General features: G+C 59.9%; 64 protein-coding genes (1 of these 64 running past the window's edge). 33 read left to right on the top strand and 31 right to left on the bottom strand.

The genetic code is table 11. From position 1 onward, the window contains the following. The 11 genes from ATE67_RS19700 to ATE67_RS21550 form a co-directional block, all read left to right on the top strand. Positions 1-104, top strand: the 3' portion of a protein-coding gene (locus tag ATE67_RS19700) for an SLOG family protein (protein ID WP_058801121.1). 865 nt of this gene lie to the left of the window's left edge; 104 of the gene's 969 nt are visible here — the last part of the coding sequence; its start codon lies off the left edge, out of view; its stop codon occupies positions 102-104. Between the two features lie 27 nt (positions 105-131). Further along, a complete protein-coding gene (locus ATE67_RS19695) occupies positions 132-485 on the top strand; it encodes a hypothetical protein (protein WP_058801068.1) in 354 nt (117 codons plus the stop codon). Positions 486-533: 48 nt separating this feature from the next. After that, complete coding sequence (locus ATE67_RS19690; protein WP_058801069.1) at positions 534-839, top strand: DUF7673 family protein; 306 nt, start codon at positions 534-536, stop codon at positions 837-839. A 94-nt stretch (positions 840-933) separates the two neighbouring features. Next, positions 934-1,545, top strand: coding sequence for a hypothetical protein (locus ATE67_RS19685; RefSeq protein ID WP_058801262.1), 612 nt, complete (start codon positions 934-936; stop codon positions 1,543-1,545). Between the two features lie 122 nt (positions 1,546-1,667). Then, a complete protein-coding gene (locus tag ATE67_RS19680; protein WP_058801071.1) occupies positions 1,668-1,928 on the top strand; it encodes a hypothetical protein in 261 nt (86 codons plus the stop codon). 157 nt (positions 1,929-2,085) lie between these two features. Continuing rightward, on the top strand, positions 2,086-2,313 hold the full coding sequence (gene relB, locus ATE67_RS19675; RefSeq protein ID WP_058801072.1) for a type II toxin-antitoxin system RelB family antitoxin: 228 nt from the start codon (positions 2,086-2,088) through the stop codon (positions 2,311-2,313). After that, positions 2,297-2,566: a type II toxin-antitoxin system RelE family toxin gene (locus tag ATE67_RS21175; RefSeq protein ID WP_082656927.1), complete on the top strand. Its 270-nt coding sequence runs from the start codon at positions 2,297-2,299 to the stop codon at positions 2,564-2,566. The genes relB and ATE67_RS21175 overlap by 17 nt, the downstream gene beginning before the upstream one ends. After that, positions 2,550-3,029 carry a hypothetical protein gene (locus ATE67_RS19670; protein ID WP_058803402.1) on the top strand — a complete coding sequence of 160 codons (480 nt, stop codon included), beginning with the start codon at positions 2,550-2,552 and terminating at the stop codon, positions 3,027-3,029. The genes ATE67_RS21175 and ATE67_RS19670 overlap by 17 nt, the downstream gene beginning before the upstream one ends. Positions 3,030-3,537: 508 nt before the next feature. Beyond that, positions 3,538-3,897 carry a single-stranded DNA-binding protein gene (locus ATE67_RS19665; protein ID WP_058801074.1) on the top strand — a complete coding sequence of 120 codons (360 nt, stop codon included), beginning with the start codon at positions 3,538-3,540 and terminating at the stop codon, positions 3,895-3,897. A 52-nt stretch (positions 3,898-3,949) separates the two neighbouring features. Then, positions 3,950-4,093: a hypothetical protein gene (locus tag ATE67_RS21555; protein ID WP_156417120.1), complete on the top strand. Its 144-nt coding sequence runs from the start codon at positions 3,950-3,952 to the stop codon at positions 4,091-4,093. Next, on the top strand, positions 4,090-4,770 hold the full coding sequence (locus tag ATE67_RS21550) for a hypothetical protein (protein ID WP_152998748.1): 681 nt from the start codon (positions 4,090-4,092) through the stop codon (positions 4,768-4,770). Before ATE67_RS21555 ends, ATE67_RS21550 begins: the two co-directional genes overlap by 4 nt. Before the next feature lie 210 nt (positions 4,771-4,980). Here ATE67_RS21550 and ATE67_RS19655 read toward each other — a convergent pair whose 3' ends face one another. Continuing rightward, positions 4,981-5,241 (bottom strand): hypothetical protein, encoded by a 261-nt coding sequence (locus ATE67_RS19655; protein WP_058801076.1) that lies wholly within the window; start codon positions 5,239-5,241, stop codon positions 4,981-4,983. 844 nt (positions 5,242-6,085) lie between these two features. Between ATE67_RS19655 and ATE67_RS19650 the strand changes: the two genes are divergently transcribed. The 10 genes from ATE67_RS19650 to ATE67_RS19600 all read left to right on the top strand — a co-directional run bounded on the left by ATE67_RS19650 (position 6,086) and on the right by ATE67_RS19600 (position 16,408). Further along, complete coding sequence (locus ATE67_RS19650; RefSeq protein WP_152998746.1) at positions 6,086-6,364, top strand: hypothetical protein; 279 nt, start codon at positions 6,086-6,088, stop codon at positions 6,362-6,364. Continuing rightward, a complete protein-coding gene (locus ATE67_RS19645; protein WP_197412001.1) occupies positions 6,333-8,744 on the top strand; it encodes a type IV secretion system DNA-binding domain-containing protein in 2,412 nt (803 codons plus the stop codon). The genes ATE67_RS19650 and ATE67_RS19645 overlap by 32 nt, the downstream gene beginning before the upstream one ends. A gap of 169 nt (positions 8,745-8,913) precedes the next feature. Continuing rightward, entirely contained in the window at positions 8,914-9,684 is a 771-nt protein-coding gene (locus ATE67_RS19640; RefSeq protein ID WP_058801078.1) for a hypothetical protein, read from the top strand. Next, entirely contained in the window at positions 9,681-12,929 is a 3,249-nt protein-coding gene (mobF, locus tag ATE67_RS19635) for a MobF family relaxase (protein ID WP_058801079.1), read from the top strand. Before ATE67_RS19640 ends, mobF begins: the two co-directional genes overlap by 4 nt. Further along, the gene (locus tag ATE67_RS19630; RefSeq protein WP_058801080.1) at positions 12,926-13,315 is read left to right on the top strand and encodes a hypothetical protein; all 390 of its coding nucleotides are present in this window, start codon (positions 12,926-12,928) and stop codon (positions 13,313-13,315) included. Before mobF ends, ATE67_RS19630 begins: the two co-directional genes overlap by 4 nt. Further along, on the top strand, positions 13,285-13,770 hold the full coding sequence (locus ATE67_RS19625; RefSeq protein WP_321164276.1) for a thermonuclease family protein: 486 nt from the start codon (positions 13,285-13,287) through the stop codon (positions 13,768-13,770). Before ATE67_RS19630 ends, ATE67_RS19625 begins: the two co-directional genes overlap by 31 nt. A 25-nt stretch (positions 13,771-13,795) precedes the next feature. Next, positions 13,796-14,542, top strand: coding sequence for a hypothetical protein (locus tag ATE67_RS19620; RefSeq protein WP_058801081.1), 747 nt, complete (start codon positions 13,796-13,798; stop codon positions 14,540-14,542). Next, positions 14,539-14,742, top strand: a complete 204-nt coding sequence (locus ATE67_RS19615; RefSeq protein WP_058801082.1) for a hypothetical protein — start codon at positions 14,539-14,541, stop codon at positions 14,740-14,742. The genes ATE67_RS19620 and ATE67_RS19615 overlap by 4 nt, the downstream gene beginning before the upstream one ends. 603 nt (positions 14,743-15,345) lie before the next feature. After that, complete coding sequence (locus tag ATE67_RS19605) at positions 15,346-16,074, top strand: SprT-like domain-containing protein (protein WP_058801083.1); 729 nt, start codon at positions 15,346-15,348, stop codon at positions 16,072-16,074. A 118-nt stretch (positions 16,075-16,192) separates the two neighbouring features. Then, positions 16,193-16,408: a hypothetical protein gene (locus ATE67_RS19600; protein WP_152998744.1), complete on the top strand. Its 216-nt coding sequence runs from the start codon at positions 16,193-16,195 to the stop codon at positions 16,406-16,408. 36 nt (positions 16,409-16,444) lie between these two features. Here ATE67_RS19600 and ATE67_RS19595 read toward each other — a convergent pair whose 3' ends face one another. From ATE67_RS19595 to ATE67_RS19495, 21 genes are all read right to left on the bottom strand, one after another. Next, entirely contained in the window at positions 16,445-19,669 is a 3,225-nt protein-coding gene (locus tag ATE67_RS19595; protein ID WP_058801085.1) for a conjugal transfer protein TraG N-terminal domain-containing protein, read from the bottom strand. A 24-nt stretch (positions 19,670-19,693) separates the two neighbouring features. Beyond that, complete coding sequence (locus ATE67_RS19590; RefSeq protein ID WP_058801086.1) at positions 19,694-21,142, bottom strand: conjugal transfer protein TraH; 1,449 nt, start codon at positions 21,140-21,142, stop codon at positions 19,694-19,696. Next, on the bottom strand, positions 21,142-22,002 hold the full coding sequence (locus tag ATE67_RS19585) for a conjugal transfer protein TraF (RefSeq protein WP_082656928.1): 861 nt from the start codon (positions 22,000-22,002) through the stop codon (positions 21,142-21,144). Before ATE67_RS19585 ends, ATE67_RS19590 begins: the two co-directional genes overlap by 1 nt. Further along, positions 21,983-22,384 carry a hypothetical protein gene (locus ATE67_RS19580; RefSeq protein ID WP_058801087.1) on the bottom strand — a complete coding sequence of 134 codons (402 nt, stop codon included), beginning with the start codon at positions 22,382-22,384 and terminating at the stop codon, positions 21,983-21,985. Before ATE67_RS19580 ends, ATE67_RS19585 begins: the two co-directional genes overlap by 20 nt. Positions 22,385-22,417: 33 nt before the next feature. After that, on the bottom strand, positions 22,418-22,819 hold the full coding sequence (locus ATE67_RS19575) for a hypothetical protein (RefSeq protein WP_152998743.1): 402 nt from the start codon (positions 22,817-22,819) through the stop codon (positions 22,418-22,420). 4 nt (positions 22,820-22,823) lie between these two features. Continuing rightward, positions 22,824-25,895: a conjugal transfer protein TraN gene (locus ATE67_RS22075; protein ID WP_331458706.1), complete on the bottom strand. Its 3,072-nt coding sequence runs from the start codon at positions 25,893-25,895 to the stop codon at positions 22,824-22,826. Between the two features lie 101 nt (positions 25,896-25,996). Continuing rightward, the gene (gene trbC, locus ATE67_RS19565) at positions 25,997-26,782 is read right to left on the bottom strand and encodes a type-F conjugative transfer system pilin assembly protein TrbC (RefSeq protein ID WP_231728244.1); all 786 of its coding nucleotides are present in this window, start codon (positions 26,780-26,782) and stop codon (positions 25,997-25,999) included. Then, positions 26,752-27,816: a conjugal transfer pilus assembly protein TraU gene (gene traU / locus ATE67_RS19560; RefSeq protein WP_152998742.1), complete on the bottom strand. Its 1,065-nt coding sequence runs from the start codon at positions 27,814-27,816 to the stop codon at positions 26,752-26,754. The genes trbC and traU overlap by 31 nt, the downstream gene beginning before the upstream one ends. Beyond that, a complete protein-coding gene (gene traW / locus ATE67_RS19555; RefSeq protein WP_231728243.1) occupies positions 27,813-28,424 on the bottom strand; it encodes a type-F conjugative transfer system protein TraW in 612 nt (203 codons plus the stop codon). The genes traU and traW overlap by 4 nt, the downstream gene beginning before the upstream one ends. A 41-nt stretch (positions 28,425-28,465) precedes the next feature. After that, positions 28,466-29,053: a S26 family signal peptidase gene (locus ATE67_RS19550; RefSeq protein ID WP_231728245.1), complete on the bottom strand. Its 588-nt coding sequence runs from the start codon at positions 29,051-29,053 to the stop codon at positions 28,466-28,468. After that, positions 29,019-29,594 carry a TrbI F-type domain-containing protein gene (locus ATE67_RS19545; protein WP_058801091.1) on the bottom strand — a complete coding sequence of 192 codons (576 nt, stop codon included), beginning with the start codon at positions 29,592-29,594 and terminating at the stop codon, positions 29,019-29,021. Before ATE67_RS19545 ends, ATE67_RS19550 begins: the two co-directional genes overlap by 35 nt. Continuing rightward, complete coding sequence (locus ATE67_RS19540; RefSeq protein ID WP_058801092.1) at positions 29,587-29,973, bottom strand: hypothetical protein; 387 nt, start codon at positions 29,971-29,973, stop codon at positions 29,587-29,589. The genes ATE67_RS19545 and ATE67_RS19540 overlap by 8 nt, the downstream gene beginning before the upstream one ends. Then, positions 29,970-32,546: a type IV secretion system protein TraC gene (gene traC / locus ATE67_RS19535; RefSeq protein WP_058801093.1), complete on the bottom strand. Its 2,577-nt coding sequence runs from the start codon at positions 32,544-32,546 to the stop codon at positions 29,970-29,972. The genes ATE67_RS19540 and traC overlap by 4 nt, the downstream gene beginning before the upstream one ends. Continuing rightward, the gene (locus ATE67_RS19530; RefSeq protein ID WP_156417119.1) at positions 32,546-33,166 is read right to left on the bottom strand and encodes a hypothetical protein; all 621 of its coding nucleotides are present in this window, start codon (positions 33,164-33,166) and stop codon (positions 32,546-32,548) included. Before ATE67_RS19530 ends, traC begins: the two co-directional genes overlap by 1 nt. 4 nt (positions 33,167-33,170) lie before the next feature. After that, on the bottom strand, positions 33,171-33,425 hold the full coding sequence (locus ATE67_RS19525) for a hypothetical protein (protein WP_058801095.1): 255 nt from the start codon (positions 33,423-33,425) through the stop codon (positions 33,171-33,173). Further along, on the bottom strand, positions 33,425-34,252 hold the full coding sequence (locus tag ATE67_RS19520; RefSeq protein ID WP_058801096.1) for a DsbC family protein: 828 nt from the start codon (positions 34,250-34,252) through the stop codon (positions 33,425-33,427). Before ATE67_RS19520 ends, ATE67_RS19525 begins: the two co-directional genes overlap by 1 nt. A gap of 14 nt (positions 34,253-34,266) precedes the next feature. Then, a complete protein-coding gene (locus ATE67_RS19515; protein ID WP_082656929.1) occupies positions 34,267-35,598 on the bottom strand; it encodes a TraB/VirB10 family protein in 1,332 nt (443 codons plus the stop codon). Positions 35,599-35,600: 2 nt separating this feature from the next. Beyond that, a complete protein-coding gene (locus tag ATE67_RS19510) occupies positions 35,601-36,392 on the bottom strand; it encodes a type-F conjugative transfer system secretin TraK (RefSeq protein WP_231728242.1) in 792 nt (263 codons plus the stop codon). An 11-nt stretch (positions 36,393-36,403) separates the two neighbouring features. Next, entirely contained in the window at positions 36,404-37,003 is a 600-nt protein-coding gene (locus ATE67_RS19505; RefSeq protein WP_058801097.1) for a type IV conjugative transfer system protein TraE, read from the bottom strand. 3 nt (positions 37,004-37,006) lie between these two features. Next, a complete protein-coding gene (gene traL / locus ATE67_RS19500) occupies positions 37,007-37,291 on the bottom strand; it encodes a type IV conjugative transfer system protein TraL (RefSeq protein ID WP_058801098.1) in 285 nt (94 codons plus the stop codon). 59 nt (positions 37,292-37,350) lie between these two features. Beyond that, a complete protein-coding gene (locus ATE67_RS19495) occupies positions 37,351-37,674 on the bottom strand; it encodes a TrbC/VirB2 family protein (protein ID WP_414892802.1) in 324 nt (107 codons plus the stop codon). Positions 37,675-37,973: 299 nt separating this feature from the next. Between ATE67_RS19495 and ATE67_RS21545 the strand changes: the two genes are divergently transcribed. From ATE67_RS21545 to ATE67_RS19450, 8 genes are all read left to right on the top strand, one after another. Continuing rightward, entirely contained in the window at positions 37,974-38,330 is a 357-nt protein-coding gene (locus ATE67_RS21545) for a hypothetical protein (RefSeq protein WP_058803399.1), read from the top strand. 128 nt (positions 38,331-38,458) lie between these two features. After that, on the top strand, positions 38,459-38,896 hold the full coding sequence (locus ATE67_RS19490) for a helix-turn-helix domain-containing protein (protein ID WP_058801100.1): 438 nt from the start codon (positions 38,459-38,461) through the stop codon (positions 38,894-38,896). A 170-nt stretch (positions 38,897-39,066) separates the two neighbouring features. Beyond that, positions 39,067-39,789 carry a lytic transglycosylase domain-containing protein gene (locus ATE67_RS19485; protein WP_231728241.1) on the top strand — a complete coding sequence of 241 codons (723 nt, stop codon included), beginning with the start codon at positions 39,067-39,069 and terminating at the stop codon, positions 39,787-39,789. 258 nt (positions 39,790-40,047) lie between these two features. Next, positions 40,048-40,992 carry a helix-turn-helix domain-containing protein gene (locus ATE67_RS21540; protein ID WP_152998740.1) on the top strand — a complete coding sequence of 315 codons (945 nt, stop codon included), beginning with the start codon at positions 40,048-40,050 and terminating at the stop codon, positions 40,990-40,992. 255 nt (positions 40,993-41,247) lie between these two features. Next, positions 41,248-41,526 carry a WGR domain-containing protein gene (locus ATE67_RS19470; protein WP_058801104.1) on the top strand — a complete coding sequence of 93 codons (279 nt, stop codon included), beginning with the start codon at positions 41,248-41,250 and terminating at the stop codon, positions 41,524-41,526. Positions 41,527-41,659: 133 nt separating this feature from the next. Further along, complete coding sequence (locus tag ATE67_RS19465; RefSeq protein WP_058801131.1) at positions 41,660-41,854, top strand: DUF6771 family protein; 195 nt, start codon at positions 41,660-41,662, stop codon at positions 41,852-41,854. Positions 41,855-42,193: 339 nt separating this feature from the next. Then, positions 42,194-42,709: a hypothetical protein gene (locus ATE67_RS19455; protein ID WP_058801106.1), complete on the top strand. Its 516-nt coding sequence runs from the start codon at positions 42,194-42,196 to the stop codon at positions 42,707-42,709. A gap of 17 nt (positions 42,710-42,726) precedes the next feature. Further along, positions 42,727-43,392 carry an SOS response-associated peptidase gene (locus ATE67_RS19450; RefSeq protein ID WP_058801107.1) on the top strand — a complete coding sequence of 222 codons (666 nt, stop codon included), beginning with the start codon at positions 42,727-42,729 and terminating at the stop codon, positions 43,390-43,392. Positions 43,393-43,448: 56 nt separating this feature from the next. Here the strand turns inward: ATE67_RS19450 and ATE67_RS21535 are convergent, their stop codons facing one another. From ATE67_RS21535 to ATE67_RS19425, 8 genes are all read right to left on the bottom strand, one after another. After that, entirely contained in the window at positions 43,449-43,832 is a 384-nt protein-coding gene (locus tag ATE67_RS21535; RefSeq protein WP_152998739.1) for a hypothetical protein, read from the bottom strand. Positions 43,833-43,885: 53 nt separating this feature from the next. Continuing rightward, positions 43,886-45,331, bottom strand: a complete 1,446-nt coding sequence (locus ATE67_RS19440; RefSeq protein ID WP_058801109.1) for a hypothetical protein — start codon at positions 45,329-45,331, stop codon at positions 43,886-43,888. A gap of 306 nt (positions 45,332-45,637) precedes the next feature. Continuing rightward, on the bottom strand, positions 45,638-45,811 hold the full coding sequence (locus tag ATE67_RS21530; RefSeq protein ID WP_156417118.1) for a hypothetical protein: 174 nt from the start codon (positions 45,809-45,811) through the stop codon (positions 45,638-45,640). A 90-nt stretch (positions 45,812-45,901) separates the two neighbouring features. Beyond that, positions 45,902-46,075 (bottom strand): hypothetical protein, encoded by a 174-nt coding sequence (locus ATE67_RS21525; protein ID WP_156417117.1) that lies wholly within the window; start codon positions 46,073-46,075, stop codon positions 45,902-45,904. 74 nt (positions 46,076-46,149) lie between these two features. Next, positions 46,150-46,305: a hypothetical protein gene (locus ATE67_RS21520; protein WP_156417116.1), complete on the bottom strand. Its 156-nt coding sequence runs from the start codon at positions 46,303-46,305 to the stop codon at positions 46,150-46,152. 113 nt (positions 46,306-46,418) lie between these two features. Beyond that, complete coding sequence (locus tag ATE67_RS19435; protein ID WP_058801111.1) at positions 46,419-48,521, bottom strand: peptidase domain-containing ABC transporter; 2,103 nt, start codon at positions 48,519-48,521, stop codon at positions 46,419-46,421. Beyond that, positions 48,522-49,739, bottom strand: a complete 1,218-nt coding sequence (locus ATE67_RS19430; RefSeq protein ID WP_058801112.1) for an HlyD family secretion protein — start codon at positions 49,737-49,739, stop codon at positions 48,522-48,524. It abuts the gene before it with no gap. A gap of 61 nt (positions 49,740-49,800) precedes the next feature. Continuing rightward, complete coding sequence (locus tag ATE67_RS19425) at positions 49,801-52,329, bottom strand: S9 family peptidase (RefSeq protein ID WP_160328033.1); 2,529 nt, start codon at positions 52,327-52,329, stop codon at positions 49,801-49,803. Positions 52,330-52,620: 291 nt separating this feature from the next. Between ATE67_RS19425 and ATE67_RS19415 the strand changes: the two genes are divergently transcribed. From ATE67_RS19415 to ATE67_RS19400, 4 genes are all read left to right on the top strand, one after another. Next, the gene (locus tag ATE67_RS19415) at positions 52,621-52,956 is read left to right on the top strand and encodes a hypothetical protein (RefSeq protein WP_058801115.1); all 336 of its coding nucleotides are present in this window, start codon (positions 52,621-52,623) and stop codon (positions 52,954-52,956) included. Between the two features lie 90 nt (positions 52,957-53,046). After that, complete coding sequence (locus tag ATE67_RS19410; protein ID WP_058801116.1) at positions 53,047-53,229, top strand: hypothetical protein; 183 nt, start codon at positions 53,047-53,049, stop codon at positions 53,227-53,229. 3 nt (positions 53,230-53,232) lie between these two features. Further along, positions 53,233-54,135, top strand: a complete 903-nt coding sequence (locus ATE67_RS19405) for a hypothetical protein (protein WP_058801117.1) — start codon at positions 53,233-53,235, stop codon at positions 54,133-54,135. Then, a complete protein-coding gene (locus tag ATE67_RS19400) occupies positions 54,132-54,590 on the top strand; it encodes a hypothetical protein (RefSeq protein ID WP_058801118.1) in 459 nt (152 codons plus the stop codon). Before ATE67_RS19405 ends, ATE67_RS19400 begins: the two co-directional genes overlap by 4 nt. A 128-nt stretch (positions 54,591-54,718) precedes the next feature. Here the strand turns inward: ATE67_RS19400 and ATE67_RS19395 are convergent, their stop codons facing one another. Continuing rightward, entirely contained in the window at positions 54,719-55,279 is a 561-nt protein-coding gene (locus ATE67_RS19395; protein WP_004213255.1) for a recombinase family protein, read from the bottom strand. Positions 55,280-55,481 lie beyond the last annotated feature (202 nt).

Here is a 55,481-nt window from a genome sequence, read left to right as displayed (position 1 = left end):
GCGGCATCCAGATCAATCTCTCGCAGAATCTTCGCGCCGCTGGCGTCCCGCTCACCATCTTCAAACATGCAGATTTTGCGATCCGCGATCAGGCTCACGCCTGATCGCTTTCGCCCATCGGGAGAATTACGATGCGACTCTATCTGACCAGCACTGGCGAATGGACGGGAAATCAAAGCGACGCAGCGGGCTTGGTCCGCGCGAACGGCGGGACCTGGGAACAGATCGACGTTCCGACCGACAAGCCGGGCCTGATTGCATGGCTCACCCAACAGTGGGCGCGGTTTTCAATGATTGCGGCACCGTCAGCGCCGATGGCGGCGCCGACCGACGCAGACGCGCAGCGAGCGGAAAGCCTCCGCCGGATCAGCATCGAGGAAGAGATTCAGAGTTGCGACCTTCCCCGGCTCGCAGTGCTCGCGGAAAATGTCGCTTGGCGTTTTCATGAACTCGCGCGCGCCTCGAAACACGATCAGGCCCGGTGACTGACGACATTCGATTTTCTTGATACACCGACCGAAGGAGCCGAACCGATGAATGTGGAAATTCTCGCGCACCCCGAGGTGAAATCCGCGCTTAACCGTCTGCTCGACGTCGCGCGGTCGGACACGGGTCAATCTGCCCGTGTCGCGAATTTCCTGCTCGCATGGTGGGATGGCGACCAATGGGGCCATTTTCCGGTGACCGACCTGTTCGGCGTCGACCGGGATGTTGCGGCCGACATTGCGACTGTCTTCGCCTTTCTCGGTCAGCACGGCGGGGCCGTGTATATCAACGCGTTTGGCGATCAGTATCGCGATCAAATGGCCGATCTGGTCGTGCGCTGGCGGCCCGACTAGCTCTCAAGCCCCCTTCGTCACTTCAACATATTTTTTCACCGCAGCCGGTGAGGTATCCACCCCACCGTGGCCGCGCTGCGTCGGATATAATGCCATGCGCTTCACTCCACACCACGGAATCTATGCCTATGAGCGGACGAACCGGAAATTGAAGGCGGCGGAACGCCGCCTGCGTCTGGATCGCGAGAAATTCCCGCTCTTCGCCGCCGAGATCGCCGAGAGCCAGCCGACGCCGGAGGAATTGCTCGACGCGCGCGGCAGAGCATTCGTCGAGAACCAGCAAGCGAACCGCGATCGCGAGGCTCGAAACTGGTGGCGCGCGCGCGCCGAGCTGCGCGCGATCGCCGAACCGGATCGCGCCGCATTCATCCGCTATTGGGATCGCTGCAAATGCCCCGGCAATGCGGGCTATTTGCTGACCTACATCAATATGTTTCGTGACGGCCGACTGATCGTTCACGAAGGCGAGGTACGTCCGCGCAGCGATGTCGAATGGGAGCGTGATCGCAAAGCCAAGATCGCGGCCATGCCCGACCTTGAGCTGGACGTGATGATCCAGACCCACATCAGTCCGCTTTTCGCCGAATGGGGGCGCGAGGAACGTAGGCGCCGTGCGGAAATGAGCGCGGACGTTCCGCCCGCGCGCTCCAGCTCGATGCGCCGCAAGCGGCGCGGCGTGCGGTCGGGGCCGAAAGAGCGGAGATGAACGTCTTTATAGAATTGCGCGAATCTGAACCGGGCACGTCTTCTCAGGCCGGTGGCAGCAATTTGAAAGCCCGGTTCGAGCAACCTGCTAGGATTCGCAAATAACAGGAGGGGAAACTACCCATGCCGAAGCCTAAATCTCCCGTTGAGCGTCCGGCGAAAGACATCGAATGTATTGCACTCGTCAAGCCCGGCTCGGCGCTCGCTCGCCATTGGAACTTCATCAAACCGACGTTCGGAATCTACGAGTATCGCAAAGCCTTCGATACGCACGATCTCCGGTTCGGCGATGGAAGCTCGCAGCGCCTGACCCCCGCACAGTTTCGCGATGTCATCTTGCTGAAGGACGACGGCGCCGAGCTGGTCGGGCGGCTGTTCGACTAGTCGTCGCCGGCAGTGGATCCCGGCGTAGAGGGCCGAGCCCTCATGCCGTGATCCAGCCCGCACGCGGGCAGTTTCTCGATCGCTTGCCGAGTTCCCGCTTTCTTCCCTGCATCGATTGTGATACTGTGAATACATCTATTCAAACAGGAGCGCCATCATGGCAACATCCGTAAGACTCGATGCTGAAACCGAGGGTCGGCTTGATCGGCTGGCCGACCTGACCGGTCGGACCAAAGCCTATTACATCCGCGAGATGATCGAGCGCAGCATCGAGGACATGGAAGACTATTACCTTGCCGCCAAGGTTGTTGAAGACATTCGGGCGGGCCGCGAAACCATCTCCAGCCTCGACGACGTGGAGCGCCGTCTTGGCTTGGACAATTGAACTTTCTGGCGCGGCGGAAAAGTCGCTGAAGAAGCTGGACCGGCAAGCGGCCCAGCGTATCATCAGTTTTCTTCGCGAGCGTGTCGCCGATGGCGAGGGCCCGAGGTCAACGGGCAAAGCGCTTCAAGGGCCGCTGGCAGGCTTGTGGCGCTATCGTGTCGGGGATTTTCGGATCATCTGCGAAATTGAAGATGGCAAACTGGTGGTCCTTGTTCTTACCATAGGACATCGCAGCGATGTATACCGCCGATGATCCGAAAATCGGAACGGGGAGACGCCAAATGATTACAGTCAGGAACCTTGCCGGTCGGATCGCACGCACATTGTTTGTCACCGTGCCCGACGAAGCGACCCAATTCTTCTGGCTGTCGCTGGAGCCGTCGTTCGAATTCGACGACGATCCTCGCTGGCTTCGCTTCGTCCGCCGAGTTACGTGGCTCCTCGCATGGATTACAGGTCTCGCCTCTTTCGTGTTGATGCCCCTGGCTATCTACACCATCGCGGCACATAGCGCATACGGCATGGGCCTCTTTTGCGCCTACTCGGGCGGCGTGGGGTCATTTGGTTTCTTCATGGCGCTGCGCGGTATCGCGCATGATCGCAACCGCCAGCATATTGCACTCTCTCCCGAGGAACTGAGCAACGAAGCCGTCCGGAGCCTCCGGACCGCCAAAGCGCCGCCGGAAGCAATCGCCCTCAACGACCTAATGGACTGAGGTCAGGCTCCAAGACGTCTTCGGCTATGTGATCCAGCGCCGTATCTATCCCACCCACCGTTCGGAATAGCCGACCGAAAGCTCCAGACCCTGCTTGGTGAAGCTGATGGCGTAGGCCGGGGAGGGGAAGGGCACCACGACGCCCGATCGCGGATCTAGGTTCGACGATCGCCGGGGGCAATCGGTTTCTGAAGCGTCCCGCTGAACATCTCTCCATAGGGCGACCGGCGACGGAACGTGCGACCTTCATGCCATCGACCTCGAGCACGAGGCGTCCAATACGAAAGTCGAGTTGCTGCCCATCTCCTTGGGCCGTCTCGTTGCTGTCTGACGCACGTAGGCAGCTCGCCCGCCTATTGCGGGACGGGCTTGTCAGCCCTCAAGCAGAAAACCGGCGCTGCGCGCCTACGGTTTCCACTTCGTGGACCCTCCGTTTTTCAGCTTGCCCGCGGCGAGCGGCCGCCTCCTCGAAGTGCGTCAGCAACGACACCACCCAAGGAGATACATCATGCAGAACATCGCTGAATTTCGCATCATCGGCCGCGTCGGCAAAGTCGACGCCAAAGAGAAAGTCACCCACATCGACATCGCCAGCAACTACCCCCGCAAGGACGGTGATAGCTGGAAGGACGACACCCACTGGAACCGCGTCACCTTCTTCGGCAAGCTGAACGAACGGGCCGCGAAGATCGGCAAGGGCGACCTGGTTCACATCACCGGACGCGTCCGCCAGAACAGCTACGAAGCCGACGGCACCCGCCACTACACGGTCGACCTCATCGCCGACCGGATGGCCACCATCATCAAGAACGGCGACGCACCCGCAGATCGCGACGATGACGACCAGGACGACAACGTCCCCTTCTGACCATCCCGGGGGCGGTCTCGGCCGCCCCTTCAGTCTTCTCAGGAGACGCATCATGGAACCCGAACTCTACGACGCCTATCGTGCTTTGGACTACGACGCAGCGGATCAGATGGAGCTGAACTTCGACGATCCCGACGAACAGCCGATGTTCGACTTCACGGCCGACATCGCTGCAGGATCAACGACCCGCCATTGACCCACAGACTGCTATCGAAACCACAAGCGAGGGCCGGAACTTTCCGGCCCTTTCGCTTTGCTCCCCGCGCGCGACTGGACGCCTCGCTTACGGCGGGACAAGGCCCGCCGGTTCGCATCGCCGTCAATCAATTCGACATCACCGGTATTGGTTTCGCGCTTCCGTGCGATCGGCTCGCTCGTTGCATTGCTTCGCTCGCAACCAGCGCATCGCCGATCGCAGTGCTGCACCGTCGCGATCGGACGAAAGGAAATTTATCTGTTGTTGTAGACTCAGCATGGAGCCGCGTCACCGTCCCCGTCAAGGATGAGCGGTCCCCCCAATTTTTCCTTCAGAAAAATCGGTTCCCCCACTCCCCGCTGCGCGGCGGCTTCGCCGTCCTTGACCGGAACGGCGCCCCAGCTCCCCGAGACGTTGTCATCGACAGGCTTCAAAGGAGGACAATCATGGAACTCGCAATCAACGCACGCATCGCTCATCTCGAAAGCGCCGCACGTTCAATCAGCCGGCAGATAGATCGCACCGAATTTTTCGCGGACATGATCGACTGGAACTCGATGACGATCGAGGATTGCCGATTGATCTCGATGCAAGAGGATCATCTTGCCGAGACACTGGCAGAGACCGAAATGGAACTCGATTTCCGATACGAGCAGCTTTGCTTCACGGCGCACTGAGCGCCGACGGAACCGCCGCTGCACTGGCGGCGGTTCCTTTATGTGCTGCACCGATCCACATTCTGCTCGCTTGCCGCCGAGCTACGCCGGCGGACAGCGCATCGCAGACAAATGCTCGCGGATCGTGTTGCACGCGTCCAACGCGAAGCCGCCGAACGATCGCCTCGCTTGTCGCTTGCTTCGCTCGCGACCTGCGCATCGCCGACCGCTTCAAAGTGCCGAGAGAGCTTCCGCAATCTTCGTCGGTCCATGCTTGTCGATCGCTTTCGCAATGACCGTCGCTACGCTCCGGTCCATGCGAGCGATCTTCACTTTAGTGAGCGCACCAAGCAGCACATCGCGGCCAGCATCGAGCTCCGCCTCGCGAGCGCGGCGTTCGGCCTTCGTTACTTCCGCAAGCTCCGCTTCCAACGCCTCTCGCTTAGCGGTAATCGCGTCCAGATTGCCCTCGATCTTCTTGGCTCTTGGCATGTCTTCTTTCCTTTTCAGCGGTTCTCATTGCGCCCATTGCTATCACGATGACGATGAAATTCCAGTCCCATATAGGAACCGTCAGAAACTCAACGCTGGCCACTCCAGCGAACTCATATTGTACCCGATAGCGTTCCGGTTTGATCGCCCCCGGCGTCAAAGTGAATTGCGTTTTGGGCGCGCTACGCCAGCGTTTTGGGTTCGCGCTTCGCGCTCCCAAAAGCGCAATACGTCTTTTGGCGATTGCTCCCACAGGTGTCGCAATCAATCCGTCATCCGTCAGGCCGGCTGATCCTTGTCGGGGTTCCAGTCCGGAACCCGTTCGGCATCGTTCAACCGAACGATCCTCACCGATCGCATCGACCGTTCCGGTCTCACGATCGGCAAATGTCTGCCGAGGCTGACGCCTCACGCAGATCGAATCTCTCATGCCCGAACCGGGCACGATGTGCCCAGGTGCAGGCAAACTGACGGGCTACGCCCGAATTCTCTTCGATAAGCAGAATGAGAAACCCGCTTCGGGGATATCTCATTCTGAGATGCACACGGTATGCGGCGAGCCGCAATTTTGTGTTGGCATAACATATTGATTTAACTCCTATAATTGGCGTCAGCCAAACGTCTGCCCGGTCTGCCAAACGGCTGACAATGCAGGCTGCCGTTTGGCTGACAGTCATAACCCATTGAATTAACGTCGGTTAATCGGCCCCCTGTGTCTGCCAAAGTATGCCGTGGCTATTTGGTCCCCCGCGAAACCTTGACCCTCCAGGCGCCTCGCGCTAGAAGATGCGCGTCCTGCCTTCGCACTCAGGAACCCACCAACCGTCCACCATCGGAGGGACGGTTGGAGCGTATTACTGTCAGATTCACTCCGGAGTTGGCCAAAGCGGTCGCTTCGTGGTGTGAGTCAAATTCGATCCCCGCAGCGCGCCTCGTTCGGGATGCGCTTCAGCTCTATTTCGACGTCAAGGCGGGAAAAGCATTCGACCCCCAGCGCATGGCAATCATCTGCGAATATACGCAGCTGGTTGCTGACGAATGGGTCAAGAAGAACGCCCCGGATCGGCGCGACGAGTTCCTCGCAACCGTCGATGCGCGATTGGACCGCCATCATGGCGGATAAGCACTCGCGCCCCAAACATCCGCGCGCCTGGTCGAGCCACGGTGAAGCCAATCGCAACTCCGGAAACTTCACACGCGGCTCTCAGCTTATCGGCCACCAGTTCTCGATGTGGTGGCGCGGCGCGCGCGTTCCGCTGTTCGTATGGTTCGGGCTGCTCGCCGCATTCTTGTGGCTGAAACTCACCCTCATCCTCGACGACTATGAGTTCCAGATGCTCGGAACAAAGGCGCTCGCTGCGACGTGGGATTTCATCGGGCTCGACGAAATGAAGCGCGCGAACGTGACGCTTCGGGACGGCAGCATCTACCAAACCTATATGGGTTACGTATCCTATATACCTGACGTCCAGATTGCATGGGCAAAGCTCATGAACGCATTGTTCGGGAGCTTCATCTTCGCGACGATCGGCGCCGGCACCTTTGCATGGTGGTTCATTCCATGGGCCCGCGAGCGGGGCGAATCTATCCTCGCCGATCACCACGAACGCGGGGTTGAGATCGTCGAATATGACGTCCTCAAGATGATGCTCGATCGTCACAACCTTGAGCGCGTTCGCGCTCGCGCGAAGGAAGCCTTTCCCGATCTTACGCTGGCGCAGGTCGAGGCGTTGCCGATCGCCCAGCGGAAAGAGGCCGGGGTGATTTTGCCGTACAAGATTGCGACCCTGCCGTTCCCCTACGGCTTCGAACAAAGCCATGTCATGCTCACCGGTACGACCGGTACAGGGAAGACAACGCTCATCCGGCAGGTCGTGGCCCAGGCGATCGAGCGAGGCGATCGATGCGTCCTGTTCGACCTGACGGGGCACTATATGGAAGCCTTCTATGATCCCGAGCGCGACTTCGTTTTGAACCTCAACGATGCACGCTGCGAGTCCTGGTCGTTGTTCAACGACTGCCATTCGCGCAGCGAGCTGGTGAACGCGGCGTCCGCGCTTATCCCGGCGGATCATGGTTCCGATGGCGGCTTCTGGGAGAAGGCGGCGCGCACGCTGCTCGTCGAGATGTGCGACAATCTGCGCAAGAAGGGACGCGGCACCAACAAGCATCTTTGCGACGAACTGCTGAAGGCAAACCTCAAGAAGATTTACGCCAGTTTGATGGGGACGGTAGCCGAGCCGCTCGTATCGCCGGATGCCACAAAGATGGCGCAATCGATCCGTGCGGTGCTCAACGCCAACGCGGAAGCCATTCGGTTCCTGCCCGACGGCGGCGAACAATTCTCGATCAAGGACTGGATCAAGCGGGACAATGGGGAAGCCTCCATCCTCTTCATCACGGCGCAATACGCCCACCTCGATATGTCGCGGTCGCTCCTCACACTCTGGATGAACATCGCGATCAATACGATCATGACCCTAAAGCATACGCGGCAACTTCGTACCTGGTTTATCTTCGACGAGTTGGCAGCGCTTCACCAGCTACCCGCGCTCGAACGGGGACTGCAGACGGCCCGCAGCTTTGGCGGTGCCTTCTTGCTCGGACTGCATAACTTTGCGGGTCTGCGCAAAACCTACGGCGACGATGGCGCGCAGAATATCATCAGTCTGGCGAACACGAATGTCATTCTTCGCGTCAAGGAGCGGGAGACCGCAGAAGAATGCTCGCGGCTTATCGGGTTCCGGAAGGTCCGCACAATGGACGAGTCCTATAGCTATGGCGCGCACCAGACCCGTGACGCTTCGACCATCTCGCCTACCACCAAGGAAGAGGCACTGGTGATCGCCGACGACATCACCAGCCTCCCCAATCTGAATGCCTATATCCGCTTCCCGGAGAAGTTTCCTTCCGCCTTGGTGTCGTTCCCCTACGTCGGTTTTCCCGCTGTTGCCGAGGGCTTCATCGAAGCCGAACCACCGCCGGACATTCTTCCCGTCGACGACGATGATGACGACGAGACCGGGGAAGAAGGGGGTGGACCGGACATTGCAGCCGATCGACCCGAACCCGGCGTTGAACCGGAAGCAGATCGGGAAGATCGCCGTGAGATTTCGCACCTGCAGGATGGGCGAGAGCTTCGCGCGCGCGACGTCCTCGATGTACGTCGTTCCCAGGTTGGTGGGCAGATCGCGACGACGGGGGCAACCGAAAAAGGCACCGCCAGCGGCTCGCTCGCGAAGCGTTCGATCGACGATGACCATCCGAGGGTGACCACGCCTCGCAATGCCGGCACGGGGGGCAGCGGCCAGCAGGATGCCCTCGCCAACAGGGAGCAGCTTCGCGGTTCGAAAGATCCCGTGGAAGAAAAGGGCGGCGAGCTGGCCCGTCGTGAATCCCGTATGGATTTTGGCGAGACCGATCAGCGCCGCGCCGGCGGCGCGGAGCTTGGCGCCGACGGCATGGCGCGCGGCAGCGACGATCTCGACATGGATATGGATTGAGCGACCATGAGCTGTTCGCCTCTTCCGCCAAGTCCGCTCTGCCCCGGGTTGGTGAGGTGGCGAACGGCCGTCGCGGCGAGAACCGCAAAGATACTCCTGATGCGCGCGTGCAAAAGTCGCTTTGCCCCTCACAAGGATCGCCGGCGAAAGATCGGACTGCTGCAGCCCTATGAATGCGACCGGTGTGGCAAGTGGCATCTGGGCCATCCTGTTGCGGACTGGAAAGGTCCGAAGCAATGACGGGGTGCGGGTCATGATCGGATTCTCACAGCTCGAAGATCTCGCGCAGCTGCAGAGTCGATTTGCCGAACATGCCGATGCAGGTCGGCGAATTGAATGGCTCGGCGCCGGCGCCCAGGCACTTCGACTGTCAGATTGCGCCGCGGACAATGCAGCTCGAGCGGCGATCGCGCCGGCGATCGAGCTTCAGCAGCGCGCCACCTCGACCAGTGGAACCGTCGCGGCCATATCGTTGATCTTTTCGCCGCCGTTCGATTTGGCGGAGCATCCCGAAGGTAAAAGACGCGACGATCTCCGCGCGGCTCATCTTTCCGCGGCCCGAATGGCATTGCAGCATATCGAGGAATGGTCGGCCGTTTTCGACGAGCACGGCGTGCTGACTCGGCCGAGGGGCATTGTCTGTGCACTCTGTATGGCCGATCGGGCGTTTGTTCTCGAGATGCTCATCCTGGGGTGGGCAATCGCGGCCGACGGGCAGTGGGGACTTCTCGACGGATGGTCAATCGCCGCCCAGATCGCGGCGGCTGAGTCCATGTATGCGAGTGAGCTCGGACGTCGCCTCGCTGCCCAGGCTGTGCGCATGGTCTGGCTCGGCCCGTCTACGGCTCGCCTCAAACCTATGCTCTGGCCCGAGACCGAACCGCGGCTGTCGATAGAAAGCATGATGCAGGACCTCGAGCTCCGGCGAGGTGCGAAATGACCGTTTCGATCGGCCGCGTCCATTCGCCCGGTAAGGCCGCCGACTATTTCGCGAACGACAATTATTACACGGCCGAACAGTCGGAGGCCGCGTCGGTCTGGATGGGCGAGGGCTCCCGCGATCTCGGATTGTCAGGAACCGTCGAGGCGGGCGTGTTCGAGAAAATCCTCGACGGCAAATTGCCTGACGGTACGCAGGTCAGCAATCCGGAGACGCGCGACTATGGCCGGGACTTCACCTTTTCGATGCCGAAGTCTGCCTCGCTCCTTGCCCTAGTCTCTGGCGATACCCGTATTCTCGCCGCGCACGTCCAGGCGGTGAAGGAAACGATGGCGTGGGCCGAAAAGAATCTTGCCGAAGCGCGCGTTCATGTCGGCGGGAAGGATATTGCGGTTCGGACCGGCAATCTCGTTTACGCGCTTTTCCAACACGACACGAGCCGTGCGACGGATCCGCAAAGCCATATCCATGCCGTAATCGCCAATCTGACCCGGCTGCCCGAACGCTTCCGCAACCCTGATCGCGTCGATCCAAAGACCGGAGAGGTCACCAGCGACCACGGCTGGCGAGCATGGCATAACGGGGCGATGTACCGGGCCAGTGCTACGCTTAGTTCGATGGCCAACGCGATCCTCCGCGAAAAGCTCGAGGGCTTGGGCTACAAGACAGAGCTAACCGGGAAACATGGCGCCTTCGAGGTTCTCGGACCGAATGGCGAGCGCATCAACAAGGAGGCCCTCGACGGCTTCTCCAAGCGCGGCAATGACATCAAGGCAAAGGCTGAAGAACTCGGTGTTCACAGCCCGGAAGGTCGACGCGCTATCACCCAGCGCACCCGCGACGCCAAATTGGACGCCGGCGACCGAACGGAGCTCGCCGAACGGTGGCGAGATGAAGCGCGGGTCTATCGCTATAATGGCGACCAGATCTACGCGATGGCTCTCGCCAAGTCGCAGGAGCGATCATCGCCGATCGAGCGGGGAATTCTAGCCGTCAGCTCCGCTATCCGGGAAACGCGCGATCGCCTCGTCGATTACCTGAAGCGGCCCGACGATCCATTGGTTGATTCCGGCCTTGCAAAACTCACACGGACGCCGGCGACGGCCCGGGCCCAGTTTGCAACTGCCAGCGCCATTCGGATACTAAGCGAGCGCGAAGCCGTCTTCAGCACCGCGGATGTCGTCAAAACGGCGATCGACCTTGGCGAAAAGGGCGTTACGCCGGACCGTGTAGAGCGGCGCATCGCCGAGTTGGTCGAAAAGGGCGAGATCGTTCCCGAAACCTCCCAGCGCTTCGACAAGGCCGTCGACATGGTGACAACCCGGGAGGCAATCGAACAGGAACGCAGGATCCTCAAGGCGATGGACACTGGCGCCGGCGACGCACGGCCGCTGATGTCTGCCGACGTTGCAAAGACCCGCCTGCAGGAACTGGCTGCGCCGCGCGAGCTCAACCATGAGCAGCTCGCGGCCGCGATCCAGATCGTGTCGTCTCCCGATCGCATCGTACTCGTCCAGGGGCGCGCCGGCGCCGGCAAATCAACGATGCTCCAGCCCGTCGCCAAGGCGGAGGCTATCGACGCGGCAGCACGGGTCATCGGGGCCGAGGATACGAAGGCCGTGCTGTTGACGGCCGACATGCGGGGGGATGCACAGGCTCTCGCGTTCCAGAACAAAATGGTAGCCGATCTTCGGGCCGACACCGGAATGGAGGCGCGTACCGTCGACAGCTTCATCTATTCCAACGAGAAATTCCTGACCGGCGAAGCGTCGCCCCAGGCCCTCGAGGCACGAAAGGCCGAACTCGCCGGCACCTACCTCATCCTCGACGAAGCGTCGATGATCTCAAATGAGCGGATGGACAAGCTTACGGCGATCGCGAACCTAATGGAGGTCGGTCGCCTCGCAATCATAGGCGACCGCAAGCAGCTCAACCCGATCGACGCCGGCAAGAGCTTTTCGGTCATGCAGGCGCGTGCGATTCAGGACCAGCTCCCCGTGAGCGAGGTCAATATCAATATGCGGCAGAAGACCGAGGACATGCGACTCGTGGCGAATCTCGCCGACGCCGGCAACGTGCGCGCGGCGATCGCGATATTGGGTGACCGCGTAATCGTGAGCAAGGATCGCATTACCGATGCGGCGAACGCCTGGCTCGCTTTGCCCGCCGACGATCGCGAGAAGACGACATTGCTCCCGTCGAGCCGCGACGGCCGCGCAGAGGCAAACCGGATTATCCAGGACGGACTGAAAGCCGAGGGCACGTTGAAGGGCGAGGGTCGCGCTTTCAATGTCCGCGAGACGCTCCAGCTCACCCGGGAAGAGTATCGCTACGCACGGAATTGGCGCGAAGCCCAGTTCCTCGAGGTCGGCGGCCGCGACAATGGTCTTGGGCTGGCGAAGGGCGATTACCGCATCGAACGAGTTTTCGAGAACGGGCGCGTCGAGCTGCGCGACATGCGCGGCCGCAAACACCGTGTGGAGCCGATGAAGATCGATCCGAACGGCAAGCTCAATCGGCTGAAGCTCAGCAATGAGAAGCGCATCGAGGTCCACGAAGGCGAGCGGATCCGCTGGACGGACAGCGATAAGCGTGACGGCCGCGGAATGATCAACGCGACGATCGCGAGCATCGAAAAAGTCAGTGCTGAAGGAATCGTGGTGAAATTGTCCGACGGGGAGCTTCGGGAGCTGAAGAACGGCGACCCGATGCTGAAACGGATGGACCTCGCCTATGCCATCAATACCCACATGGCGCAGGGCATCACCAATGAGACCGTATTTTCTGTCATGGGCGCCCGAGAAACTAACCTTTCCAATGCTCGAGCATTCCTCGTCAACCACACCCGCCAACAGGTCGACGTCCGTTTATTTACCGATGACAAGGACAAGCTCGTCCGCCAGCTCGAGAACAACCGCGGAGATAAGACGTCTGCGCTCGAGGCGATCGGTGAACTGAACGTCGAAAAGATCCTTTCGGGCAAGGACGCGCAGCGCGATCCCGGAACAGATCGGGACGGCGGCACCGCTTCTCGTGCCAGCGACCTTGAGCGGAAGCTGGATCTCGGGAGCATGGCGGATGTTGACGCAGGATCGAAAGGTGACAACGCCGATCGCAAAACGGCCGATACGCTTGGTACCGGAAATTCCGACGACAAGGGCAGCGGTAAGCCGGATACCAAGGCACCCGCCCCGGCCCAGCGGGAAGAACCTCAGCTCGATCGGTCCAAGGGGCTCGAACTATGATGAACGAGAAAGCGTCCAACATGAGCACGTTACGCCGTTCCTTCGCCGCGATCGCGAGCACGCCGATGGCGATGCACCGAAGGCTTTCAGCCGTGTCGCTGAAAATCGCACGCTTCATCACCCGAACCGGAAAGAGCAGAGGAGAAGCCGCCTTCTGGATCGTGGGAGCCAGCGTTGCAGCGTTTGGCGCTGCGATCGTCGTCGCCTCTAAACTTGGCGAACTTGCCGGGATCCTGACGCTTCAGCGTTGGCAGTCTTCGACCGAGTTGCTCGAGCTCGGAATGGGGATCGGCGTCATCTATCTTGTCGGCCATGTCTTTGTAGGCCTGGTGCGCGCGGTGCGCGAAGAGGCCCGATGGGTTCGCCGAGGAGGAGACCGCCCATGAATGGGTCCATGTTCGCATATGCCGGCACAATCATGCTGGTCCTGGGCGGCGGCGAAATGATGGCCCGGCCCTCGAGGCCACCGGCGCCGGTTGAAGTGTCGGGCTGTCATGCGATCGATGGCGACACCCTGCGCTGCGGCCGCGTTCGCGTCCGGCTTCTCGGTATAGATGCGGCCGAACAGCCAGGCCACTGCCGGCAGGGACGGCAATGCGCTCCCGGCGATCCGCGCGCGCAGCGTGCGGCTCTTCAGCGATTTTCCAGCACCAAGCTGACGGTGACGCCGATCAAGACCGATCGATGGGGGCGGATGGTCGCTGTTGTCCGGACGACATCTGGTGAAAACCTTAGCTGTCTCATGTTGCGGGCGGGCGCGAGCTACGTGGCCCGATGGGACGATCGAGACGCAATCTTGCGAAGCTGCAGGTCCGCGGTGCGAGAAGCGAACCACCTATGAAACACGACGACATGAGGAGAAGGCAATGAAGACCAAAATTTCGACTGTGGCCCTCGCCGGCATTGCCGCCGCGATCGCCATAACGCCGATCGCCGCGGCCGCGCAGGATAGCAGCCGCACCACGGAGCTCTACCACATTTTCGACTTCAAGACCGCGGTGAAGCGCGGTGAGATGATCCGGATTCTTCAGGACGGCATTAACCCGAATATCTCGAAATCGAATACGGTCACGCCGATCGTGATGGGGCCGGCGCCGGAAACTCCGGGGCGCTTCACCCTCGTCAATCCGTTCGAGAACAGCCCCTATGCCGGCTTCATTTCGACGTCGCAGCTTTCGACGATCAAGCAGGCGCGCTGCGACGGCGCCGTCTGGATCAGCTCGGCCGTGAGGAAGGTTCGGGGATCGCAGCAACTGATGATCACGATGTGCCTCTTTCCCTATGTGCAGGGCTACCAGCTCGACGTCTATGCGATCGACATCAAGGAAAAGGGTGGAGGTCTCGACGCGCGGCTTGGTCGGGCGCTCGGACAGGCCATTGTCGGGAACAGCGACAATTGGACGAACAAGACGATCCTCGACGTCGTGCGGTACGTGCGGTCGACCACGGGCGCGACCGTGACCTATGTCGAAGGCCAGCCCGAGTTTACCGGCACACCGTGGGAGGACGGAATCCAGCTCGCGCCGTCGGCGGCCGACAAGAAGACCGTGGACACGGCGCCGGCGCCGACCGGCGCTGCTCCGAGTGCGAACGGGAAGGAGCCAGGGCAATGAGCGGTTTCGATTTTGATGAAGTTGGCGAATTCTCATCGGAGAAAGCCGCGGAAGACTGGGCCCGCGAGAACAATGTCGATTTTCGCGATATGGATATAAAGCCCACATCGGGCGGGAAAGCGCGGGCTTGGGTGCGCCGTGGTTCAACACGGATGTCCGATGTCGAGCTGCGCAATAGCCGTGATCGCGGATTCTTCTGAGATTTCACTGGTTCTGCGCGGTTCAGTCGATTTGACTGGCGCTTTGGATCACCTCTCGCCAGATGAGCGTGACGGCAGCGGAATCGTTCCGCCAAGCGCCGTCTTCAGGAGGTGATACCTATTGAAACTCTGACTGTAATAAGCGTTGCGATGCTTTGCATCGCATTCGCGACCTTGGTGCTGAAAATCATCGAGGTAGCCCGTAAATAACGGGTGCGAGGGTGGGCGCTGGAACGTCCACCCTCAATATGTAAGAGGGCACGCCGCTGGAACGACGTGCCCTCTGAGATGATCCTAAAGATCTCCAACTGCGCCGCCAATATAGGCCGTATTTCCATAATGGTCAATGAATGCGGTCGCGGCGCGGATTGCATGTCTTTCCGACCGAGTGCCGCTTCAGATCGGCAGAAGCGCATCGCGGTGGATGAATTTGCCCCTGCCGTTGCCGCGACAGGGGCATATCACGGTGATAGTTCATCGACTCTGACACGCGCGCTATAGCGTCGCACTGGTAAAAATTCCACGACCGTTGGCAAAGACGCAGCGGCCGCAAGCTTTGTCCCGTGGCTTGAGCATGGAATCAAAATATGCCAGTTTTGTTTTGTGCAAAATAATCCATCAGATTCTGCGGCGCAAGATCCCACAACGCAGGCTTACGCCGAGCTGCAGCGCGCCTTCGATCATTACAATCGGTCTCTGTTCGCCGGCGAACTGCCTTATTGCCTGATCACGATGCAGCGTGAGAAGCGGACCTACGGCTATTTCTCGCGCCGCCGTTTTGTTCACACGGTCGACCAGCGATCGACGGACGAAATTGCCATCAACCCTTCCTACTTCGCGGTGGTCCCGCTGCTCGAGATCCTTCAGACGATCGTCCACGAAATGGTACACGCCTGGCAGGCCCACTTCGGTAATCCTTCGCGGCCCGGGTATCATAATCAGGAGTGGGCCAAGAAGATGGAGGCGATCGGTCTCATGCCGTCGAGCACCGGCGCGCCTGGCGGCGCGAGGACCGGCCAAAAGATGGCGGACTATCCAATCCCGGGAGGGCCGTTCATGCTGGCTACCGACGAGCTGCTGACGCGCGACTTTCAAATATCATGGTGCGATCGCTTTCCGCCGACCGAGGCGGCGCCAACGCGGCCGACCTCTTCGGCCGCGGCGCTCGGGTCGGCGATCGCCGACGTGCTAGAGCCAGTAGCGGGCAATCGATCGAATCGAGTCAAGTTTCGCTGTCCCATCTGTGCGGCTCAGGCATGGGGAAAGCCCTCGCTCCGGCTGCTGTGTGGAAATGACGGGTGTGAGCTCGCCGAGCTCGTACCATCCTCGTGACCATCGAGCGAGCCATCGCCGCCAGCTTAGCGGGATCCTCCTGGCCCTTCCCTGCAAACATACAGGAACCTTGCCGTTCTGGGGTGTTTCCTGTATGTTCGCATTGAAGGATTTTGCCATGAATGACCATAGCTTCGACGATGATCTCTCCAGGCGGCTCTACGACCCGTCGCATCCGCTCTACGGCCGAAAGGCTTTCAGCGATGTGTCTGGCGTATCGGTCGATCGTGAAGAAATGACGGAGCTCGGGCCTTGGGGCACGCGCCTCTTGTATGCCGGGCTTGCGCTAGTTGCGGCCTATTTCGGGCTCATCTTGGTCTTCGGAACACATTGACCACGGCCAGCGGTTAGTTGCCGCTGGCCGCTAAACTCAACGCTTGCGGCCTCTTCCTCCGCGCGGCTTCGGATCATGTTCAATGTGCAGGTGATTGTTCGCGGGATTGTCGCGGAACGTCTCGAAATTGACGTCATAGTCTGGTCCGAGGCGTTCGCGAACGTCGCGAGCCCACTGGCGGCCCTGAGTGACGCTGATGTCATTCCCGCGCAGATCAAGCCCCTTCCCTTCGGGATGCAAACTACCGCGAGAATGCTGACTGTCGCGGGCGGACGTTACGACGCGTTGAGGCAGCCCGAGCGCGTGAGCAGACGCCGCAGCGGCCGTCAGCGCCGGCGCCATACTCGAGTCCATTGAGCTGAGATTGGCTCCGCCCTTTACGCCGAGGCCGGCGGCAGCGGCCACGCCGCCGAGATTGACCCGGTGCCCGCCGAGCGGGGCGTCTGCCGCATTGTCCAGCCCAAGCGCCGTCAGCGCCGAGGCCACTCCCGGCATTGTGCGAATAACCCAGGAGTCATTCCGGGCCTCTGCTGTCGCTCCAAGACTGTCAGCCTGACGGCGATCGCCAAGCAAGGTGGCTCTCATACCCTGTCCATAGTCATCGAGCCGCGCCACGCTACCGTCGAGACGGCCGCTGACATTATCTTCGAGGGCCACATCGCGCGCTGTCCCGGAAACATCGACCGCCGGGCCGCGCGATGCGATATCGGCCATGCCCGCAGCACCGATCGCACGGATGTCGGCGGCCGTGGAGAACGCAGGTCCTGCGATCGTCGCCGCCGGCGCGTCTGGGACAACGCCAAGATCGCGGTGCATCTGATCAACGCGATCGTCCATGAATCGCTTCAGCAACGCGTCTTGGGTCATCGCCTGCGTCGTTGTCATGTTGACCAGACCCGGGTGATAGCTCTGATCGAGATGACGATTTTGCGGATCCATCATCGCGGTTTGAGCATAGCGGACAAAATCTTGGCTCAAATTCTTGTTCAACGCGTAGCCGTCGCGCTCAAACTGCGAAAATTCGCTCGACCAGCGCTGATACTGTTCTTCCGCGCGCGAGGCTTCTTCGCTGAGGCTTTGTGAGTGCCTCAGATCCTGTGACACCTCCTGCCCCAGACCACGTACCTGACTGTCGGTCGACGAAGTGGTTGCGCGATAGAAGCTCTCGCGCGCTTGCCGCGCGGCTTCCGAATTCGATTCCTTTTCGAGCCACTGGTAGGCGTCAGTGTTTGCATTCTGAGTTGAAACACCTTGTTCGGAAATCCGAGTATCGCTGGACTTGCCATCGATACTCATTTTCCCGTCAACTTGGCCCGAGAAGGGACCCTTTTTGCCACTAAGTGACCCAGATGCTCCAATACCGGCATTGCCAGTCAGAACCGTATCACGAGCCAATTTATCTGCTTCGCTCTTCGTCATGCCAAACTGGGTCTGAAGCGTATTCGACCATTGTGACGACAGATCTTGAACTTGCGCGATCGACGACTGCAGCGATCGGCCTTCTTCGGTAGTCGCGCTCGCGGACGTCTGCGCCGTATCGAAGAGACGGGCCGACTCCGTGCGTGTCGTCGCCCAACTATCGTTGGCCGCCACCCGCTTTTGCTCGACGACGCCCGAACCTTGGCTAAGTCCCTTCTGCAGCTGCGAGCCGTAATCCTTGCTCGCTGAGATCGCGAAGCCGAGGTTCGAAATGCCCTGGCTCGTGTCGTATGCGAAGGTGCCATCCTCGTTGTACCGGGTGAACGCGCCGTCGCCGGAACGCTGCTGGATCGAGCCGGCGCCGGTATGGAAGCTCGGCGCGGTCGAATATTGATCGCGGCTGAGCGTATTGATTTGGCGATTCATCAGCGACGCGTTGCCATAGGAGTAATTGCCCGTCGTCGCTTCGGCCGCGGCCTGTTCAGCGGCATTTTGGCTGGGCGAAAGGAAGCTCGCCGAGTGCGATGCGATCGCCATTGCCCCCTTCGCCATGCCGGCAGCGATGAACGGCACCGACATGATCATGTAGCCGGCAAGTGCGCCGACATCCTGATTGACGGCCGAGATGCCGGAGAAGTTTGCCGCCGTCATGCCGCCGCTCGCGCCCCATGACGCCAAGGAATCCTGCCATCGCGACATGAAGATCATGTTCAAAATGACGAATAGCGGCCCCCACGCGGCAAGATAGAAGAAGCCGGTGATGTAACCTTTCGCGACCGTCATTCCGTTCGTCGGCAGAAGCATCAACAGGAAAAGGATCGGGAACAGCGAATAGAAAACGACGGTCAGCACGATGTTCAGCAGCGGAACCCACTTCATCGCGCCCGACGCGATCGTCGAATAGGTGTTGCGCGTTTGAATGTCCGCACGGGTCTGCGCGAACGCATCGATCGCGCCCTGCGCCGAACCGCTAGCAAAGCTGTCCCGAGCTTCCGTCAAGGCGTTGATGAACATAGCCTGCCGAATGAGCTGGCCACTGCTCGAGCCCATCCCCGCGGCGGTCATGCCGCCCATGTCGTTGTTCAGCCGTGTCGACGCCTGCGCGACAGGGATACCCGGGAAGAACTGTGCCGCAATTTTGGGTGCCGCGACCGCGTAATAACCGTTCCATCCATTGCGGATGAAATTGTAGGCCGTCTCGCAGGTGACGATCCCCGAGGTCCCGTCGGGATAGATATATTGCTGCGAAAGGGCGACTGACCCCGGCCCCATAGCGCTCAGCAGATCCGGAGATTTCAGAATGTCGTCATAGGTCTTGCGGCCAAGCAGGATGTCATAAAAGACGCACTGCTTGAAATGCTCGTTGAGGTTCGTCGCATACACCGGATCGTCGATCCGAAGGCCCTGCGTCGCATCGAGGAGCTTCGCGCCGTAGATCATGCCTCCAGTCGAATAGTTGAGGACTTGAGGCATCGCGAAAACGGTCTCGGCCGCGCGCGTCAGATAGTCGCCGATTTGGCTGGTAAAGCCGGCCACCAGGCCGAGGCCGATCGGAAGATTGTCGACCACGGCCGCTGTCACACCCGGGTTGGTACGGTCGGTGACCTTGACCGAGATCGTCGGCACCATGACCACCATATACATCAGGGTCGCCTGCATGAACCATTTGAGCAGTGCACGCGGATCCATATTCCAGGCCGTGACCAGGAGCGCCCAGGTGAAGGCCATAACCATCACAACGCGAATGAGGCCCCGGTAGCCGCCGGAGCCCGCCCACGACGCAACCGCGTTGAAGACGTTGACGAGATACTCCCCGCCCCCGACCGTGAAGACCTCGATCATCGCACGCGCTCCTTCAGCCCGAAATCAGGGCCGCAAACCTTGCGCCGACAAGGCGCGGGAAAAGTTGAGGGAGGCCGCCATTCCCGGCGCCATCCGTGTCTGCAGGGTGCTTTCGATCATCATCGCGCGATCGACGATTTCGAACGTCCGCGTAACGCGCTGGTTCACCGTGCTTTCGCGCTCGAACAGCCGCTGGCGGACGCGCGCGAGCTGCTCGTTGAACTGCCGAAGGTTCTCCGAGTCAGCCTGATTGCTGTTGTTCGACTGGCCTGCAGCAACTTGGTCGAGCATCCGCTGGACGATCGAATTGAGAAGATCGATCGCGGTGACCTCCGCCAGCGAATTCAGCTCGCCCGGTGAGAGATTGAAGCCGGATGCCGCCTGCACGGCGACAACCTTATAGAGCGGGATGCTGGCGACACCGAGAAGGTTCTTCTCTTCCGTGGTCAGCGCCGCGTTGGTGCGAACCTTATCGCTCATCGACTGGATGAGAGCGGCAACACGCGGGCGGAGGGCTGTCCCTCCCAGCGCCGGGATCGTGCGCTTGCCCGGGCCCAGGCACTTGTCCGTCTCGTCGCAGCCGAGGACGTCGATCGCCTTGTCGCCATCGAGGAGCGCATCAAGGATCGCGGGATCGCCCTCGCCTCGATAAATGATCGGCAGCGGATCATTGTCGGACGGCCGCTTGCCGACGACGATCGTCCCGGTCAGCGTCATCACCAACTCGCGCATCTGCCGATCGGCGCTCTCGAGCGGCGATTGCTTGATCATGTCCCAGGCGTAATTTTTGGGCCCCGGAGTCATTGCCGCAAGCGAGGGGTCCGTGTTGGAATTGATTGTGGAAGATCTTTCGCCACCGTTGCCGCATCCCCGGCGCGACTTCGCCCAGTCCGAGAACCGACCAGCAGACGTGCCGATCGACTGGCAGATGCGGTCTTCGGCCGCATCGACCTTCGGCCATACCGCGCCGACGGCCGCCGCGGCGGACTCGCAGCTCTGCATGTTGAACTGGTTCACCTTGTTGGCAATGTCCTGAAGCTGATCCATCACCCCGCCGATTTGCGGGCTGATGCTGTCGATCGCGAGCTTAAACGCGAAGCCGATCGCGTTGTTGGCGATCGCCTTCAGGTTCGCGACGAACTCGGACATATTGATGAACGAGAACGAACCCGAGAATATGTCGATACCGCCACAGCCGGCGCGAACCTTCGGAAGCTGAATGTTCGCAGGATAGACGCTCTTCTGTGGGAAACGCGCCCAGACCGAGCCCAGCGAATAATAGCCGGCGGACTGACCCTGATAGGCGGTCGCGCCGGTCGCATTCGCCGAAGCACCCATATCGTTGAAGAAATCGCTCATTTCGTCGCCAACGCCAGCCTGTGCTGGCGCGGCGGCCACCGACAGGGCAATGACGCCGATGCGGATGCGCGAGACTGCTACGCGGATCCGCGCGATGAATGTGATTCCGGTCATCAGAAGTCGCTCCCAACTTTGGTGCTCGTGAGCGTGAAAATGCGTTCGGTGATTTCGTCGGCCGACAGGATGCCGGTGCCGATCGGGATGGGGCGCCGGTTGACGGTGTCATAGAGAACGAGCGCCGGCGTTGCCTTCGAGGTCAGCCCCATCTTGGCGTGTTGACCGACGTCGACGACGTAATTCGGAAACACGCCGTTCGGACCACCGTCCATCGACACAGCGACGACATTGAAACCGCTGCTAGTCGCAAGCGACTTCAGGATCGGAGCGAAAATGTCGCACGCTCCGCAGCTCTGCGCATAAAAATAGAAAATCCCATAGCGGCGCGACAGATTGCGAAGCGCTGCTTCCTGTTCGGCTTTGCGGTTGTCGATCCATGCTCGTTTCGCGAGCGTCGATACCGGGCGCTGCAGCGTGTAGTCCAATTCGGGATTTTGCCACATCGTGCGCTGCCAAACATCGGAGAATGTCGACGCGCGATCGAGCTGTTCGCGCTGGAAGCGAATATAGGCGGTAACATTCTGCTCCGAGGGTTCGAGGATCGCTCGTGCCTTCAGCTCGTCCAGTTGCTTGCTGATCGCCGCAAGCCGTTCGCTGGCGGCCGCCGAAGCAACTGCCGGCGCCGGTTTGGTACTCGGTCGCGGTTTCGGCTTGTCACAATAGAACCAGGTCCCGAGTTTCCGGGCACCGCAGTAGAAGTCTTGATTGGGAGATTCGTCTGTCGCATCCGGCAGTGGCTCTTCGGCCGAGGATTGCGACTCACCCGAATCGGGGTGAGACTGTGCGTGGAGGGGAGTGCCCGCGGCGACAAAGATAGCGCCGACAAATGCAGTTGCGTTACGGATCGCCGTCCTCATTTTTCTCCTCCATGTTGGTAAGCCCGCTCCGGATGGACCACATCACGGCTTTGGTGAGCGGGGATTTGTGCATATCGAGCACCTCCCGCCCGAGCGGGGTGGTATGAAATGCGCCCTCCGCATCCACCGAGAGCCATTCCTTTTCGATCATCGGCTTGCAGATGTCCGCCAACTCTTGCGGATTGATTCCGAACCAGTTTTGCATCGACAGCATGATTTCGTCGGGCGGAACCGGAACGTCCCCGCCGGCTCGCAGCAGCAAACCGAGCTGCAGACTGTTTACGTCGGGCCAGTGGCCTGGCGCCATAATGATGCGCTCGACCCGCTCGAGATGCGCTTTGCGCTCCTCGGGGCTCAAGCGATCGAACTCGTCCTTGTCCATGCGCGGCATCTCCCTTGCTGGCCTCGCAGACGATCATCTGTCCGGCCTCCCTTTCGCCATGCTGACCAAGTCAGCCGAAAAGTCGGCTAGCCTGAACGAGCCTCCGATGCGCGCTAAAACTTCGTGCCCTAAGGTCGTCGCTTGGAGTTTCCAGCGATCTCCCTGCCAGCCCAGCCAGCCCTTTTCGACGAGGCTATCGACGAGCTCGGCAAGGTCGAGCATCGTCAGCGGCGGAGAAAAAAATCCGTCGACCAAATACTTGATCTCATCGGCCTCCAGCGGCTGGTCACCGCTGCACAGCTTCAAGACGGTCCACTCATGGACCATGACGTCCGGAAAATCCGAACGCTCTGCCACCACGGCGCGCAGCGACCGCGGTGGATTATTTGCCGGTGAAGGCTCAGTGTTGGCCCTGATCGGCGTGGAGTCGGTCATCCTGTCAATTCCCTCCCGGTCCATGCTGCTTGTAATAGGCGTCGATCTTCGCCTGGATGTCGCTCGCCATCTGCGCTTCGTCGGGCAGCTTCACGGCTTCGAGAAAATCCGCGTAGATGTCCGAGAAGTCCATTTTGCTGAGATCAAGGCGCGAGAATTCCTCGACGGTGAAGCCTTTGCACTGCTCCTCCTTCGGTTTGTCCCACGGCTTGTTGATTTGCGGCCGCCCCTGCTCCTGCAGGATGCGCGTCAGCTTCGATTCAAAGCAGCAATAGGCTTTGCGCTTGGTCTGGCAGACGCCGAGGAAGCTCGACGAACAATAGCTGCCGATCGAGACGCACAGACCGAGGCGATCCTTCACGTCGAGCTGCTTTTCTTCATTCGAGCAAAGGAAGGTGGTCAAGAATTGGGTGGCAACGCCCGCCAGCGCCGCCGGACCCCCACTAAGCCCGGCCCATGCAGCTGCGGCGGCAACACCGCCCGAGAACAGACCGGACACCTTGCCGGCGCAACAGTTGACCAGCCCGAATACGGGCTTGTGGCACGTCTCGCGCGTGCCTTTGAACAGACCCAAGGTGTCGGGGTCGAATTCCTTACCGACCTGGTCGATCGCGCCCATCGCAACGAGAGCATCCTTGAACTCGTTCGACGCTTCGTCCTCAATCTCGCTGCAGCTCCCGTTGATGCAATACATCGATCCGCCGCAGACATATTCCTTCACATCGGTCGGCGGCGAATTCGGGATCGGACATTTGAACGTCCGCTCCATGACCTTGCAGGGGCCGTTCGGCTCTTCGTCGAGGCAGGTATCGCGCACATGGCTGCATTTTGGATTGGCCTCGAGCTCCGCGCATTCGCTCTGGCCCGCGCTCTCGCCATAGCAAGTGCCATTCTGCTCGGTGGCTCCCGGGGGACAGACCATCGTGACGGTTGCAGGCAGTGACAGCGTCATCGAACAGGTTGTCCCCGAAAGCGTATAATTCGCGGGACAACTGTAATTGGGCTGCGCGGGATAGGTCTTGGTGCAGGTCGTACCCGACAGAGTGAAGTCGGTCGGACAGCTATAATTGGGCGTCGCAGGCTGGGTTTCGGTCTTGCTGCACATATTGCCGCTGAGGCTGTACCCCGACGGACACGAAAAGATCGGCGTCGCGGGTTGCGAGAGAACCGACCGGCACTTGTCGCCCTGGACCTCCCAGCCCGATGGACAGCTATAGGTCACGTCCGCCGGCTGAGCGAGATCGATCGTGCAGACCGAACCCGAAAGCGAGCCACCGTTCGGGCAGCTGTAGGTGACCGTCGCGCTCGACTCTTCGGTTCGCGAACAAGTGGTTCCCGACAGATTATAGCCCGACGGACAATAATAGACCGGGCTCGCAGACGTCGACGTGACGATTGTGCAGGTCGTTCCGTTCAACGTGCCCCCATTAGGGCAGGTATGCGTGACCGTTGCCGGCAACGAGCTGCTCGTGTTGCAGATGTTGCCGGCAAGCGTGCCGCCACTCGGGCAGCTATAGGTGACGGTGGCGGGGCTGCTCGAGCTCGTTTGGCACGTCGTACCATTGAGGGTTCCTCCATTCGGGCAGCTGTAGGAGACAGTCCCCGGCGTTGCCGAAACCATCGTGCACATCGAGCCTTCGACGACATAGGCGCCGGGGCAAGTGTAATTGACTTTCGGGTGGAAGAAGCACTTCGTGCCGGAGTAGCCTTGAGCCTTGCCTTCCTTGTAGAAACCAATCCAACCGGTGGGACAGGTTTTCCCTGTTTTCGCCATGCCGCAATAGGGCGCGCCCTCGAAGGTATAGAGATCCATCGGAATCGCCCAACCGCTGCATTGGTAAACCGGGGTGCCCGGCGTCTGCGATGTCGTCATGCAGTTCGTGCCGTTCAGCGTTCCACCGTTGGGGCAGCTATAGCTGGCGGTCGCCGCATAGCTTCCCGAGGTGACGCATTCGGTGCCCTGCAGCGTGCCGCCATTCGGGCAGCTATAATTGGGCGTAGCACCATAGCTTCCGGTTGCAGTGCAGGTCGTGCCCGACAAGGTATAACCAGACGGGCAGCTGTAGTTCGGAACCGCCGTATAGGTCCCGGTCTGCGTGCAGGTCGTGCCGTTCAGATCGTAACCCGCAGGGCAGGTATAATAGACATCAGCTGGCTGCGAGAGCGTCCGCGAACAAGTGGTGCCGGAGAGGTTATAGCCAGCCGGGCAGCTATAGCTTGCGGTCGCGGCATAGGTCGATTTCGACCGACAGGTGGTTCCTTCCAGCACATAGCCTGCAGGGCAGTTGTAGTTGGGCGTCGCCGATTGCTCGAGCGTCCGGACGCAACGATCTCCTTCGAGCATATAGTCTGCCGGGCAGCTGTAGCCGGTGATGACCGCCGGTTCAGTCGTCGTGCGAACGCAATTTGTCCCCTGCAGCGAGAAGCCCGCGGGACAGCTATGGCTCGACACGGACGCCGGCTGAGTGACCACGCAGGTTGTGCCCTGCAGCACACCGCCGTCCGGACAGGTGTAGGTGACGTCCGCAGGCTGCGTCAGCGTTTTGGAGCAAGTCCGCCCAACCAGCGTATAGCCATCGGGGCAGCTCAGCTCCTCGACGCGATCGGGCGTCGTCACGGTGACGCCGACATCGCAGGTCGCGTCGTAATAATCCTGCTTCTCGCCGACTTTGACCTCTTCGCAGGTTCCCGGCGTGTTGCTGATGTCTTCGCCGAGCTCGGAGCTGCCGGCGTTTTCGTTGATCTCCTCGCCCTTCTTGATGATGTCCTCGAACGACGCAGGGTCGACAGTCGCGCGATTTGCATCGGCGCCCATCATGACTTCCCAAGCTTCATTGCCGACGGCCGAGCCACCGGCGGAGTTCAAAGCGCCGTCATCGCTCCCGAAGAGATTCGACAGATCGCTTGGAGCGGTGGAGTACCCGGGGATGACGTCCCCGGTGACTTCCTGATCCGGAATCGAGGCTGCGCCTTCTTTGCCCGTTTTGGCGAAGGCTTCGCCGTCTTTCTGCGCAGACGTGATGTCGCCCGACGGGGCGGTCTGAGCCCGAACGACGGGCATCGGACCGATAGCCATAGAAAGCGCGGCCGCGATCGCGACCATCGAGCGGCTGAAGCGACGGCCGAGACAGCCAGTTCCAACCCTCTGGTCAATTGCAGCGCCATTCATAGCATAGATCATGACCCCTGCCCCCTTTTCAACCGGGACAGTGCCTGGTTCGCGATCGCCGATCCCGGGCCCCGCCCGTCAACAAAGGTCTCCAGCGCATATTCGAGCGGTACGTTTCCGGTCATCCGGTCGAAGGGCGGAACCATCGTTCGGCAGTCGAAACCGTCGCACAGTTCAAAATCGGACGTCACGACGACGATCGCGGGCACGGCGGTCACATCGAACGCGCGGAACAGTCGCGGGTCGATCCCGATGCTCCCGTAAGCGTCCTGGTTGTCGACCACCTTCATGATGCCCTGCTGAAAGGCTTTCATGGAGTTGCCGGGGAAACCATTGAAGACGACGGTTCCACCCGCCTTCGCGGTATCGCGAATGAGCTTTTTCAGGCTCTGTTCCGGCATCGACAGGGAGGCGAAGACGATGAGCTGCGGCGCCCCCTTGTCGCTCGCCTCGAGATCGGTCGACGCGGCAAGCATCTGGTCGAAATCGATCGGCCCCGTTGGTCCGCCGCCAAGCACACCCTTATTCTCGGCCAGATTGCGATTGCCGGCGTCGGCAGCATCCTTCGCCTCCGCTCGCATCTCATCGCCGCGGCGCGAAACCTCGCGGATGAGCGCTTCCGCGTCTGCATCGGCCGCTTCGCCGCGACCAATAATCTGCTGAATGTCGAGCCCCTCGACGTTCTGCGCGAGGGCAATGCCGCCACCGCAAACCGACAGGATCGCGGCACCGGCAAAGAACTTCCCTTTTTCGGAAAGGTTTTTCAAAGGACGCAGCAATTTCGCTTCCTCCAAACAAGATAGCCCATGTCTTCGCCAACGGCGGGATAGGTGTTGCCGGATCCCGGCTTCATGTCGGAGGCGCCGATCGGCGGGCAGGCCCAGCGTCCCTTCACCATCGGCGACGGCACCGTGGCCTGGAACCGATATTGCTGCTTCTTCATGATCGGCATGATGTATTTGCCGCAGAGCCCCTTCTTGCCCATCGTCCCCCACGCGATACCTTGCCGATGAAGCTTGAAAGCGAAGCGCGACAGTGCGAGCCGGCTCGACTGAACGTGGCCGATGTGCGCGGAGATGTTTCCGTTCATCGGATACATCGGCCCGAGGCAGCCAGCGCACCAGAAGAGCGGGTCGAGCGGAAGTTTACCGGTGGCGGCGCCACAGTCTGCCGCGCACGCCGTTTGCGCGAGCGGATTGGCAAAGAGTGCGACTTCCGGATTGATCAGCGCCGTCAGCGTATCATCCTGCCAGAGCGGATCGATTTCGGTGACATAGGCGATGTCGAATGACGACTGCTCGAGGCAGGCAACGTCCGTCAGGAGCTCCATCCAGTAGAGCAACGGATAGACATACCAATGGACGTGCCATTTCGCGCCGCGATCATGTCCGTCCACGCTATCCGCCGCGCGGCCGTGGCCGATATTGAACCCCGGCGAGATCTTCTTGCCGCCGAGGCTCGCAAAGCACCACGGCTTCATCGTGACATCGGCAAGGCGTACCGGCTCCCAAAAGCCCATCGCTACACCAATGCGCGGGAGCGGCGACCCGCAAGCGCAGATCGGGAGATCGGGATTGTCCGTGTCGGGTCGATCCGACGGCATGATCTTCAGGCCACCCACCGACAACGGAAACAGGCACGACCAGCAGACGTCCGTGATGGGGTTCACGAACTTGCCCGTACACTTCCCCGGCGTCCCATCGATCCCCGCGGCCCCAGCGGTTACGGGAGCAAGGATCGCGAAGGTCAGCGCCGCGAGCGCGGCGCGAACGGACGTGCGAGCGGCCCTGACGATCCCGCCGACAGATTTGGAGAGGCGGGAGCTCATTTGCGCCCCACACCGAGCGGGATTTCAGAAACCCGCATCGTCTTCCCGTTCGGTTCGACCACCGCCGGCACCGCTCGGATCCCGAAGCGGCCGACAAGAAACCCGCCCTGGTCGAAATAGAAGCGGCGCTGATGGGTGGTCATCGCATCAAGCGGCGCCCCCTTGACCATGATGAGCTTGGCGCCGCGGTCATCGAAGCGGCGCAGTGCCCAATGTATCTGGTCGCGGTCATCGCCGTCGATGAACACGAGCTTTTGACGGATCGTCACGAAATCCAGAGGATTCACGCGCTGGCCAGCGCGCGCGATGACATTGCCCTTGTTGTCGAGAATATCCTTGTCGACCTGCATTGTCGGGTCGAAGATCCAGCTCCGCTCGCGAACGGCAAGCGCGATGCCGACGACGGGTCGGGGACGGCGGACGCCAGCTTCCGTGCGTCGGGTCAGTTCCGCGTTCATCCGTTCGATGCCGCCGCTCGCCTCGAGCGTGCGAAGCTTCTGCTCGATCGTGCGCAGGAGATCGGGCTCGGAAATCCGGAACACGGCACCTTGCTGACCATAATCCTTTGCACTGGCGCTCGGCATGTTTGCGACGAGCGCGAACGGCACAAGCGCCGTGGCCAACGCAGTGCGGCGAAGGACGGCGCGTGTCATAGCAGCGACCATTTCGATACTCCGACAATCTGGCGGGTGCATACGAAGCCGATGGCGGCATAGCGGCTATCGAAGCCGTCGGGATGCGGGCTGCCCATGTAATAGCATCCGCTCGGGATCACGCCCGTCGGCCCCGGCGCCAGTTTTTCGCCTACGGAGGATACCGGCTTCAGCTTACCCACCAGCTGCTCCGATGGTGCGTCATTGCCGGCGCCAGCAGCCCAGCTCACAACAACGTCCGAACCACGATGCGAGACGGTGTCACCGGGCATTCCATAGACGATCTTGCCAAAGACCGGCGGTTCGGCGCCAAAATGAGCATGGACAAGCGGGTTGGACGGTGGCGCGAAGAATGCCACCTCGCCGCGCTTTACGGACTTCCCGCGCTCGAAATAATAGGCCCAGTTGGGCAGCGACGGTGATCGATTGATGAAAAATCCGTGCCGCTGCGCGTAGCTGTCCAGCGAGAGCCACGCGCTGGTAGCCGCGACCAGACCGATCGCGATCACCGTGTTGCGAAGGAAAGGCGATCGCAGCGCGCCCATCGCGTCACTGCCCGCCGCCGGGCAGCAGACCACCACCACCAAAGACAGGCGAGCTTCCTGCAGGCGGTGCCGCTGGCGTCGACGGCATCAGAGCAGGCATTGCGGGAGCCGGAGCGGCCGCCGCCACACGCGGCGGCGGATTGCGCTTGATAAACTCGCCGACCGCTGCGCGCACATCGGGAGTGATGTCCGGCATCGAGGCCGCCACCACTGCTTCGCTCACCACGATCGTTTCGCCGGCGGCCGCGCGGTCCTGAAGGGTGCGCTGCATGGCCGACATAAAATGCCGCGTGTCGGAATCGACCTGTTCCGGGCTAGCTCCCGAGCGCGCTTCCGCCATGATGAAATCGTTCGCCATGCCGGCGAGGCTGATCGAGACGATCCGCCGTTCCTTGAGAATCATGAGCTCGCGGGTTGCCCACCCGCCCCATACGAGCGCGGCAACGAGGGCCGTGCCCCCCAAAATCTGACCCCAGCTGAAACCGGCAAATCCGCGCCGGCGGGCCGTAGGCGCCGCCTCGCCTTCGGCCGAAGGAACGAGCGGCTCTCCACCGATCGTCAATGCGAGTTGTTCAGTCATTGGAAATTGCCCCCTTGGCTGTAGCGGCTACCGACAGCAGCGCCGAGCGCCGCACGATGCAGAAAAACAGAACGAAGCCGCCAAAGAGATACAGAAGCAGCTCCGCAAACTCGCCGCGCCGATCGCCGTCGGCCGCGAGATAATGATTTGAGAGGTTCGCCGTTTCGGCAAAAAACTGGTCGACGCTGAGGTTAGCCATCAGTGCGAAGAAGCCGAGCAAGAGGCCGGCGGCAGCCAGACAGTTGATCGCGAGCCAGCACGTTACCGATACGAACGAATAGGCGATGTCCTGGAACAGCGATCGCCCGGGGAGTGTACCGCGAGCAGACCGCGCAGGAGCCGAGCCCGCGCCAATGGCAGAAGGCTGCGCGGCGCTCATTCCGCCGCTACCGCATAATCGGTGCCGCCGCCCTGGCGGCCCTTTACGGAGCCCGGAAACGCGACGTCCTCGATCGCTTCAGCCATGCTCATGCCCGAGGCCGTCTTCGCGTCGATCGCCGCGAACACTTGCGGGCTCGATGAGTAGAGCGTCGCCGAATAGGGATCGAGCACCAACCTACCCATCGCCAGCATCTCCGGGCCCTTAATGAGCATGTCGGAATATTCGGTGCCGTTGCGTTTCAGGGAACGCATCATCGCTTCGACCGCATCATTCATATCGAAGCGATCGAGCTTCTTGAAATCGGCGATTGTTTCCGGCTTCTGCTGGAGGATCACGAACCAGTCGCTGTTCTCGAGCGCCGCGATCGACCCTTCGGACTTGTAATAGTCATTGAGCGACTGGGTGGCGGTAATCAGAGACGCCCCATATTTGCGACAGGTACGGGCGTAGGTTTCGACGAAATCAGCCATCGAGCCGCCCTTGAGGAGCTGCCACGCTTCATCCAGCAGCAATGCCTTCCGCGTGCTGCGATCCTTCCGCATCGCTTGGCTCGACAGAAACATGATCGCCGTCAGGACCACGGAACGAAGTTCCTCGCGCGCTGACAGATCCGAGAGCTCGAACACGGTCAGATCGGCGCCGATCTTCAAGGTCGACTGACCCGTGAAGAAGCGACCGTAGGTGCCGGCGCTGGAAAAGGGCCGCATCGCGATCGCGAGCTCCTCGCCCTGTATATGCTGTCTGGCGTTCAGCGCCTCGATAACACCGTCGATCGAACCTTGGGTGCCGTTCGTTTCCCATTCGGCGTTGACGGCCGCGTCGATCAGACCACGCTCCGTATCGTTCAATCGGTCAATATGCCGACCCATCTGGCCGATGATCGCTTTCAACATCGCGATGCAGTCGAGCCGATAATCTTCGTCGCGCGCGGCCTCATCAGCGTCGATCATCGAGAAGGGATTGAGACAGAAGCCCGAGCTCATCGTGAACTCGACAAATGCCCCGCCCTGCAGTTTGCAGCTATGCTCGAAGCTGCGGCCGTCATCGATCACGATGACCTTCGCGCCGGCGCCGACGAGCGCCGAGGTCATTTCCTGCAGCGCGACCGATTTGCCCGAACCCGACTTTCCGAACACCGCGACATTGTGGTTGCCGGCAGTGTTCTCGAAGGGCGACCAGAAGAACGGCTGGCCGCGGCGGCCGAGAAGCAAGAGATGCGGAATCGGACCGCCGTTATATTCGCCCTGCAGCGGCGCAATGTTGGCGACCGTCGTGGTCAGCATCGTGCGGAAGCGTTTCAGTCGCTCGAAATCTTTCGCGAGGCCATTCGCCATGGTCAGCGGCATAACCGAGATCAGCCCCGCCATTTGCAGATAGCGTTCGTCCTGAAGCTCCCAGCCCGCGGCCTTGTATACGGCTTTCAAATTGCGTTCGTGGCGATCGCCCTCGCCGTAGGGCGAGACACTCATCACGCTATAAAAGACGCGAACGAGCTTCTGGCCCTGCCGGAGCTGGTCCTGAACATATTCCCACTCGCGCGACTGGTCGCGGATCTGCGGCGTGAATTTCGCGCTCTGCGAATTCGCCAGACTCGTCGTGCGCATGAACTTGAAGGCCGCACGAGAGGTGGCGGCCTGTTCATCAGGATAGGTTATGGTGAGCATCGTCGCCACCGGGCACGGCATCCGGAGCTTGTCGAAATAGGGATCGCCAATCAGCTTCACTGTATCCCACGGAGCCCAGCGTGGCGGCAGGTTGCGGATCGCGTAACAGCGAATATCGAACCGGTCGGGCACGATCTCGCCGATGTCGGGCACCCCGTCCTGCAGCGCGCCGAGCGCGCGAAATCGTTCGGTGCGGATGAGGATGCGGTTGGGATCGGTAACGATCTCCATATCCCGGCGCACCGCCTGGTCCGCGATCGGATCGAAGCGGTTATAATCGACGACATCTTCACCGGAGACGGTGGTCGGTGACGTCAGATCATCGACGAGCTTAAGAAGTCCAACGGGATCGAGGATTTGCGCCTCGACGTCGATCGAGCGGAGCATCGACGCCATCGATTCCCGAAGCGTAATCAGCTCCTCGTCAGTGACCTTCGCACCTTCCGGCACGCCGAGCGAAATGAAAACCCGGTGCGATCGCAGATGAAACGGAGCGTCGGCGGACAGGCTCGACCACACCCCTCCCTCGAGATAATCCGCGCGATGCTGTGCAATCCGCTCGTAAACGCCTTTCGCCATTTGGCGCGGGATGAACCACTGAACCATTCGTTCGGCGATCCGGGGGCTCATCCACTGCAATATCTGGATCGACGTCTTGTCGGGAATGCCTTCGGAAAGGAACTGCGAGATAATCTCGCTCGTCCGATCGTCGGCGCCGACGAGGGGCGAAACCTCCAGAATGAAGCCGCGCGACGCGCTGTTATAATAGAGACCGGTCTTCGGATCGAAGCTGCGATACGGCAGCCAATCCGCAAACATCGGGATCGAGGTCGACGGCACCGCCTTATCGACCTTGCGAGGCCCACCGAGCAAATCGCCCAGCAGCTTGTCGAACCAGCCCGCCATCAGTTGCCGTCCGGCGTCGGTTGAGCGGCCAGCGCGGGTGTCGACACAACGGCGTCGCCGGCGTCGCTGACTTGCGCCGGGCCGTTCGACGGGGGCACCTCGACGGGCTCCGGGCCTTTCCGTCCCGCCAGACGGCGTTCGACTTCGGCGCGAAATGCCTCCCCCGTCACGGCCTTGCCAGTCGGTTGCACCGCGGCACTAGCGATTTCAGCAGGGGCCGGCGCGCCGGCGGCAAGCTCTACCAGCGACAATCGCGCGGGCCGCGGCGAGCCTGACGCAATTTGGCTATCGCCGTTCGCAGCCGAGGCAAATTGAGGCTCAACGTAGACGACGGTTTCGTCGCGCCAACGACCGAAACGATCGGTCCTCGCCGGCAAGACCACTTTCAGCGAACCCGCGGACTGGGGAACCGAAGCATTCGGAGCCGCCGCACCCGCCACAGCGCCGGTGGCGGCCCCGCCTGTCATCGCCGCAATGGCCTGATCGTCGATGTTCGAGGTGGGCGAGCAAATCCCGTCCGGGGCGCGGCAGATGAAATTGCCCTTGATATTGCCACCCATCGACGCGCACCCGCCGAGGGAAATGAGGCACGCACCTGCGACCAGACCCAAGCTACGCATATCGTCAGCTCCTTCCGTTGCCGATTTCGAGAATCTGAGCGCGCCTCGACCGAACGGATCGCAGCGCCATGGCTCCACCAGCCATGCTGGCGAACAGGATCATGCAAATCGCCACGGCTTTGAAAAACGCGAACATCAGAGCGAACCGACCTGCCGGTCCGAATTCCGCGAAATAGGAATTGACGATGATGATCATCCCGACCTGGCTCGCGAGGAACAGGACAAAAATCGCCCCGCCCAATCGATCGACGGGAGCCATCAGCGGCCTCCCTTCAGCCAGGTCTCGAGCACCGCGCGCGGGCGATAGCCCTCCAGAACCGTGCCATCCGAGCGAACGAGCACCGGCGTGCCGCTGAACCCGTGCGATCGCGCAAAATTCTCATTGGCGTCGAGACCGCTGGTGTCACACGATGCCGGCGCCACCTCCGCACCCGCATAAGCGGCTCGAAGGGCCCGCGGCTTGTCCTTGGCGCAATAGACGCGGTTCGAAAGATCGCGTGTTCCAAGCGTCGAAATCGGACGCTCGATCACGCGCACATTCATCTGCTCAAGTTCGTTGGCAAGGGCACGGCAGAAGCCGCAATGAAGATCCGTGAAGATGGTGACGGGCGTGCCCGAAGGATTGCCCCAGACGATCGCGCCCGTCGCCGGGAGCTTGGACAGGTCGACCTTCTGCGCGGCAGCGGGCGGCGGTGCTGCTCGACCTGCCGGACCGGCGGCCGCCATCTGCGGGACCGGCGTTTCACTTTCTTCTTCAAGACCCGCCTTTGCCGCTCCACCGAGCAACATGTCGGGGTTCATTTCGAGAAGCTTTGCGGCCGTCAGGTCCTGGCGCGATTCCATGTCATAGACCCGGCCCACGATCAGATAGCGAGCGCTCCCGTCGACGTAGAAGAGCGTCTTGCCGGCGACGACTTCGCAAAGCCCCGCCACCTTTTCACAGTCGATCGCCGACACCTGGGTCTTCGGCAGGCGCGTCTTGAGCAGAGCCGACACCCGGCCAGGCTCAAGCCGATCGGCGGCATAAACCGCCGTCGCGGCGCCCCCGAGAAGCAATGCGGCGACTAAACCAATCTTGAGCTTCATGTTCAGCCCTTTCCTCAATTGCGAATGAATGCGCCGTCGAGAAACACGATCTCGACTTCGACGCCGGTCGGCATCTCGATGACAGGCTGATATTGTTCAGCGCGCTCGATGAGATATTGAGAGAGCATGTCGCCGGCCTGGCTCACGCCTTCGCCGATCCCGCCCTTGGCGATGTCGCCTGTCGACAGCTTCTGACGCTCGCCGTTGACGACGGTCGTCGTACCCGAGAGGAAACTGTTCGAGTTGGCCGAGAAGCCGCGACCGATGCCGCCGACGAGACCGGCGAAGAACGCCTGCATCGTCAGGCTCCCCTCGCGGCTGACCACGCGCCCACGCACGCCGGTCTTGCCGCCGAACGCGATGAAGCCCTTGACCTCGCTCTCCGCGTACCGGCCTCCCGGCTGCGGGCACGTCATCTTGGCGAGCTTCACATAGACCTTCTCGGAGGAGAGATCGCCGCGCGCCGCCCCGTTGACCAGGCAACCGTCAATCCGGGTTGTCAGCACCTTGCCGTTCTGCGCGACCGAACGCGCCGGCCCCACGATTCGAAGGACGACCGGCAGCGGATCCGACTGCGACTGGACGTTCGACGCCGCATCGACGCCGACGATCACCCGCGCTTTGGCATAGCTGTTAGCAGGCAAATAATTGGGGCTATCCGACGCGAAGAGGTTGCCGGTCGGGGCCGCCTTCGATCCGCCGCCCGTCGACGCCGGCGTTGCCGCGAAGCTGATAACCTTGAGCTCGCGTCGCGCTTGCGCTGCAGCGACCGCCGCGCCCCCCGCCGGATCATATGCTGCAGGCCCACCGGCGCCGTAGAGCGCGGTCGGACCCGCCGACGGGCGGGCACCAGCCTGCGCCGCAGCGAGCTGTTCTTTCAGGGAGCGGTTTTCATCGTCATAGGCGGAAAGAACCCGGGTCCCTTCGGATGCCATATTCTGATTTTCCGAGCGCAGCGCGTCGATTTGCGCCTGCATCTGGTCGAGTTGGTCGCCCTGCCCTTGCATCCGGCGAAGCTGATTATCCTGCTGCGTCAGCCGATTTTCCGACATCGACAGCCATTCTTTCTCCGAAAGATTTCGGGCGGCGAGATCGTCGGTCGAGACCTTGATGTTCTCCGAGGCCATGTCCTTCGGCGCATTCGGATCCGTCTCGGCGTCGCCGGCGAAGAACAACCAGTAGACCGCTGCAGTCAGCAAGAGCCCGCCAACGCCAAACAGCAGCATCCGCTGCCGCTTTTCGACGCCTTCATTCACTGTGAGGCTCGCGCCTTCCGGAACCGAAGGCGCGGCCGCGGTTTCACCGCGCGGCACTCCGCGCTTCAGAAATGACCCCAGACCTGCCATGATTAGCTCCCTTCCTTCCGGGTGACGACATAGGCCGACGTCGCCTGTCGCGGCGCCAGCTTCGGGTTGGCGATCGACACGGCGAGCGCGTCGGAGGGCGCAATGCGCCCTTCGGTGATTTCGACTGGAGCTGATGAACTATTCTCGATCCGCACCACGCGGCCGACGACATCCAATCCCTCATATTCGGCGACGAGCTGGACGGTGAGGTCCCCAGCCTGAACCGGGACGAGTGCCGAACGGCGCATCCGGTAGCCGGGAACAATCGCCTGCGATGCCATTGCCTGGATCAGTCGCACCGCCGTCTCGTCGGCGTCAGGCGCGGCCTCTTCCGACTCTGTGACGGCTTCCGACTTCGCCATCGCGAGCGGGTTCGACACGAAGATTTGCTGCGCTTCGATTGCCTCGATCCGGCAGCCGAATTTATAGACATAGCCCTTCTTCGTCGTTCCGAAGAACGACAGGAGCTTCAGGCGAAAGCCTTCCGGGACCGACAGATAAATGTCGCCGCGCGTCGGTTCGTTCACCACCGAAAAATCATCGAGTGGGTTCGTCGGCTGCACCTTCGACACGCTCGCGAATTCGTCGCCAATCAGGCTGATGCGCGTCAGATCCTTTTCCGACGCCACGCACGCAACGCGCGAATTGTCCTCGACCATTACGGTTTCATCCGCCCGCGCAGTCTGCGCGATCAAGAACGCAGCGCCGATCATCGTGACGCCGAGCGCACGCTGAAGCCGATCGAGCGAGCGCGACGAAACCAGCACGCCGCCGGTGCCAAGTGCCAAAGGCATGAGCATCTCCATCATTGGGGAGCAGGTGCGATGGCGCCGATCGGCGCGTCCTCACCCGGCTTGTTGGGAACCACGATGCCGAAACCGGTCAACCGGAGCTCGACGCCCGTATAATTCCACTCGAAACGAAAAGTGCGCTTCACCGCGCCCACTTCCTGACGGCCGACCATCGTGTGGAGGGTGCCCGTCGCCTCCGACGTCAGGCTCTTCGGATCCACGCGCATGGCTTCCATCGTGAAAAATTGCGAGACGCTCGAGCCCCGCTGATCGTTGACGATCTTGAGCAAATCACCCTTGATCCGCCCATAGGCGGAAGGATGGACGATCCGCAGAACGGACTCCATCCAATAGTCGAGATTTTGCGGGCTTCGATTGAGCATCATCACCGAAGCATCGCGCGTGACGAGCTCAAGATACTCCCGGCTCACTCCCGCGCTGCTGATCTCGATCTGCCGCGTCAGCACCGGCTGGAGCACAATTTCACGATCGCGCGCCGATGCAGCAACCAGCGAAAAGATCGTGATGATCGCAAGCCCAATGCTCGCAAGCACGAGCATGTTGCGCTGTTTAAGAACGCGCTGCGCCTGCGCCTGGCTGAATCCCGCTTCCATCGCTTACCCCGCCATCAATCGAAGATATGAAGGCGGAACGGCCCGGATGCCCATGACACCGCTGGGAAGATACCAATAGGCCATATGCAGTAGCCATGAACCAGCACGTCCCGCCTTCGCTTTACGGAGGACCCACCAACCCAAGATTCCGAAACAAATGCCCCAAATGATATGCTGTGCGAGGATCCCGATGAAAAAGGGTCCGGCCATCGCGACGAATTCGTCCATGGTCCAGATCCCGATCCGTTCGGGCTCATCCAGCTTCCCGGGAATCACATAGCGATCCATAACCGCCCCGCCCCATTTGCCCGGTTACGCACTTGAGGTGCGCTTCCGGGGCGCCCAGATCAGATGATCGCCGTCACGGCCGAGGTGACGATCGGAACGCCCGTGCCGACACCGATGCCGACGCCGACGGGAAGAGCGATCTGGCCGAGGCTGAAGCGGCCCGAGGCCATGCCAGCGAGGCCAAGCGCGAGCGAGATGATCGTGATGATCTTGCCGCCCGAACCTTCGAGGAACGCGGTGAATTTGTTGAACGCGGTATCGAAGGTGGTGTCGGTGCCGGCGAATGCCGGACCGGCGAGCAGCACGAACGCGAGGAACGCGACGGCTGCCAGAAGCGGAAGATTTTCCTTGCGGAACAGCCCCCGGTCCTTGGTCATGGTCATGGTTTGCATGGTTCATTTCCCATCTGTTGAAACGACGCCGCATGGGCGCCGCTCCCATTGGGACTCGCCGGGGCGAGGGGCTGTCAAGCAAATAGCAAGAATCTTACGCGACAATGCACCAATCTGGATGCAATTGTTCTTTTTGTCGTGATTCGTTGTAAAAGTGTGTCGCATTTTTGCGACGCCGCGTCGATTTAGCGCGCCACGCTGGCGGCTTAACGCGACAGTCTCAGCTATGATGCGAAGCCGGTTCGGCGGCTTTCGTTCACACCTTTGGGTATCATAGCTGACGACTTTTCATGAGAAAATCGCGAGTCTCAATCCAATACAAAGTCAGCGACAAATTCCTGCAAAGCCTTGCGCTTGCCATGTACAGGCTAACAATAGCTGAACGAGAAATCAAAAATCCAGCCGAGCTTTTCGATTATATCGTGAAGCATCGTCTAGAGGCGATCGAATCCTTTACTACTAAGGATTTGCTACTCTACGCTAACAAACGTGATTTACAAGGTGACATCGCTGTGTCGATTCACCTCAGCAAGCCGACAAATGACGTTCTGAGCGCCGCGCGATACCGCCTTGCTGCCCGAGCAGGACGCGTCGTCTCGAACATTGAGCTGCACCGGCTCGCATTTTCGACGATCACAGGAGAATAAAAACCGTCCGATTAACGCTCTCTAATATTGACATTTTCGATTCCGTACATTCTGCTGGCAACGTGGCGTCGCAAGTTTGCTAATCGAAAGTCATAAAAATATGGACTGCGTTCAACAAGGATGGGGCGATGAGTGTAATAGAACTCTACGCGGACCTGTATCGACAGGAAGCGGAACGACAGAATTTGTCTTCAAGGCAGCTTGCTACAAAGCTTGATGCCCATCACTCTGGAATATGCGCCTTCCTGAAAGGCCGCTCGATTCCGAAACGAGATCGGCTCGACGAAATCGCCGACGCGCTGGGCATCGATAATGTCCGCGCGTTTCTCGCGGTAGAAATTTTCCAGTCCGTCGAAGCATATGATGAGCCGCCGACAAAGCTGTTGGCGTTGCTCGTGCCCTGTTTAGCGCAGACGCTGTCTTCCGACGACTGCCAACTCCATGACGATCTTCGTGAATGGGAGGCCAATGCCCTGTTCGAGAAGATCCAGCTGCTAGTCTTGGAATTACTCGGACCGCGATCGCGATTCCGCCAGCCCTTCCTCAGCTTCCGAACCCCTCGTTAATGATGAAGCGGGGGGCCATAATTTCGTGTTTGATTGGGCAACTGGCTTTAAGCGCCGGGGCACACGCCGAAACGCAATCGCAGGTCCGGCGAGTTGCACTCCTCGACTTTTCCGCGCCCTCGACCCCGGTTGCCCAGCCGACCGCACCCATCGACGCTGTATCGAACGGAATGCTTCTCGACTTCCGCGACATGCGGAGAAGCGAAGACACGGCGCCCAGCGTTAACACATTCTCGGCGATTAGCCCCGACAGCTATGGAATTGTGCGCTCCATCCGCGTTCCCGGATGGATGCGCTCGGGGCAGTCGACCAATCATTTTGCCAATCTTGCGCTTGGACTGCCCACGATCGGAAACTGCTCGCCCAAAGCGTATTCATCGTCCGGCCTTCTCGGTCGCACGGCCGAGGAACGCAGGCGCCTGCTCTATCCACTCGTTCAGCGCGCCGCTTGCGAAGCCGGACTCCCTATTGGCCTGATGGACGCGATGCTGATTCAGGAGAGCCGATACAATCCCGTCGCGGTAAGTCCGAAGGGGGCGTTCGGGCTCGGTCAGCTCATGCCTGGAACGGCCAAGCAGCTCGGTGTCGATCGCTACAGCCTGCACGGAAACCTTCGTGGCGCCGCACGCTATCTGAGCTGGCAGCTGAAGGAATTCGGGCGCGTCGATCTTGCATTGGCTGCATATAACGCCGGCCCTGGGCGCGTTCGAACTGTCCGCCGCGTTCCGCGGATCACCGAAACGCAAAATTACGTCACGAAGATCCTTACCAACTGGCGCGTGATTGAATCCAATCATCGGCCACTGGAGCCCGCGCAGGCATCGCCCCCGCCTGCGCGGGCTGTTTGGATCGGTGATTTCCGACGGAGCGCCGGCATAGGCGGAAGCAAATGACGGGGGACGCATGAGATCCGCGCATCACGTTTCGCGCCCATCTTCGACTCTCTTTGCCACCATGAATCCGACTCTCGATTGCCGCCCCTTGACCGGGGCGGCAATCTTCATGCGCGCGCGGTCGCAATCCGCCAGCGCGCACCATCGCAATTCCGATTCAGGGATCAACAAGAATGGGGGCGCCGTGAGCGGATAAACGAAACCCGGCACGAAGGCCGGGCATCGCATCGAGTTTAGCCAGGAATTAGGACTTCCTGATTGGCTTCCACAACAAGCTGGAAGCTTGAGCTAACCTCCTTCGACATCTTTGTCAATGATGCGCGCTTCGCGCCACGGGATTTTTTTGCCCGCTTTCAGCTGCCCTCCGATGGAGGACAGACGATGACGCATATTTTCGCTTCGGCGGCCGCCGGCGTGCTTCGGCGCGCGGGCGTTCCAACGCGATCCGGCTCGGCGCACAAGACCGGCGCCGCCGTGCTTCGTGGCAGTCTCGAGGAGGGAAGCTTCGAGCATCGCTTCTGGCGCACCTATCAAAAGGGGGAGACAGATCGGTTACATCAAGCAGCGGTCGACCTGGCGCGGATACGCCGTCACGAGCTCCGCGCCCATCGCCGGCAAGCAAGAGCTTCAGCCATAGGCTCGGCACCGCCATCGATGTTGCCACCGCAACTGTCGCAATCCGCGACGGCCATCTTCAAACTGCTCTGCGAGCTGGGCCGTCTATGCAAAGGCGAGATCTACCCGACCTATGACTGGTTCATCGAAAAAACCGGCTTCGCTCGCGCGACGGTCGCGCGCGCGATCGCGCAGCTGAGGGACGCCGGCTTCCTGCTCATCCAGCGCAGATGCAAACGCCTAGAGCGCGACGGGCCCGGGCCTCGCTTCGAACAGACCTCCAATGCCTACCGCCTGGAATGGCCCGCTGGACTGGATCGCTGGTTGAACGGCCAGCGCACGCCCTGCCCGCTTCCCGACGACGAGCTGGTCCGCCTGCAGGCCGAAGAAAACGATCATCGCAGGATGCAGCAACGTCGGATCCAGAACAAACCGTCCGAAGAATTCGCTCTCCTCGACACCCTTGCCCGCATGGCGCGCACGATCGAGGAGCGCGAGTCTCAAAAAGATACTCAACCGCTCAAATCTGAGTCAGATTCTCTTACGTTCAAAGGGAATTGGCCTGGTCGGCCAATGAATTCGACATAAAGGGGCAGATCGCCCCTCACGAAAAGCGCTATTAAAAACTCCAAAGCGCCGGCCTTCACGGTCGGGACCGCCGGCTATGCCGGCGGATGCTCCCCAATGGGAGCAGGCAATTTCTGTCAGTGTTCGCCGCTATGATGCCCTGCCCCAAATCCGCTGCACTGTTCCTCGTCCATGATCGAGCTGCTGAATCACTGTGCCGAGATCGATTTAGAAAATTCGTGCGACGCCGCGGGGCACCGGGACTAAACTACGCGGATGGAAACCGGCACGCCTTTCGATGAAATCGACATCGAGCTGATCGCGCGCAATCCCGCGCGGAACATCCATCGCCGCTACAGCATTCTCGCGAGCATTGACCTTTTCGGTTCCATCATCGTCGAGACCCGTTGGGGACGGATCGGAGCTGCAGGTCAGCGCAAAATCCGCTCATTCCCGCACGGCACCGAAGCCGATCGCTATGTCCGTTCTGTCCTTGCGCGACGGAACAGCGCCGAAAGCCGCTTGGGAACATCCTATCGGATCCAGTCCCAATAGGAGGTGCGCCGCCGCGGGGCTCGACAGAAAGAGTCATTCCTTTTCAATCCCGAACGGCGCATCGTCCTGCCCGCTCGAAACGGCCCGTCGAATCCGCATTGCGCTAATGTTCTTCTTATGTTCCGATATGGGAATGAACCGACTCGACAAAAATGCGATCGCCGACGCTCTGCTGGCTGCCCCGGGGTGGGCAAAACTTGGCCTCACCGAGCCGCGCGAGCATCTTCGTATCGATGCTGCGATGGAGCTCGCCGGCGCGATCGTCGATCATTTATCGCCGCCCGTCTCCCGCGCGATCGCCGGCGAGCAGCAGGCGCTGGCGCTGTGACGTGCAGAATACGAGGGATGGACTGCGTCGCGCCACGCACATATTCGAGGCGGCCGTCTGGCATTATGCTGTGCTGGTCACATGCCGGTGCGGGCATAGCGCCAAATTTCACGCGGCGAGCCTCTGGTGGCGGTTTGAGCGCAAGGGGTGGAACGATAGTTTCCGCGACGCGACGCGCCATTTTTGGTGCCGGCAATGCGCCGCGCGGATCGGCCGCCGCGTTCAACCGCTGCGTCTCGAGACCGTCCCATGGGAAAAAGGGGTCATCGAACTGGAAATGCCCGACGATCGCGAATGGAAACGCGCGATGCGGCGCTTCAGGACATAGGAGATTGACCGATGGACATTGAATTCGACGACACGCTTCAGGGGCTAGGCCGCGGTGGTCATCGCATCATGATATGGGACGGTCAGGAGGAACAGCAGATCGAAGCGCATTGGGGTCTCCGGTCGCGCGACCCGGAGATCGGACAAATTCCGCTCCTCAAATCGGAAACAGCCCGGATCGAAAGCCCCTGCCTTATCCTGGCCAATGAATTCGGCATCAAGCGCGACGGCAAGACACTCTATGCCGCGAGTCTCGTCACCGACATTCCTTTCTTCTGCATCGCCGGCGTCTGGCAGCGCGGCACGCGCGATTATCCCGATGCGTTCGCGGCGCTGACCGTTCCGGCGTACCCCGACCTTGCAGAGCACAAAGATCGCCATGTGGCAGTGGTCGATCCTGACGACTGGTTCGATTGGCTGCAGCAGGCGCGCCCACCGCTGGACATCTTGCGCCCCTTCCCCGAAGGTAGCTTCACGATCATGCCGCCGATCCAGCCCAGTATCGAAGGGCTGCTCGGCGCCGCCTGAGAAGCGGAGAGCCGAGGATGTGCAATCAGATCACGCTCAAGGCTTCGGTCGACGAAGTTGCCTCCCACTTCAAGGCCCGGCGCCCGAAACCGACAAATGCCAGCACCGGCGACGTGTGGAAGGGTGGCACCGGCTTCATCGTTCGTGAGAACGCCGGCGAACGCGTGATGGACGCGATGACGTGGGGCTTCCCCAAATATCTGAAGAACAAACGCACCGGCGAGTTGAACAAGCCGCTGAAGGTCAACAACGCCCGCGACGATCATCTGATGAACCCGTTCGGGATGTGGCACGAGTGGTTCATCCAGCCAGGACAAAGATGCCTGATACCGATCACCGCTTTTGCTGAGGCCGTCGGCGCCAGCCCGAACATGACTCGGACGTGGGTCCGCGTCGCTGACCAGCCGATCGCCGCCTGCGCCGGCTTCTGGCGGCCGACCGACGAATGGGGCGACAGCTATACGATGGTCATGGTCGATGCCGTACCCGAGATGATGGAGATCCACGACCGGATGCCGGTCATACTGCATCCCGACGATTGGGACAGCTGGCTCCACGCCGAGACCGACCAAGCGCTGGAACTGGTAAAGCAGTACCCCGCCAACCGGCTCATCGTCGAGCCAACAGACGAACTATGGGTTCCAAAACGGCGGCCAAATGATCGGCAACCCGAATTACTTTGATTGCAAGCGCGATTTTACGCCCTGACTGTTTCATCTCTGGAAACGTCAACCGCCGGTTAGGCAACGAAACTCACTGACAAATAAGACATTTCTGCGAGATCGCGCCGATGAACCAGAACCCCTCCCCCACGCGCCCGCGCGCGCAACTGCGCGGGCAAGATCTCGTCAACGCAATCGCCGACGCCGGTTCGCGCGTAATCTACATTGACGACGGGCAACGCCCAGTCGCGGCCGTTCTCCCTATCGAGCTGTGGCAGATGATCGCCAAAATTCCCTATTACCGTGCCGTGACGGAATCGTTCATCGGCGCCCCCGCGCGCCCATCTGAGACCGGTTGACGTGTGCGGCTTCGCCATCCTTGTGAGCCGCTTCTCCGCATCGAGCCGCGCTTCGATTTCAACGAGAAGCGCTTCGGTTCCCGGAACGATTTCAAAGGTCATCCGCGAGGCATAGCATCGTTTTTACGCATATCGAACCCGTCTGGCTCTCCCCGCTACACGTAGCTACGCAAGACGGCTTCCAACTTGCATAGAAAGAAGAGCGTGGTTCGTAGCTCGGGCGTGAAGCCGTAGAGCGTGGCCTCTCGCGCCTGTTCTAGAACTGTGTCGATATCGTAGATTCGCCAATCGTGAATTGCGGAGGTGCTAAAATAATCGTCGAAATCAAAACTCCGGGCACTGAGGTCGGATACATATCCAAAATGCTCATAGTACCGCGGGAACAGAAAAGCGTCGCTCACTCCCGATCGAACCAGCGCCAGTTTGTGAATTTGTCGATCCTCACGTATTTTTTTTGGGAGCGCGCGGCAAAAATCGACAACAGGTCTCGAGATCAACGGGCTCTTTGGCCACAATCCGAGGCGCATAAATAAATCGCTGCGGCAAGCGGCGGCCACCACGGCAGATGACGAAGTGTAACCAGCAACCTCGTAGTCAGTCCGATGCAACGTATAGTCTTTGACCAGTTCATCTCCCCCCATACCGGTCAACACGAGATCGAGTTCGGGAATCTCGGCCCGGACGCGCTCAAGCAAATTGGAGCACTGCAGTCTGTACATCTCGTCAAATGGCGTGATCCCAAAGCCGGGCAGGCCGAGCGACTGATAGGTCAAATCTTTCGCCGCCGGATAAGTAAAATCCCGCAGCCGGCACAGCTCGATAATTTCATTCCGCCGGCTGGTCTGTTGGACCCCGACCGGACCCGTGTGAATGACACCACATGAACTGGTCGGCCGTTCGAGCAGCGCTGCGGCAAATGCAACACAGGAGGAATCCAAACCTCCGCTCAATTCGACAAGGGCGCCATTCGCCCGAGCAAAATTCTCAGACATGGCTTCGGCAATGAGCCTCAGAAATTCGCCCGTTGCCACTGCCCCGTCCGCGAATTGCGCGGGCAACAACGCTTGAGGGCTTGGCATTTGCTCGAATTCCGTCGATGACTGACCTATAATTGCCCGCTCCGCCGGCCAAAGCATCTGCACGCCCGAAATAATCTGGTCTCGCACTTGGTTCATGCCGTCTTCGATATAACGCTGGCACATAAGGATGTCGGGCTCCGCACGGTCCAGCACGGCAACTGCGTCTTCAAATCTCCATGAGATTGCGACGCGCCCTCTTCCACGGGCCAAGTAGATTGGGCAATTTCCCGCGCACGTTCGTACTAGTTCAACCCGATCATCGCCGTGGACGATCAGACATATGCCTTCAGCTGCATCGAAGTCGCGGTAAAGATCCGACGACGGATTCGCGGCATCGGCCGCCTCAAAAGGATCTGCGATCTCTCCGATCCACAGCAGCTGCCCACCGTCGAACCGGCGCGTCGACCAACTCAACTGGGACGATTTAAAAATTTCGATCTTGCTCTCGCCAATTTGGATGGTGGTGTCTGACACATCCCAGTTTGCGCCAAGGTCTTCGAACGATAGGTTGGCTGTCAGCATTGCCCGCCCCTCAAAAAAAAGGTGGCACAAACGTGCCACCCAAAATCCCGCTGCGCTGCATTGGATAGCCGCTTAGGAGCAGTCTTCCGACAATACAGCGCCGACTAATCAAAAATGACGCGTCGCATAATCCATGTCGTAAGGCGCCTTTTTCGATGTATGGTCACCGCCTCCACCACCGGCGACATTTTTCACCTCATCAGCGGCCAACGCCCTCGGCCGATTCCGGAAAATCGATGAGGCTGGTTTCCTGTTCGTGAGCTTAAACACATGAAATCCTTTCATCCAATCGTCGCTCGCGGGGTATCACCCAAACGTGCGCGTCGCATAATCCATGTCGTACGGGGATTTCTTGCTGATCGTGTCTTTGGGACGTGTCCACTCACCGCCAGCGATCGTCATCAATTCGTCGGCAGCCAATGCACGGGGACGGTTCCTGAAAACCGAATTGCTACCGCTGTCTTTCTTCAGATTGAACATCTCATTCTCCATGATGGCAAACGGGGCCCAGAGTTTGGGCCGCAAAGGGCAATTATGTGCCTGGTGGCGACTCAGAAGAGTATGTTGCTCTTAGCTAAATGTACGGGTCGCATAATCCATGTCGTACGGAGCCTTGCTTCCACCGGGTGCAGGCAACTCAAAGGGCCCCGCGCCGGCCAGCTTCTTCATTTCTTCGGCGCTCAACGCGCGCGGCTGGCTACGAAATACGGAACCGTCAGACTTCTTCGTCGAGAATTTGAACATGCTCAGCGTCCTTTACAAAATGTGATCCGCGGCTACGAAAACAGCAAAGCTGCGGCTCGCGAACGAAACGCAAATTAATTGAATGTGCGCGTCGCGTAGTCCATATCGTACGGGGCTTTGCTTCCGAACTTCGGCTCCTCGAAAGGCCCCGCTCCCGCCAATTTCTTCATTTCTTCCGCGCTCAATTCGCGCGGTCGGCTACGGAAAATCGAACTCTGCTTCTTAAACATGCGATTTCTCCTTCATGCTCCTTTAAGAGCAAGGGGAGGCTGCGCTTCCTCAAAGTTGGAGTCAAGCGCAAAGTCATTAGAACTCAAAGCGTTGCTATGGGAACGAAAGGGATCTAGATTATTTGCGGATTGAGCGAGTGCTTGTCCAATACGAGAATACGCTGAGCGCTTTCGATCGTCTCTTTGCGGTGCGCCACCACTATTCTCGTGATCTTCAATTCACGGATGGCGGCGTTGACGGCCGCTTCGTGGGCCGAATCCAGATGCGCTGTCCCCTCGTCCATGACAAGAATTTGCGGCTCGCGGTAAAGCGCCCGCGCCAGCAAAATGCGTTGCTTCTGGCCCCCGGAAAGCGTCGAGCCCATATCACCGACCAACGTGTCATACTGGAGTGGCATGGCCAAAATATCATCCGAAATGGATGCGATTGTTGCCACCCTGTGTACCTTGGGCAGATCGATGTCCTCTTCGAACAACGCGATATTTTGGGCGATGCTGCCCGAGAAGAGTTCGTCTTCTTGCAGCACTGTTCCGATCTTCCGCTGATACGCCTTGAGAGCGTGTCCGCCGAGCTGCTGCCCATCCACCAATAGTTTGCCGTCCGTGGGCTCGATCAGGCCGAGAAGAACCTTCAGCAATGTCGATTTGCCGCCGCCGGATGGCCCCGTGATCGCTACATGCTCCCCTGCGTCAACCCGCAGCGACACGTTCTCGAGCACAAGCGGCTCACTCTCCGAGTAGCGGAAGTAAACCTCCTGCAGCTCTATGGTTTCTACTTCCGCCTTTACATCGCCCTTCGCTGTTTCGAAGGTACGATCCACGTCAGAGAGTGCAATATCAGCAAGTCTCTCGAGATGCAGGTTGAGCATCCGGAATGCCATCAACTGATCTACAAGCTTCGAGGCCTTGTCGATAAACTGCACTTTATAGGCCATATAAGCGAAGAGCATCCCGACGCTGAAGCCGTCGCCGCTGATAATCAATCGCACCGCGATCCATACAGCCACAACATTCTCGATACCCAGAATAAGAATGTTGAGGGACTGCTGCAGCGCCACGATCCGCTGAACACGAACTTTTGCATTCGTTGCTTCGACAAGTTGATTTTGCCAATAACCGTGCCGCACGGCTTCCTGACCGAAAATCCTCAAGGTGGTGATGCCCTTTAAGGATTCGATCAGTGTAGTCTGCTCATTGGCTACCGTGACGATTAATGCCTCCTCAGCGTCCCGCTGCAGGCGAAACAGGTAGAGCCTAACCAAAAGATAGGCCGCAAACGACACGAGCGCGATGATCGCTAGAAGACCACTATAAAAAAACATCACCGTCAGCGTGAAAACGGCCATCAAGCCGTCGACAATCGATGCGATTGCTCCCTCGGTGAGAAGCAGTTGAATAGGCGTTACGGATCGAAAACGGGAAAGCACATCGCCGGTATGCCGCTTCTCGAACCAGTCCACGGGCAAGCGAAAGAGGTGGCGCGTGAGGTCAGACGCCAGATTGAAACCTAAAGTCGTGCCCGCAACCAACAAAACCAAGGTTCTCAACCAGGATGCCACCGCATTGATCACGACAAAGAGACAGAAACCCAAGGCCAGCGCCATCAACAGCGCATTGTCCTGCTGAGGGATCACTCGATCGACAGAGATTTGGAGATAGTACGGCGACACAAGCACGAAGGCTTGCAAGAATAGGGTCAGAAGAACGACTTGGAACAGTGCCGACTTTAGGCCAACCGTGCCCTTAATCAACTCAAAAAGCCCCATTTTCTCCGCATCGCGACGGGGCTCGAAGTCGGCGCCTGGCCGAACCTCAAGCGCATAGCCTGTAAAATGCAACGAGACTTCAGTCAGCGGCACCCACTGCGTATTCCCTGCCGGATCGTGAATCAGAGCCCGCTGGCCCCTTACACGCTCCAAGACAACGAAATGATTTAGATCCCAATGCAGGATTGCGGGCGTTGATAACTGTTCAAGCCCCTCGAGTGGCACTTCGACTGCCCGAGACACAAGACCCACGCGATCGGCGAGCTCCATCAGCGTCGCGAACGTCGTCCCGCGCTGACTGAATGCGAGATGCCTACGCATTCCGCCCAGATTGGTATCAAACCCGAAGCTATTGGCCACCATTGTAATGCAGGCGAGCCCGCATTCGGCTATTTCCGTCTGTCGGATCAGCCTGACTCGCTTCTGCCGAGCGGGAAAAAAGTCAATCATCTATCGGCTCCGCGCGGCGAACAGAGGCTCGAAGAGCCACGTGAAGAGCGATTGGCGCGCGATCTCCACCTTAGCTTCGGCCAACATGCCAGATTTCAGGCTTTCCCTCCTTCCGAACGCCCTGATGCTAGTTTCATCGAGCTCTATCTTGGCAAGGAAGTACGGCTTGCCAGCGGCGCCGGGAGCAATCGTCGGGGCGCTCGCGACAGAAATTATCTTCCCGTTGATATGCCCAAATCGCTGGTACGGGAAAGCGTCGATCGCCAAGCGCGCTGATTGTCCTTCTCGAACGAAACCGACAGCCTCGCTTGGAATGCGCAAATTCGCGACGAGTTTGGAGCTGTACGGTTCTACCGACATCAACACGTCGCCTGCTGGCATGGATTTGCCGACGTTCGCAACAATGGCCGTTACGCGTCCAGCAATTGGGGACCGCAGGGAGTAGGATCGATCCCCCTCGGCCTCAGCGCGAGCGCGTTCGAAGTCCATGCGGGCAACGGCAAGCCTGGCTTGTTCCGATCGGGCAGCAACTTGAATGCTATTTGCTTCATTCAACGCCTCTTCCCTGGCGAGACGGCGGGAGACCAAGAGTTGCTGGGATTGAGACAGGGCGAGTTGCCTGGACACGAGCGTCTCCTCGCGGATCTGCACGTCTCGGCGGCTGATAAATCCGTTCTTCGCGATCCCTCGAATTCTCTCTAAGTCATGCTCGGCGGTTTCGATCAGGCCCCGCTGGGCGGCCATCTGCTTTTCAATCAACGCGATTTCTTCGCCGATCGCCGCTGCCCGGGTTTGTGCTGACCGGACGTCCAGGCCGGATTTGCTACCCGCCGCAGCCGCTTGGGCGGCCGTCAAGTTCGCTTGCTCTGCGATTGCCTCGGTCACGACTTTACCGAAACCCTCGCTCCCCTCACCATAACGGTCGGTTTCTAAGGTCGCGAGCACCGTCCCTTTTTTTACGTGTTCCCCTTCCACCACCCGGACATCACTTACCGTGCCGAGCCGCGGGGCAACAATTTCCGCCACGCCCGCAGAACGCGCTAGCGAACCCTCAACAGTGACGGATCGCGTAAAGGGGGTGATCGCCAGAAAACAGAGCACCGAGACCAAGCTGACTACTGCAAACGTTGTAACGATTCGCCATGACAGCGGAATAGCGATCGAGGCCCGTCCCCGAAACTTTGCCTTCCGTCCCTCAATAACTTCTTCGCGAAACATCAAAACGATCCGGTTGGCGTCGGATGAGAGTGATGGACAACACGAAAATCGACCGATGACCTCACTTCACATATTTCCTCAACCACGTGAATGTCTCATCAAGGAGATTGCGGACGTTAGCTGGAGACAGGCTGATGCTGTGATTTTCCCCCCAATAGCGCAGGAGCCTTGCTGTTTTATTCTGAGAATAAAGCATGTAAAATAGCTGATCCGCCTGAATTGCCGATGCCCGTATATCATATTCCCCGTGCGCCAGAAGCAAGGGAGTATTTATCCGGCTTGCATAAAATAGCGGCGATTTGCTCGTGTATTGGGAGTAGTCTCGATACGGAGTATCGGTGAAATCCAACCGCTGCGCGATCGCCCAGTTGACCGACTTTTCATGCTCGATGCCGTCGTATCCGCGGCTGGTGGGGTCAAACTGTGAGAAGAAACCAACGAAGTCTGTCACGCCATCGATTGCAATGCCCGCCTTAAAGCGATCACTTTGCGTCAAAATGGCATAGACGCCAAATCCGCCATTGCTCTGTCCCATGATCGCAACCCGCTTGGGGTCTGCATTTCCTTTGGCGATGAGTGCATCAAGTGCAGCGTGTGTTTCGGCAGTAATTTGCGCGAAGGGATTCTCGTCCGTTTTGGGGGCACCGCGCGATAATGAGGGCACCAAAACGATATAACCGCGCGCGGCGTAGAGTTGCAGGTTGTAGATTCCGGGAAGATATGGATCCAGCACATGGGTGTCGGCCCCGGAAACCCGGTAGCCGGGATAGACCCACGTCAAGACTGGATATTTTACATCACTCGAATAGCCCGGCGGCATCAGGGCTACGGCCTTCAGCGGCTCGCCTTTGGTGCCTACATAGTCGAGAAGCACGCGCTCGCCCCAGCGCACGTTCTTCGGATAACCTGAAATGGATTTTAGAGTGCGCGATTTCCCTGTCAAAATGTCGAATTCGCCGACCTCGGTTCGATCCAACATCTGATTGACGTAACTGGCCCGTGGGGGCGATCCGCTGATGGCGCTCAGCTCGGCACCTTCGGGAAGTTCGAATTTCGAAACTACCGCCGGCGTCGAGGAAACGTCGACGGCTGCAACCACGATCCGTCCATCTTCGGCTTGGCCTCGCAGGATGATTATCGACTCCTGGATGCCGACCACCGCGGTCTCGCCTGGCATGGACAAGGGCGTTCGAGTTTCAATTTGCCCGGTTGTGCTGCTTAGGGTGAGAAGGTTGCCGTCCCCTATGCCATAGAGATTGCCCTTCGGTCCCTGGACGAATTGTGTCGCGGGCGTCGTCAAGTTTGCAGTGATGTTAACACTCGCCTGCTCTGCTCCCGTGACGAACCAATCTTCGCGGGCGTCCGCCTCCGAACTCGACTTCCGCGTGACCAACAATCGCTCTGAATCCAGCCAGCGCACCGGGGTGGCAATTGGATAGAGCGAACTCAGAAACGTCGCCCCGACTGGCTCGTTACCGACGCTGCGGATTCTTTCAGATTCGAGGTCGAGACGGAACAAGTGCGCTTCCGGCGAGGCCGCGTCAGCGCGAGCACGAAATGCGACGCTGCGCCCGTTGGGCGACCACTCAAACAGTTCGAGCGGCAATTTTGCTTCTTGCGGCAGTTCAACCCAACGCACGCTGCTTTCGCGGTTGAGCTCGGCGATTCCCAATCGCTTCTGCACTTGCCAACTATCGACCATCCGGACCGAGCCGGGAGTCGCGCCGGGCGCCAGTGCAGCTTCGGTCGCCAATATGGCAACGAACCGGTTGTCCGGCGAAACGCTAACCGCAAGGTCGCCGCGAAATGGATAATCCGGAATTTGCCCAAGAGCGATGGAGGTCCGTTTCGACACCGAATAGACACGAAGAGTCGGCTGCCCTGCGGGTTGCTGCCATGTCGTCCTTGCGTCTCCACTTCCGACAGCAGTCGCCGTCGGCACTTGCCCGTCGAGAAGACGCTCGCGCGTGAGTTCTGCGTGACGCACTGGTCTCGAATATTCATCGAGCAACGTCGAAACCTCGCCGTCAGCGAGGGTAAGGGCCATAAGTCGATCACCGTCGAGCCAAGCGAACGGCGCATTTTCTTCACCAACTCTGCAGGTCTTCGCCTTGCCCATATCTTGGCCGGCGTGACGAACATCAAGGCGGTTGAACCACGAACCATATCGCGACTGCGTAACCACGGCCTCATTTGCCAGTCGAGACAACGCCCCGGAAGCCTTGTCCCAAACATAGATCCGAACATTGTCCCCCTGAGACGGTTCGCTGCCATCCGCCTGGGTCGACAGCATCGCCAACTTGGCGCCATCCGGTGACCACTGCGCGCACCAGAACCCAGCGCCCTTCGCTACCAGCGGCGCGATTCTTCGAGCTTCGCTCTGTCCCTCGCCTGATATCCACACGCCATTCCGCGACGGGTCTATCTCGTAGTGCGTGCGACCATATGATTCGCCATCGGTTGCGGATCGCTGCACGACGATGGCAGTCACGCTTCCGTCGGGCGACGGGGCAACCTCATCAACTCGTTCGATGGCTAGAACGTCGTCGATCGTCAGATCTCGTTGCTTTGCTTCCGCGATATCTGTCATCGGCAAACCCGCAATCATGGCAACTAGCGAAAGTGAAGCCCAGTTCATCCCGACACCCCGCAATAATGATCTAACCTTCGCCTGTCGCTCATGCAGCTTATGGCCTCGCCGCAAGAGATGTCAGCAATGACAATGATTTGCAATGCGCCGCCTGTTGGGCGGGAATTCGATGAAATGGGGATCTTCATTGGAAACGGTGAAACATGGGACATCATCGTGGATGCGCTTGCTTTTCGCCGGCTCGTTATAGCCCAGGTGGACCGGCATTAAATTTAGAGCTAGAATCGGCAAATGCCGTTCGCGGAACAGCCGCCCGTGCCGCCCGTCCTAGAGGCGCCTTCGCTCGATCTCGAACGCGTCGATCGAGCGGCTGAACGCATTGACCTCAAAACCATCCGACCCCGGTGTCCTGAAGGAAGGGGGAACGAAATTGTGGTTTGCGCCCCCGATCCCGAGGAACATCGGGCGAGACGCCTGCCTGACACCTATGCTGTTACCGAAGGATTGCCGCGCGCCGAAATCGATGTCGGAAACGGCGTGAGCCTCGATGTCCATCTCGACTCTGGCTCGCTGGCCAACGGCTATACTGCAAACCGCGTCATGGTCGGGGTCAAGTTCAAGTTCTAGGGCGGACACGTATCCGGACCCTCGGGATGCAACGTCGAGGCGAAAGTCTGAACTCTTTACCTTCTTTGCCGGACGCACTAGATTGGGGCCATGGCAAGCGTGACCACCCCTCGCGAACAGGCAGAAACCTCCGAAGCCGCCCGCAAGGTCGGCGGCTATGTCGAGCTCTTGCGCCTGCAGGACGAGCGCACCGCGATCCGTCGGCGCGGTCTGATTGCGAAGCTCACCAAGAATCCCCAGACTGGCCGCTTCAAATATATCGCCGCGAGCTGATTCATGACGCTCACGCTGGCCGTTCTCGCCAGCATGCTCATTCTGCTACCCGGTTTGACCTTTCTCGGATTCTGGAATCTGAAAGGCGCGCGTAGCGGCGCCGCACGGCCCGAATTGCCTCTCGGATCCGCAACAACGTTGCTGCTCGCCGTGGGAGTCTCTCTCATGGCCCATTTTCTCGGTTGGTCGTGTGTCGAGCTGGCGCGGAGCCTGTTTATTGCCATTTCGGATGTTCTGCCCGCGACAGGAATGATGTGGACGCCAATCGAGACGCTGCTTCGGCCTGAAGGGCTCCTTCAGCCCGTATTCGCCAATCCGATCGCAGCGATGGTGCAATATGCCGACGGCGGGCATCTAGAGATGCACGAACTGGCCATGTTCAGCATGCTGGTTGTTCTGGAATCGTTTCTGGTCGCGAAGTTCGTCTCAAATGACGGCTTCGACCTCGTGTTCGACGGCGCCGACCTCAATGGTCAGGGGTGGGTCTACCATCATTACCTCAGACCGACCCAGCATGGCTATAGGCCCGTCTGCCACGTTCTCACGACCTTTCAGCAAAACAACCTGGGCATCGGCTATATCGGCGCGATCGCGGATATTCGGCACAGCGAAAAGGGCGAGCTGCTCTCGCTGGCGCTGCTCAACCCCGACCGCTTCCTGTTTCAGTTGAAGCCTGCTGTCACCGGAAAGAAATGGCAGGAACCAGGTGAGGCGCCCAAGTTCGATAGCTACGGGCGCGAGACGATAGGCGGTATCGTCGCTCTTGACGGGAAGTCGGTCGCAAATCTGCTGGTACGGACACTCGACAAAGCCCTCCTCGATGACATCGAGACCGAGACGGAGAACACACCAGACGCGTCGCCGGCGCCCGAAGATACCGATACCGTGACGGTAGCCGAGCCATGATCAAGCTGCTCGCGTTTTTCACGTTCCTGATCACGAGCGCGGTTGGGTTGCTTGGGCTACTCGTACTGATAAGCGCCCCGTTCCACTGGCTCGCGATCGCATTCATGAGCTGCTGTCGACCGCGCCTGGTCCTCGCGCGCGCGGCTATATGCTTCATGGCAATCTGGCTTATCGCGGTCATTGCGCTGCCGCCCGTCACCGGCACCGTGATTGGCATGCTTCTCGCGATTTTTCTAGCGCCTTGGCCTGCCCGACTTTGGGCAACCGGCGCTGCGTTTCACGCTGATGACGCGGAACAACGCGCTGCGGCGGCCGACATTCGGAATATCAGGCTGGAAAGTGAGGGCTCCCGGCTTCGCGTGACCGTCGCAAAGCCTTGGCGCGAATATATCACCGACAGCGAACGTGCGCGATTGGTATCCGTGTACCAATTACCCGCCTCGTTCCCGCGATAAACTTCCCATCGATCCCGTCGGTCTGCCGACGATCATCCCCGCGCCATTGGGCGATCACCTGCGCAAGGCGTCACCTCAAGCTTTGTACGCTGAACAACGATTTTCCGGACATAATGTGAACATTGGTGTCAGGCAGCGGCGCGAAGGTACTGGTAGAGGGTTTCGCGGCTGATGCCCATGTCGCGCGCGATGGTCGCCTTGCGTTCACCGGCGGCAACGCGGCGGTGCAGATCGGCAATCATCTCATCCGAGAGCGACCGTTTCCGCCCCCGATAGGCGCCGCGCTGCCGAGCGATCGCAATGCCTTCGCGTTGCCGTTCGCGGATCAGGGCGCGCTCGAACTCAGCAAACGCACCCATGACCGAGAGCATCAGATTGGCCATCGGGGAGTCCTCCCCCGAGAAGGACAGGCTTTCCTTCTCAAACTCGATCCGGATACCTCGCTTGGTGAGGCCCTGGACCAGCTTGCGCAGGTCATCCAGATTGCGGGCCAACCGATCCATGCTGTGGACGACGACGGTATCGCCTTCGCGGGCGAAAGTGAGCAGAGCCTCAAGCTGGGGGCGGTTGACGTCCTTGCCCGATGCCTTGTCGGTGAAGGTCCGATCGAGCGACTGACCTTCCAATTGGCGATCCACATTCTGATCGAACGTGCTGACCCGGACATAGCCGATCCGTTGCCCCTTCACTGCGCACTCTCTCCATCAAAATGTCAGGTTGAAATCTATGATACGCAACGACATTCGTCAACAAATTCCGTTTAGTACCCTAATCTGACAGAAACCGCGGTAGCGCCCTGACGTCCGGTTAGGCTATACTCCAAGCTGACATCACAAAATCAAATCCCTCAAAGATGGCGTCAATTGCCTTGATGGGGTAAAAACTGGAGTG

Source organism: Sphingopyxis sp. H050 (assembly GCF_001468265.1).
Classification (GTDB): Bacteria; Pseudomonadota; Alphaproteobacteria; order Sphingomonadales; family Sphingomonadaceae; genus Sphingopyxis.
This window is presented reverse-complemented; position numbering and strand designations above follow the sequence as displayed.

What these genes read in the sequence shown, in the direction of transcription:
- ATE67_RS19695 (WP_058801068.1), top strand. Translation starts at nt 132, where the DNA reads ATGCGACTCTATCTGACCAGCACTGGCGAATGGACGGGAAATCAAAGC.
- ATE67_RS19690 (WP_058801069.1), top strand. Translation starts at nt 534, where the DNA reads ATGAATGTGGAAATTCTCGCGCACCCCGAGGTGAAATCCGCGCTTAAC.
- ATE67_RS19685 (WP_058801262.1), top strand. Translation starts at nt 934, where the DNA reads ATGCGCTTCACTCCACACCACGGAATCTATGCCTATGAGCGGACGAAC.
- ATE67_RS19680 (WP_058801071.1), top strand. Translation starts at nt 1,668, where the DNA reads ATGCCGAAGCCTAAATCTCCCGTTGAGCGTCCGGCGAAAGACATCGAA.
- relB (WP_058801072.1), top strand. Translation starts at nt 2,086, where the DNA reads ATGGCAACATCCGTAAGACTCGATGCTGAAACCGAGGGTCGGCTTGAT.
- ATE67_RS19670 (WP_058803402.1), top strand. Translation starts at nt 2,550, where the DNA reads ATGTATACCGCCGATGATCCGAAAATCGGAACGGGGAGACGCCAAATG.
- ATE67_RS19665 (WP_058801074.1), top strand. Translation starts at nt 3,538, where the DNA reads ATGCAGAACATCGCTGAATTTCGCATCATCGGCCGCGTCGGCAAAGTC.
- ATE67_RS21555 (WP_156417120.1), top strand. Translation starts at nt 3,950, where the DNA reads ATGGAACCCGAACTCTACGACGCCTATCGTGCTTTGGACTACGACGCA.
- ATE67_RS19655 (WP_058801076.1), bottom strand. Translation starts at nt 5,241, where the DNA reads ATGCCAAGAGCCAAGAAGATCGAGGGCAATCTGGACGCGATTACCGCT.
- ATE67_RS19645 (WP_197412001.1), top strand. Translation starts at nt 6,333, where the DNA reads ATGCGCGATTGGACCGCCATCATGGCGGATAAGCACTCGCGCCCCAAA.
- ATE67_RS19640 (WP_058801078.1), top strand. Translation starts at nt 8,914, where the DNA reads ATGAATGCGACCGGTGTGGCAAGTGGCATCTGGGCCATCCTGTTGCGG.
- mobF (WP_058801079.1), top strand. Translation starts at nt 9,681, where the DNA reads ATGACCGTTTCGATCGGCCGCGTCCATTCGCCCGGTAAGGCCGCCGAC.
- ATE67_RS19630 (WP_058801080.1), top strand. Translation starts at nt 12,926, where the DNA reads ATGATGAACGAGAAAGCGTCCAACATGAGCACGTTACGCCGTTCCTTC.
- ATE67_RS19625 (WP_321164276.1), top strand. Translation starts at nt 13,285, where the DNA reads ATGGGTTCGCCGAGGAGGAGACCGCCCATGAATGGGTCCATGTTCGCA.
- ATE67_RS19620 (WP_058801081.1), top strand. Translation starts at nt 13,796, where the DNA reads ATGAAGACCAAAATTTCGACTGTGGCCCTCGCCGGCATTGCCGCCGCG.
- ATE67_RS19615 (WP_058801082.1), top strand. Translation starts at nt 14,539, where the DNA reads ATGAGCGGTTTCGATTTTGATGAAGTTGGCGAATTCTCATCGGAGAAA.
- ATE67_RS19600 (WP_152998744.1), top strand. Translation starts at nt 16,193, where the DNA reads ATGAATGACCATAGCTTCGACGATGATCTCTCCAGGCGGCTCTACGAC.
- ATE67_RS19595 (WP_058801085.1), bottom strand. Translation starts at nt 19,669, where the DNA reads ATGATCGAGGTCTTCACGGTCGGGGGCGGGGAGTATCTCGTCAACGTC.
- ATE67_RS19590 (WP_058801086.1), bottom strand. Translation starts at nt 21,142, where the DNA reads ATGACCGGAATCACATTCATCGCGCGGATCCGCGTAGCAGTCTCGCGC.
- ATE67_RS19585 (WP_082656928.1), bottom strand. Translation starts at nt 22,002, where the DNA reads ATGAGGACGGCGATCCGTAACGCAACTGCATTTGTCGGCGCTATCTTT.
- ATE67_RS19580 (WP_058801087.1), bottom strand. Translation starts at nt 22,384, where the DNA reads ATGGACAAGGACGAGTTCGATCGCTTGAGCCCCGAGGAGCGCAAAGCG.
- ATE67_RS19575 (WP_152998743.1), bottom strand. Translation starts at nt 22,819, where the DNA reads ATGACCGACTCCACGCCGATCAGGGCCAACACTGAGCCTTCACCGGCA.
- ATE67_RS22075 (WP_331458706.1), bottom strand. Translation starts at nt 25,895, where the DNA reads ATGGCTATCGGTCCGATGCCCGTCGTTCGGGCTCAGACCGCCCCGTCG.
- traU (WP_152998742.1), bottom strand. Translation starts at nt 27,816, where the DNA reads ATGAGCTCCCGCCTCTCCAAATCTGTCGGCGGGATCGTCAGGGCCGCT.
- ATE67_RS19545 (WP_058801091.1), bottom strand. Translation starts at nt 29,594, where the DNA reads ATGACTGAACAACTCGCATTGACGATCGGTGGAGAGCCGCTCGTTCCT.
- ATE67_RS19540 (WP_058801092.1), bottom strand. Translation starts at nt 29,973, where the DNA reads ATGAGCGCCGCGCAGCCTTCTGCCATTGGCGCGGGCTCGGCTCCTGCG.
- traC (WP_058801093.1), bottom strand. Translation starts at nt 32,546, where the DNA reads ATGGCGGGCTGGTTCGACAAGCTGCTGGGCGATTTGCTCGGTGGGCCT.
- ATE67_RS19530 (WP_156417119.1), bottom strand. Translation starts at nt 33,166, where the DNA reads ATGCGTAGCTTGGGTCTGGTCGCAGGTGCGTGCCTCATTTCCCTCGGC.
- ATE67_RS19525 (WP_058801095.1), bottom strand. Translation starts at nt 33,425, where the DNA reads ATGGCTCCCGTCGATCGATTGGGCGGGGCGATTTTTGTCCTGTTCCTC.
- ATE67_RS19520 (WP_058801096.1), bottom strand. Translation starts at nt 34,252, where the DNA reads ATGAAGCTCAAGATTGGTTTAGTCGCCGCATTGCTTCTCGGGGGCGCC.
- ATE67_RS19515 (WP_082656929.1), bottom strand. Translation starts at nt 35,598, where the DNA reads ATGGCAGGTCTGGGGTCATTTCTGAAGCGCGGAGTGCCGCGCGGTGAA.
- ATE67_RS19510 (WP_231728242.1), bottom strand. Translation starts at nt 36,392, where the DNA reads ATGCCTTTGGCACTTGGCACCGGCGGCGTGCTGGTTTCGTCGCGCTCG.
- ATE67_RS19505 (WP_058801097.1), bottom strand. Translation starts at nt 37,003, where the DNA reads ATGGAAGCGGGATTCAGCCAGGCGCAGGCGCAGCGCGTTCTTAAACAG.
- traL (WP_058801098.1), bottom strand. Translation starts at nt 37,291, where the DNA reads ATGGATCGCTATGTGATTCCCGGGAAGCTGGATGAGCCCGAACGGATC.
- ATE67_RS19495 (WP_414892802.1), bottom strand. Translation starts at nt 37,674, where the DNA reads ATGACCATGACCAAGGACCGGGGGCTGTTCCGCAAGGAAAATCTTCCG.
- ATE67_RS21545 (WP_058803399.1), top strand. Translation starts at nt 37,974, where the DNA reads ATGAGAAAATCGCGAGTCTCAATCCAATACAAAGTCAGCGACAAATTC.
- ATE67_RS19490 (WP_058801100.1), top strand. Translation starts at nt 38,459, where the DNA reads ATGAGTGTAATAGAACTCTACGCGGACCTGTATCGACAGGAAGCGGAA.
- ATE67_RS19485 (WP_231728241.1), top strand. Translation starts at nt 39,067, where the DNA reads ATGCTTCTCGACTTCCGCGACATGCGGAGAAGCGAAGACACGGCGCCC.
- ATE67_RS19470 (WP_058801104.1), top strand. Translation starts at nt 41,248, where the DNA reads ATGGAAACCGGCACGCCTTTCGATGAAATCGACATCGAGCTGATCGCG.
- ATE67_RS19465 (WP_058801131.1), top strand. Translation starts at nt 41,660, where the DNA reads ATGAACCGACTCGACAAAAATGCGATCGCCGACGCTCTGCTGGCTGCC.
- ATE67_RS19455 (WP_058801106.1), top strand. Translation starts at nt 42,194, where the DNA reads ATGGACATTGAATTCGACGACACGCTTCAGGGGCTAGGCCGCGGTGGT.
- ATE67_RS19450 (WP_058801107.1), top strand. Translation starts at nt 42,727, where the DNA reads ATGTGCAATCAGATCACGCTCAAGGCTTCGGTCGACGAAGTTGCCTCC.
- ATE67_RS21535 (WP_152998739.1), bottom strand. Translation starts at nt 43,832, where the DNA reads ATGACCTTTGAAATCGTTCCGGGAACCGAAGCGCTTCTCGTTGAAATC.
- ATE67_RS19440 (WP_058801109.1), bottom strand. Translation starts at nt 45,331, where the DNA reads ATGCTGACAGCCAACCTATCGTTCGAAGACCTTGGCGCAAACTGGGAT.
- ATE67_RS21530 (WP_156417118.1), bottom strand. Translation starts at nt 45,811, where the DNA reads ATGTTCAATCTGAAGAAAGACAGCGGTAGCAATTCGGTTTTCAGGAAC.
- ATE67_RS21525 (WP_156417117.1), bottom strand. Translation starts at nt 46,075, where the DNA reads ATGTTCAAATTCTCGACGAAGAAGTCTGACGGTTCCGTATTTCGTAGC.
- ATE67_RS21520 (WP_156417116.1), bottom strand. Translation starts at nt 46,305, where the DNA reads ATGTTTAAGAAGCAGAGTTCGATTTTCCGTAGCCGACCGCGCGAATTG.
- ATE67_RS19435 (WP_058801111.1), bottom strand. Translation starts at nt 48,521, where the DNA reads ATGATTGACTTTTTTCCCGCTCGGCAGAAGCGAGTCAGGCTGATCCGA.
- ATE67_RS19430 (WP_058801112.1), bottom strand. Translation starts at nt 49,739, where the DNA reads ATGTTTCGCGAAGAAGTTATTGAGGGACGGAAGGCAAAGTTTCGGGGA.
- ATE67_RS19425 (WP_160328033.1), bottom strand. Translation starts at nt 52,329, where the DNA reads ATGACAGATATCGCGGAAGCAAAGCAACGAGATCTGACGATCGACGAC.
- ATE67_RS19415 (WP_058801115.1), top strand. Translation starts at nt 52,621, where the DNA reads ATGCCGTTCGCGGAACAGCCGCCCGTGCCGCCCGTCCTAGAGGCGCCT.
- ATE67_RS19410 (WP_058801116.1), top strand. Translation starts at nt 53,047, where the DNA reads ATGGCAAGCGTGACCACCCCTCGCGAACAGGCAGAAACCTCCGAAGCC.
- ATE67_RS19405 (WP_058801117.1), top strand. Translation starts at nt 53,233, where the DNA reads ATGACGCTCACGCTGGCCGTTCTCGCCAGCATGCTCATTCTGCTACCC.
- ATE67_RS19400 (WP_058801118.1), top strand. Translation starts at nt 54,132, where the DNA reads ATGATCAAGCTGCTCGCGTTTTTCACGTTCCTGATCACGAGCGCGGTT.